The sequence below is a fragment of the Arthrobacter ruber genome (assembly GCF_002954225.1).
Lineage (GTDB): Bacteria > Actinomycetota > Actinomycetes > Actinomycetales > Micrococcaceae > Arthrobacter_D > Arthrobacter_D ruber.
In genome coordinates, this window is sequence record NZ_PPTH01000012.1 from 1 (window position 1) to 57,547 (window position 57,547).

Below are 57,547 nucleotides of genomic sequence, written 5' to 3' on the forward strand. Positions count from 1 at the left end.
GCCCTGCGGGCCCGGGCCCCGCGTCGTCGACCCGAGGGGGGCCGACGCCGCCGCGTGGGCCGGCGCCTCGGGCTCGCCGACCGTCAGACGGCGGCCGCGCGACGAGCGCGAGGGGATCGCCGCCAGCAGGCCCTGCGTGTAGGGGTGGCGGGGGTCCCCGAGGACGGCCTGCATGCTGCCCTCCTCCACGATCACGCCGTCACGCATGACCGCCACCCGATCGGCGAGGCCCGCGACGACGGCCAGGTCATGGCTGACCACGAGCATCGCCGTCCTGGCCCCCTTCAGACCGCCCAGCAGGCGGAGGACCTGCGCGGCGATCGTCGCGTCCAGCGCCGTCGTCGGCTCGTCCGCGATGAGGAAGCCCGGGTCCGCGGCGATCGCGGAGGCGATGAGCGCCCTCTGGCGGAGCCCGCCGGAGAGCTGGTGCGGGTACTGGGCAGCCCGGATCTCGGGATCCGGCACGCCGACCGATGCCAGGAGGTCGACGACGCGCTCGCGGCGTGCTGCACGGCCGAGGTCTCCGTGCAGGCGCAGGACCTCGCCCACCTCGTCACCCACCGTGCGGAGGGAGTCGAGCGATGACAGCGCGTCCTGCAGGATGAATCCGGCCTCGCGGCCGCGGACGCGCGTCCACTGGCGTTCGCCCCACGTGGAGGCGTCCTGGCCGTTGAAGTGCTGCGTACGGGACCGGACGTGCGCACCCGCGCCGGTGAGTCCCACGAGGGTCCGGGCGGTGACGGACTTGCCGGAGCCCGACTCACCGACGAGCGCGAGGCACTCGCCCGGCCGGATGGACAGACTCAGGTCGTGGACGACCTCCCGGCGGTGGATGCCGTGGCCGAACGCGACGGAGAGTCCCTCGAGTTCGACGACGGGCGTGTCGACCGGGATCGGCGGGACGGGGGGAGTCAGGGTCGTGGAGCTCATGCGAGCCTCCCTTCGGCACGGCGGCGGAGCTCGCGCCCGAGGACGGTGATGGACAGGACGGTGGCGACGAGGAAGGCCGCGGGGAACGTGATCATCCAGGGCGCGTTCGAGATGAAGTTGCGCCCGGCGGAGAGCATGGCTCCCCATTCGGGCGCGGGTGGCGGAGTCCCGAGTCCGAGGAAGCTCAGGGACGCGCCCGCTCCGATGGCCGATCCGACGCCGATGGTCGCGAGGACCAGCACGGGCCTGACGACGTTCGGCAGGGTGTGGGTCACCAGGATCCGCCAGGCCGGCAGGCCGAGGGTCCGGGCGGCCTCGACGAAGCCCGACCGCCGGACGAGGTGCGTCTGCGCCCGGGTGATCCGGGCGTAGTACGCGATGCTGCCGGCTCCGATCGCGAGGATGGCGTTCTCCGTGCCGCCGCCGATGATCCCGATGACCACGAGCGCGAGGAGGATCTCGGGGATGGCAAGGGTGACGTCGAGGAACCGCATCACGGAGGCTTCGACGAGCCTCCCGTTGAGGCCTGCGAGGAGGCCGATCGCGGTCCCGCCGACCACGCCGATGGCCGTCGCGCCGATCCCGATGTACAGGGAGGTCGCCGCACCGTGGACGATGCGCGTGTAGTTGTCGGCACCGGAGTCGTCCGTCCCGAACCAGGCGGCGGCGCCCGGCGCCTCGAAGCTCCGGGCCGGATCCACCGCGTAGGGGTCGGCGGGTGCGAGCAGGCCGGGCGCGAGGACCGCAGCTGCGAGCCACAGGAGGAACGCCGAGGAGAGCAGGATGCCGGGACGGAAGCGCCACCGCCGCCGCCGCGCCCTCTCGGGACCCTGAAGGGCGGACGGCTGTGCGGGGAGTGCGGCCAACGGGGCGACGGCCGCCGGGATGGTGCGTGAGGCGATGCTCATGCCGTCACCACTTTCGGGTCGATGAGCGTGTACAGGAGGTCGATCACGAGGTTCACGACGACGTAGACCGCGGCCGAGAGCAGCACGATCCCGATGATGACCGGCAGGTCCTTGTTGTAGACCGAGGCCAGGGTGAGCGAGCCGATGCCCTGCCGGCTGAAGAGGGTCTCGACCACCACCGACCCGCCGAGCAGTGCTGCGACGACGAACCCGGACATCGTCATGACGGGGATGACGGCGTGGCGCAGGGCGTGCCGGATCCGGACCGGGAGGTCGCGCATGCCGCGCGAGCGGGCCGTCAGGATGAACGGCTGTTCCAGGACGTCGTCGAGCTCGTTGCGCAGGACCTGCGAGAGGGTCCCGAAGACCGCCAGGGCGAGGGTGAGCGCCGGGAGGACGAGCGCGGCCGGGCCCTGGTTCCCGCCGATGGGGAACCAGCGCAGCGTGAACGAGAAGACGATGAGCAGCGCGAAGCCGATGATGAACGTCGGCGTCGCGGCGAACACCACCTCGATCCCCGGGACGATGGACCGGACCCAGGAGGTGCGCTGTGCCGACAGGATCGCGACCGCGAACGTGAGCGGCAGGGCGATGACGACGGCGGCGCCCGCGAGGGCCGCCGTCGCGCCGATCTGCTGCCCGATCGCTTCCGTGACGGGCAGTCGCAGCCGGTAGGACTGGCCGAGGTCGCCCTGCAGCAGGTTGCCCAGGTAGCTGCCGTACTGCACGATGAACGGCTGGTCGAGGAGGTAGTCGGCCCGCACCTGCGCCAGCGTCTCGGCGGTGGGCCGGGCGTCGGGACCGCCGAGGATCAGCAGCGCCGTGTCACCCGGGATGAGGTAGACCGCGAGGAACGTCAGTGTCGCGGCTCCCCAGAGGACGCCGATCCCGACGGTCAGGCGCGTGAGGATGCGCCGGAGCACGGCCACCTACTCGGCCTTCCACGCGTAGGTCAGCACGGGTACGGGGTGCGAGGTGTCCACGGCGACGCCCTGGACCGTGGTCGCGTAGGCGAACTGGCTCGGGTTCTCGTAGAGCGGGACGCCGGGAACGATCTCGAGCAGCCGATGCTGGGCCTTCGCGTAGGCCTCCGCGGCCTCGGGCCCGTCGTCGGCCTTCCGGGCCGTCGCGAGCAGCTCGTCGAGTGCGGGGTCGTTCACGTAGGAGGAGTTCTGACCGATCCGCTCACCCGTGATCTCGGAGGAGTGGTAGCGGATGAACAGCACGTCGGTGGTGTTCGTGTGCCACACGCCGGCCAGCGCGTCGTAGTCACCGGCGTAGCGGAGTTCGGTCAGCTGGGCCTGGGGGAGCTGGATGATCTGGAGGTCGAAGCCTGCCTTGCGGGCCTCTCCCTGCAGCTGCACGAGCAGGGGACTCGGCGTCGAACTCTCCACGGTCGGCACCTCGACCACGAGTCGCTTGCCGTCCTTCGTGCGGAAGCCCTCGTCGTCGCGGCCGGTCCAGCCGGCGTCGTCGAGCAGTTCGTTCGCACGCTCGGGGTCGTGGGCGAGGACGCCTTCCACGGTGGGGTCGTAGTACTTGCTCTCCTTCGACAGGAAGCCGTCGATCGGTGTGTAGGTGCCGAAGCCGAGGCTGTCCGTGACGGCCTTCGTGTCCACCGCGGCGGCGAACGCCTGGCGGACCGCGAGGTCGTCGAACGGCGCACGGCCCAGGTTGAAGCTCAGCACGTAGGGGCTGCCGGTCCGGGGGAGGTTCTCGTAGGTGAAGTCGGGATCCGCCTGCACGGCCGCGGCGTTCTGGGGTGCGAGGTTCTCCGTCAGGTCGTACTGGCCGGACGCAAGGGACTGGTGGCGGATCACCGGCTCGCTGACGAGGGTCACCTCGACGCCGTCGAGCAGCGCGGCGCCGTCGCCCTCCAGCCATTCGGGCGCCCAGTCGTAGCCCTCGCGCTTGGTGTAGCTGATGCTCTGGCCCGGCCGGTAGTCGGCGACGGTGAACGGCCCCGTCCCGATGGGCTCCTGGCACAGCGTCTCGGGTGATTCGGTGATGGCCTTGCCCGAGTTCATGCCGAGCCAGGACTGGGCGAGCGTGTAGAGGAAGGGGGTGTAGGGGTAGGCGAGGTGGGCCTCGAAGGTGTACTCGTCGATCACCGTGCCGTCGACGTAGGGGGCGATGTAGGCGGCGGCCAGGGGCGACTTCGTGGCCGGGTCCCTCATGTGCTCGAAGTTCTGGCCGAGGACCTCGGCGTTCCAGGGGGAGCCGTCGCTGAAGGTGACGCCCTGCTTCAGGTGGAACGTGTAGGTCCTGCCGTCCTCGGAGACGTCCCACGACTCGGCGAGGTAGGGGGCGATGTCCCCGTCCTCGTCCAGGGTCACCACGTTGTCGTAGATCAGGCGCCCCAGGAACTGCTGCTGCGTGGCGGAGATGCCGTGGCCGTCGAGGCAGCCCGGCTCGGCAGAGATGGACACGTCGAGGATGCCGCCGGCCACGGGCTCGCCGTTCGCTCCGGCGGACGGGCCGGCCGGGCCGGCGCAGCCGGTGGCCAGGGCCAGCAGGGCGACGGCGGAAAGGGCCGTCAATTCGCGGAATGTGTTTCGATTTCGGGCAGGCGGAATTACGGATGCATTCATGGGAGTTCCTTCGGGCGTTCCGGCGCAGCACAGCGTGCCGGGAAATGGGTGAAGAAGAGAATGGGCGCGACGGGCGCCGGGGATCCTGCTAGGGGAGGGCGGTGCAGTTCACGATGAGTGCCTTTCGAAATGCTCTTGCCCGCACCGGACCGGCGCCGCAGCGCCGAGGAGAAGGCCGCTTCGTCATCCGAACCACCCAGGAACATGGGGTTGGTGCGCGGTCCAGTCGGAGCTTTCCGACCGCGTCTCTTGAAGCTGGAACAACTATAGGCAGACGATTCTCCTATTCGGTCAATGAAAAGAAATATGACGGGTACCACGAATATCCCGGACGCGGGCGATGGTTCCGTGAGAAGGCGGTCGGCGGGGGAGTGCTGACTGCCGCGCGGGCTGCGATATAGAGTGCCGTATGGCTCTGGACCCTGCAGTCGAGATCGAGCGGAAGTTCGACGTCGAGAACGACACCCCGCTCCCGTCCCTGATGGACCTACCCGGCGTCGGGAGCGTGGACCAGCCGGCGGAGCACCACCTCGAGGCCGAGTACTACGACACCGAGGACCTGCGGCTCGCCTCCCACCGGATCACGCTGCGACGGCGAACGGGCGGCGAGGACGCGGGATGGCACCTGAAGCTCCCGGCCGGGCCGGAGGAGCGCCACGAGTACAGGAAGCCGGTGCGCGGGAGCTCGAAGGGCGTGCCCAAGGCCCTCCTCGGGTTGGTCCGCGTGCACATCCGGGGTGCCGCCCTGGTGCCGGTGGCCCGGCTGAGCACGCGGCGGATCGTCCACCGCCTGCGAGGGACCGGCGGTGAGGTCCTCGCCGACCTCATGGACGACCATGTGCAGGCCGAGGCGCTCCACCCCGCATCGTCCGGACGGCAGTGGCGCGAATGGGAGCTCGAGCTGGTGGACGGGTCGAGGGACCTGCTGGACGCCGGCGAGTCCGTGATCGCCGCCGCGGGGGGCACTCCTGCCGCTCACGGCTCCAAGCTCGCACGCGCCCTGGGCGGAGCGGTTCCTGCCGCGGTCGACGGGGTTGCCGCGGTGACGCCGGGCGGCACCGCCGGAGCGGTCCTGCTCGCCTACCTCGACGAGCAGGTGCGGGCGCTGAAGCAGCAGGACCCCCAGGTGCGGCTCGACGCGCAGGACGCGATCCACCGGATGAGGGTCGCGCTGCGCCGGACGCGATCGGTGCTCGCGACCTACCGGAGCCTGCTCGACGACGCCGACGCCGTGCGCCTCCTGCGCGGGGAGCTGAAGTGGCTGGCCGGGGTCCTCGGCACGGCGCGCGACGCACAGGTGATGCACGCACGGCTCAGGGAGATGCTCGCCGGTGAACCGGCCGACCTCCTGCTGGGTCCGGTGGAGCGCACCGTCGAGGTGGAACTGGGAGGCGGCTACAGGAAGGCCCACGCCAAGGTCCTCCGGGCGCTCGACGGACAACGCTACTTCCGCCTGCTGGACGCGCTCGATTCCCTCCTGGCCGCTCCGGCACTTGCTCCGCGAGCGGCCGGACCGGCGGACCGGGTGCTCCCTGCCCTGATCAACCGCGACCTGAAGCGGCTCTGGGCGGTCGTCCACGAGGCGAGGAACCACCCTGCGGGGCTCGGTGACCATCCTGCCCTGCACGAGGCGCGCAAGGTCGCCAAACGGGTGCGCTACGCGGCCGAGGCTGCCACACCGATCGGGCGGAAGAAGGTGGTGCGGATCGCCGAGGCGGCCCAGGGGCTCCAGAAGATCCTCGGCGAGCACCAGGACAGCGTGGTGACCCGGGACCTGCTGCGGCGGCTCGGTGCCTCGGCCACCCAGCAGGGTGGGAACGGCTTCAGCTACGGCCGCCTGCACGCCCTCGAACAGGTGGCGGCCCTGGACGCCGAGGCACGTTTCCGCGCTGAATGGGAGTACTTCCCGACGCCGCTGAAGAAGAAGTAGCGACGCACACCGGCGAACGGGACCGGCGCCGGGGGAGTCGCGGGCGACCCTCGCACCACGCACGAGGCGCCCGCACCGAGTATCAGCTGATGGAGACCGTGCCGTCGTCCAGGACGTGCCAGCCCGGGTTGTGCGCGATCTCCCAGACGATTTTGTTCGGGTCGCGCACGGCGGCATGGAAGATGCCGCCGAAGGCGCTCTCCTGGGGCTCCTTGAGCAGGACGCCGCCGGCACGCGCCATGGCAGCGACGACGTCGTGCACCTCCTCGCGGCTGCCGACGTTGTGGGACAGGGTGACGCCGGACGGCGCGGGCGCCGTCCCGAGTCCGAGGTCCTCGGCGAACTTGTCGGCGCGGAACAGGCCGAGCAGGAGCCCGGGTGCCACCTGGTAGAAGATCACCTCGTCGGGGACGTCCAGCGCCGGCGACCATCCCAGCCCGTCCTGGTAGAAGGACCGCGCGTCGTCGAGGTCGTGCGTGGCAAGCGTGATGAAGTGCAGTTGCTGCTCCATGGCGAGAGCCTACGCGCTGCCCGGATGCGGGTCGATCAGCCGAGGATGGCCAGCGCCTGGCGGACGCTGTCGATCGTGATGTCCGTCCCGGCGGCGACGTCCTTGACCTCGCCGTCGATCTGGTAGGGGAGGGGCTTCAGCGTCGAGAACCGGTACTGGCTGTAGCTCGGCTGGTCGCCCAGGCCCTTCGTGGAGGCACGCAGGGCGGTCAGGAGGATCTTCCACTTGGCCATGTGCGGGAAGGTGATGACCTCGAATTTCCCGTCGGCGGGGTGGTCGTCGGCTTCGCTGAGGGTCGCATACTTCGCCATCTGGGAGATGTTCGCGAACACGAGGCTGTCGAACTTCCGGCGCTTGCCGTCGCTCTGCCGGATCTCGAAGGGCTTGAACTTGCGGAAGGTCCTCACCACGGAGAACATCTCCTTCATGGCACCCTTGCTGCCCTTCTCGAGGTCGATCGCCATGATCGGTGTCAGGCCGAATCCGATGTACGAGTGCGCGTACACGGGATCGGCAGCGGGCACGGCGTCCGTTCCGCCGATGCTGATGCGGAGCAGGTCGATCCTGCGCACGTTGCCCTCCACGATCGCCTCGCCCAGGGGCTTGCGTCCCGTGACGCGACTGTGGTCGTTCGCATTGCCTGCCGCCAGGACGGCGCTCACGACGTCGTCCCGCCCGCTGGCCATGACACCGTTGACCACCTCGTTGTATCCGCCGTCGCCACTGACGGACACCACGAGCGCGTTCCCTGCGGACGCAGCCTCCCGCGCGAGATCGATGGCGTGACCCGCATGCTCGGTGGGCGTCAGCCGCACATCGGTCTCGGGCAGCGCGGGCGCCAGCTCGTTCCGGAGCTCCTCTGCGAGCGTCGGGGCGTCCCCGGTGCTGTTGGGGTTGAAGATGATCGTGATCGCGTCGAACCTGCGGGGTGATTCCATGGCCTGTACCTTCGGTGGTTGCTGACTCTCGTATGAAGCGGCAGCTCCCAGCATAAGTAAGCACGCTTATTATAAGTAGCCCCGGCTCGCCCCAATATTTCTCCCCGGTTCCGACGGAGTGCACCCGGCAGCCGCAGTGGCAGCCGGAATCGTCGCTGCGTCAAGACCCCCGAGCGCCGGTGGGCTTCATGTCCCGGCGGCGTGAACAGCACTACGGTGGGACCATCCGGGGAGGGTGCGCACAGCGCAGGATCCTCCCGGGCCAGCCGGAGGACCCGGCAACCCCTACAGGAAGATCCATCGTGAACGAATCCGCCGCACGCCCGCCCCATGACGAAACCGCCGACGAGGAGCTCTCGACATCCTTGGCGGGTCACAGCACGTTGCCCGACGCCGACGGCGACGGTCCCGCGCCGGCAGATGCGCCACCGGCGGAGGACACCGATGTGCTGGACGAGGATTCTCCCGTTCTGGAGGAGATCGACGACAGTCCTGTCCGGACCGAGAACAGCTGACGAACGGCGGACCGGCAGCGTTTCCAGGACACTGGAGGAGGGGCGGAAACCCGCTACCTGACATAATGTAGATTATCGGCGATTTGCTGCGGCTCCGGAAGGGGCGTCGCGGCGTCCCATACAGGTCCCTCCGACGTGGCACCTGTGGATCGGGAAAAGCGCGTGCTGCGCGATCCCTCCGAGCAGGACCGAGAGCCGACGTCCGCCGGTGGATGTCCCGCCCACCGGCGCCCGCGCCGTGCAGCGCGGGGCGCCGACAGGCGCGGCGCTACGGGGCCACAGTCATACGCCTGGCGGCGCCCGGATGTACCATTCCGCCGGTCTGCTCGGTCGGTTCCAGGGTGGCTGTGGGTCGATGACTACGAACCTCTAGGGCGTTATACAGATTTCGCTATAAGCCCGTATATTTCCCTACATGCACTTGGAACTGAACCCGTACAACCCCGGATCAGGACTGCCGCCGCGCGTCATGGGAGGCCGCCAGAGGGAGATCGACGCGTTCGACCTCATCGTCGCACGCACCCAGCGCGATCTCCCGAACCGGGGCATGGTGCTGTCCGGCCTCCGTGGTGTCGGCAAGACGGTGCTCCTCAACTACCTCCGGGCCCATGCGGACAACCATGGCTGGTTCACCATCTGGCTCGAGGGCAAGCCCGAAGCCCAGGGCTTCACGGAGGTGCGGGAGAAATTCGCGCGGGAACTCACCTCGGCCGCCCGCCGGTACAACGGACCGTCGGGCAAGGACCGCCTCCGGCAGGCCTTCGGGACCATACAGTCGTTCAACGTCGCCCTCGGAGTCCCGGGCATCAAGGCGGAGCTGGACCTGGGCTCCGACCGGGCGAACTCGGGCACCATCGACATCGACCTCGAGGAGCTGGTCGAGGACGTGTCGCTCGCGCTGAAGGCCGACAGGAGCGCGTTCGCGGTCTTCATCGACGAGATGCAGGACCTCGACCACGAACTGCTCACCGCCCTCATCACCGTGCAGCACGCAGCCGGTCAGCGGGGCTGGCCGTTCTACATCATCGGCGCCGGCCTGCCCAATCTCCCCACGACGCTCAGTGAGGCCAGGACCTACGCCGAGAGGTTGTTCACCTACCGCACGATCGGTCCGCTCGACGACGACGATGCCGCCTATGCGCTGACCCGACCGGCCAGGGAGATGGGTGCTGAGTTCTCCGCGAGCGCCCTGGGGACCCTGCTCGACGCCTCCGGGCGGTATCCCTACTTCATCCAGGAGTTCGGGAAGGCGATCTGGGACGCGTCCCCCGGCACGCCGTTCACGGAGGAGGATGCCGAGGTCGCGGTCGCGATCGGTCGGAGCCAGCTCGACGCCGGCTTCTTCTCCTCCCGCTGGGGGCGGGCCACCCGCAGGGAACGCGGCTACCTGAAGGCGATGGCGCACGACGGGGACGCGGGATCGAGCACCAGCCGGATCGCCGAGCGGCTCGGTGTGAAGATGACGGCACTGGGCCCGGCCAGGGCGCAGCTCATCAGCAAGGGCATCATCTACTCCCCCGAATACGGGCGGGTGGCCTTCACCGTGCCGGGAATGGCCGCCTTCATCCTCCGCCAGCACGACGACTAGACGCGGGCGGCCCACCCGGTCCTACCGCGGGCGGGACCCCGAACCGGGACGAGGCGGAGGTGCGGGTCACGCGCCCACGTACTCCGCGAGGTGCCGGCCGGTCAGCGTGGACCGCGACGCCACGAGATCCGCCGGGGTCCCCTCGAAGACGACCTTGCCGCCGTCGTGTCCCGCGCCCGGCCCGATGTCGATGATCCAGTCCGCATGCGCCATGACGGCCTGGTGGTGCTCGATGACGATCACCGACTTGCCGGCGTCCACGAGCCGGTCCAGCAGGCCGAGCAGGTTCTCGACGTCGGCCAGGTGCAGCCCGGCCGTGGGCTCGTCGAGGACAAGGATGCCGCCCTTCTCCCCCATGTGCGTGGCGAGCTTGAGGCGTTGACGCTCGCCGCCGGACAGGGTGGTCAGGGGCTGCCCGAGGCTGAGATACCCGAGTCCGACGTCGGACAGGCGGCCGAGGATCGCGTGGGCGGCCGGCACCCTCGCCTCGCCCGCCCCGAAGAACCCGGTGGCCTCGGTGACGGGCATCGCAAGGACCTCGCTGATGTCCTTGCCGTCGAGCCTGTACTCCAGCACCTCGGCCATGAAGCGCTTGCCGCCGCACACCTCGCAGGTCGTCGCGACGCCCGCCATCATGGCCAGGTCCGTGAAGATGACGCCGGCGCCGTTGCAGGTGGGGCACGCACCCTCCGAGTTGGCGCTGAACAGGGCGGGCTTGACCCCGTTGGCCTTCGCGAACGCCTTGCGGATGGACTCGAGCATCCCGGTGTAGGTCGCCGGGTTGCTGCGCCGGGAGCCCTTGATGGCCGTCTGGTCCACTGCGACCACGCCCTCCCGGGGCGACACGGAGCCGTGGATCAGCGAGCTCTTGCCGGATCCGGCCACGCCCGTGACCACGCACAGGACGCCGAGCGGGATGTCGACGTCGACGTCGCGCACGTTGTGGGAGGTGGCTCCCCTGATCTCCAGCTCCCCCCGGGGCGGGCGCACGGAGGCCTTCAGGGCAGCCCGGTCGTCGAGGTGCCTGCCCGTCAGGGTTCCGCTGCGCCGCAGCCCCTCCACGGTTCCCTCGAAGCACACCGTGCCGCCCCCCGTCCCTGCGCCCGGGCCGAGGTCCACCGCATGGTCGGCGATCGCGATCATCTCGGGCTTGTGCTCCACCACGAGCACCGTGTTGCCCTTGTCCCGCAGGCGCAGCAGCAGGTCGTTCATGCGCTGGATGTCATGCGGGTGCAGCCCGATCGTCGGCTCGTCGAAGACGTAGGTGATGTCCGTCAGGGACGACCCGAGATGACGGATCATCTTGGTCCGCTGGGACTCGCCGCCCGACAGTGTGCCCGACGGGCGGTCGAGGCTGAGATAACCGAGCCCGATCTCCACGAAGGAGTCGAGGGTCTCCCCCAGTGCGGTCAGCAGCGGCGCGACCGACGGCTCACGCAGCCCCCGCACCCAAACCGCGAGGTCGCTGATCTGCAGGGCGCAGGCGTCGGCGATGCTGATCCCGGCGACCTTCGAGGACCGTGCAGCCTCGCTGAGGCGCGTCCCGTCGCAGTCCGGGCAGGTGGTGAAGGTGACCGCCCGGTCCACGAACGCGCGGATGTGCGGCTGCATCGCCTCGCGGTCCTTGGACAGCATAGACTTCTGGATCTTCGGGATGAGGCCCTCGTAGGTGATGTTGATGCCATCCACCTTGATCTTGGTCGGCTCCTTGTAGAGCAGGTCCTGCAGCTCCCGCTTCGTGAAGTCCCGGATGGGCTTGTCGGCGTCGAAGAAGCCCGTGGCGCTGTAGATCCGGCCGTACCAGCCCTCCATGCTGTAGCCGGGGATGGTCAGCGCTCCGGCGTTGAGGGACTTCGTGTCGTCGTAGAGCTGCGTGAGGTCCATGTCCGTCACGGACCCCATGCCCTCGCACCGCGGGCACATGCCACCGGTCACGGTGAAGCTGCGGCGCTCCTTGACGGTGGTGCCGCCGCGTTCGATCGTGACGGCACCGGCCCCGCTGACCGAGGCGACGTTGAAGGAGAAGGCCTGCGGGGGCCCGATCTGCGGCCGGCCCAGGCGCGAGAACACGATCCGCAGCATGGCGTTGACGTCGGTGGCGGTGCCCACGGTGGAGCGCGGGTTGGCGCCCATGCGTTCCTGGTCCACGATGATCGCCGTCGTGAGCCCCTCGAGGACGTCCACCTCGGGCCGGGCGAGTGGCGGCATGAACCCCTGCAGGAAGGCGCTGTACGTCTCGTTGATCATGCGCTGCGACTCGGCGGCGATGGTGTCGAAGACCAGCGAGCTCTTGCCCGACCCCGAGACGCCGGTGAAGACCGACAGTCGGCGCTTCGGGATGTCGATGGTGATGTCCTTGAGGTTGTTCTCCCGTGCGCCCTGGACCCGGATGAGGTCGTGGCTGTCCGCAGCGTGCGCCGCTCCCTCTGCCCCCGCCTGCTGCGCGTCCGTCGTGGCCGTGCTCATGGTGCCTCCATCCTTCGGGGGCCGCCTCAGCGCGCCGCCGGTGTCCGTCTCGGGGAGCCGCGCCGCACAACCGGCCGCGGGCAGCACGTCTGATTCTCCGTCGTCGTGCCGCGACGAGCAATGGGGTGGGCGCCCGTTCCTGTCCGCGATTGTGATTTGCTGGAGGGATGACGTCAGCTGCTCCGGGCAACCACCTCAGTCCCAACCTGCCCCCCGCGGCCCTCGTGGAGCTGGTGGGTGCCGTGCTGGCGCAGGACCTGCCGGCGATCGTACGCGCGGGCGACCCCGTGCTGCGCCGGCCTGCGCAGGACTTCGACGGGCAGCTCGACGACGCCGTCCTGGGGAACCTGATCTCCACGATGCGCCGGGTGATGCACGAGGCCCCGGGCGTGGGCCTCGCCGCACCGCAGATCGGCATCCCCCTGAGGATCGCCGTGCTGGAGGATCAGGGCGTCCAGGACCCGGAGGTCGCCGCGGCACGGGCCCGCACTCCCCTGCCCTTCACGGTGATCATCAACCCCCGCTACGAAGCCGCGGACGGGAGCGTGGCCTCGTTCTACGAGGGCTGCCTCTCCGTTCCCGGCTACCAGGCCGTCGTCGAGCGCCCCGCGAGCATCACCGCCACCTACACACGGCCCGACGGCGTCACCGTCACGGAGGGCTTCGAGGGCTGGCCGGCCCGGATCGTCCAGCACGAGACCGACCACCTGAACGGGCAGCTGTACCTGGACAGGGCGGTCCTGCGGTCCCTCAGTGCCGACCAGGAGCATCCCCGGTGGGCGCAGCCGACCGTCGACGACGCGCGGCGGGGCCTCGGTTTCTGAGCCCCACCACGCCGTGCGCCTACCGGGCGGCGCTGTCAGCCGGGTTGGCGTCGGTGGGCAGGTACCGCGCCCACCAGCGCAGGATGTGCTCGAAGCGCTGCCGGCGGTGCCAGGGAGTGCCCGACCGTGAGAGCTCGTGCGTCTCGCCGGGGAACACGAGCAGCTCGGTCTCGACACCCTGCTTCTTCAGCGCCGTGTAGTACCGCTGTGCCTGCTCGATCGGGCACCGCAGATCCTCCTCGGAGTGGATGACGAACGCCGGGGTCCGCACCTGTCCGATCTGCGCGAACGGGTTCTGCTCCGCCACGTGCGCGGGATCCGTGCCCGTGTACTGCTCCGAGAAGAACCAGCCGATGTCCGATGATCCCACGAACGACGGCGGATCGAGATACCCCCGCTCGACGATCGCCGCCTCGAACCGGTGGTCGTGGGCGATGGTCCATGCCGTCAGGTAGCCCCCGTAGGAGCCGCCCATGACGCCGAGGCGTCCGGTGTCCATGGCATCGAACTCCGCGAGCGCGCCGTCCAGGAAGCCGAGGACGTCGTCGAGGTCCACCGTGCCCATCGCCTCCTTGATGACCCGCCCGTGCTCCTGCCCGTAGCCGGCGGCGCCGCGGGGGTTGCACAGCAGCACCGCATAACCCGCGGCGGCGTACACCTGGGCCTCGTCGAAGTACCCCCACCCGTACTGGGCGAAGGGGCCGCCGTGGATGACGAGCAGCACCGGGTGCGGGCCCTCCCCCTCGGGCAGGACCACCCATCCGTGCACGGGCGTGCCGTCGGGTGCCGGGTAGGAGCGCTCCTGCAGGTCTCCCACGCGCGTCTGCTCGCGCAGCGGGGCGGAGAAGTCCGAGACCGGCCGCAGCGAGGAGCCGTCGACGACGGCGACGTCCCCGGAGGTGGACGGGTCGGTGTAGGACACGACGACGGCGCCGCCCGCCGCAGCGGCCCCGGTCACCACGGTGGGGCCGGTGACGAGCGTGTCGCTCCGCCCCGCCGCCGAGACGCGCAGCAGCTCGCCCGCGCCGCGTGAGCGGTTGACGACGAGGACGGAGTCCGGTCCGTCGGCGACGATCTCCTGGACCTCTCCGAGGTCGACGGTCTCCGGGTCGGTGAGGCGCCGCACGTCCTGCGGGTCCGCCAGCGGCAGGACGTAGAGGGCCGTGTTGCGGGCCACGAAGTCCAGCCCCGACGGGGACAGGTCCGAGGCCAGGAAGAACAGCGACGTGCCGTCGGCGCCGGGCCGGGGTGCGCTGCAGCCGAGCCGGGTGTCCCCGGTCAGGTTCGTCAGCTGCCGGGGGTCGCCGCCGTCGAGGTCCACCGAGTGGATGTCGGACACGAGCGTGGAGTCCGCGTCCGCCGCGAGGGCGGCGGTGAAGAGGATGCGCCGTCCGTCGGTGGAGAAGACCGGTTCGAGGTGATCGGCGTCGGCCGTCGTCACCTGCCGGGCGGCGGGCACCGCGCCCTGCTCCTCCAGGGCGCCCGGTCCGTCGTCGTGCTGCTGCCCGCGCCGGCCGACGGCGGCGACGAACGGTTCGGCATCGAGGTCGGGCACGGCCACGATGAACACCTGCGAGCGCTTGTCCGTCGTGTAGCCCAGGCCGTTCATGCGGTACTTGTACCCGGTGATCAGGCGTGGGTCCTCCTGGCCAGCACCCACGCCGTCCAGGGTGCCGTAGCGTCCGGTCTCCGCCACCCTCGCGGCGAAGACGATCGTCCGCGCGTCGGGTGCGATGTCGAAGTGGGCGACGCCCAGGGGCTGGTCCGTCAGCTGCACGGGCTCGCCGCCGGCGGCGCGCACCGCGAACAGCTGCGGTTTGCCGCCCGGCGCCGCCCGGAGGAACACGAGGAGCTCGCCGTCGCGCGAGTACTGCGGGGCGGTGTCACGGAATCCCCGGGTCAGCCGTCGGCGGCCGCCCTCGAACGTGAGCTCCCACAGCTGGCCCACATAGGAGTCGGCGCGGAGGTCGGGGCGGGTCGCGGCGACCACGAGGCGGGAGCCGTCGGGGTGCAGCGTCGGGGTGCCCGTGGTGGTCAGGAGTTCGATCTGGTGTGGTTTCACCCTTCCGACTAGACCCGAAACGGTGGCCTGAGTCAACGGTAGGGCGGAGAGTCTCTCTAGGATGGGACGGTGCCTCCGCTCCCCCGCGACCTCCTGGTCTGCCCTGTCTGCGCCTCCCCGCTGGAGGAGACGGACCGCACCCTGGCCTGCGCGCAGGGTCACCGGTTCGATGCGGCCCGTCAGGGCTACTTTAACCTGCTGACAGGCAGGGGCTCGCCGTTCGAGGGCGATACCGCCGAGATGGTGGACGCACGGGAGCAGTTCCTGGGCTCGGGCGCCTACGAGCCTCTGCGCCGCGCGGTCGTCGCGGCAGCGCTCGCGCACGCATCGGCACCCGGCGTGGTCCTCGATGCCGGTGCAGGCACGGGGTACTACCTGGACGGGCTCGCGGGCACGGCTCCGGGGGTCTTCCCCGTCGCGCTCGATCTGTCCAAGGCGGCCCTGCGGCGTGCCGCCCGCAGGCTCCCCGGCGGCATCAGCATCGTCTGGGACGTCTGGCGCCCGCTGCCGTTCGCCTCCGGCTCGGTGGACGTCCTCCTGAACGTCTTCGCACCCAGGAACGCCGACGAGTTCGTCCGCGTGCTGGCACCGGGCGGGTGCGTCGTCGTCGTCACGCCGCGGCCGGGCCACCTCGCCGGGCTCGAGGCGGTGGGACCGCTCCTGTCCGTGCCCGCATACAAGGCCGACGACGTCCTCGCCTCCTTCGGGGGCGCGCTGGTGGAGGCCGCCCGCGAGGACCTCGACTACGTGATGTCCCTGCCACAGGACCTGGCGCGCTCGGCGCTGGTCATGGGACCCGCGGCGCGCCATGCACGGGCCGGGCAGGCGGGTCCCGTGGTAGGGCCGGCCGCGCCCCTCGAGGTCGCGGCACGCTTCACGGTCCAGGTGCTGGTCGCGCCGGGGTTCTCGCCCGACCGGGAGGGGCCCATACGGGATCCCGAAGGCACGGAAGGGTAACGACTGCCCCGGGCCGGGGTCCGGAGCCTAGGTTATGTCGGAGGCGTTTGCCAGAATGGGAGGACCGGCAGCTTCCTGCGGCCGGGATACGAGGGGGATGCTCGATGGAGTGGTTGCTCGACAACGGCTGGATCCTGTGGCTGGTGCTGTTCCTGGGACTGGCTGCCGTGGAGACCCTAACCCTCGACCTGTTCTTCCTCATGCTGTCCGTCGGCGCGCTGGCCGCCCTCGTCGCGACGTTCGCCGGCGCGGGGCTCGTCCTGCAGATCGTCGTCTTCGCGGTCGTGTCCCTGCTCATGATCCTGCTCGTCCGGCCCATCGCCGTCCGCCACCTCCGCAAGGGCCCGGCGGACCAGCTGAACAACATCGACCGTCTCGTCGGGGCCTCGGCCCTCGCCCTGGAACCCGTGACGGCCCACTCCGGGACGGTGAAGATCGGCGGCGACACCTGGACCGCCCGCTCGGCCGACGGCGCCGCCCTTCCCGCCGGGACGCGCCTGTCCGTCGCGAGGATCGACGGCGCCACCGCCGTCGTCGAGCCCGCTGCCTCGCGGGACGACCGCCCCGCGCCTCCCGTCGCCGACGCGTAGGCGCCCCACTCTTCCCGCACCCCCGGGCCACACACCGGCCCTGACGGGTGCACCCACCACAACGCAAGGGGATCCATGAACGGCTCCGCCGGAGGAATCGGACTCACCATCGTCCTGATCGTCCTCGTCATCTTCGTCCTGGTCGTACTCGTGAAGTCGGTCAGGATCATTCCGCAGGCACGCGCCGGCGTCGTCGAGCGGCTCGGAAAGTACCAGAGGACGCTGAACCCGGGCCTGACCATCCTGATCCCGTTCGTCGACCGGCTGCTGCCGCTGCTCGACCTGCGCGAGCAGGTGGTCTCCTTCCCTCCGCAGCCCGTGATCACCGAGGACAACCTCGTGGTGTCCATCGACACGGTGGTCTATTTCCAGGTCACGGACCCGCGTGCGGCGACCTACGAGATCGCCAACTACATCCAGGCCGTGGAGCAGCTGACCACCACCACCCTGCGGAACGTGGTCGGCGGGCTGAACCTCGAGGAGGCCCTCACCTCGCGCGACCAGATCAACGGGCAGCTCCGCGGCGTCCTCGACGAGGCCACGGGTAGGTGGGGCATCCGGGTGGGCCGCGTGGAGCTCAAGGCCATCGACCCGCCCCATTCCATCCAGGACTCGATGGAGAAGCAGATGCGTGCCGAGCGCGACCGCCGCGCCGCGATCCTCACGGCGGAGGGCACCAAGCAGTCCGCGATCCTGACCGCCGAGGGCCAGCGTCAGGCCGCCATCCTGGCCGCAGAGGGTGACGCGAAGGCCGCGATCCTCCGCGCCGACGGCGAGGCGCAGGCCATCCACAAGGTGTTCGACGCGATCCACAAGGGCAACCCGACGCAGAAGCTTCTTGCCTACCAGTACCTGCAGACGCTGCCAAAACTGGCCGATGGTTCGGCGAACAAGCTCTGGATCATCCCGAGCGAGGTCGGTGAGGCCCTGAAGGGCATCGGCAACGTGCTGGGGACCACCACGCCGGACTCCCCCGCCGACGGACCGGAGATGGTCTCCCGCGGCTGATCCGCCGCCCGGGCACGAGGGCCGCCACCGCTCCGGCGGTGGCGGCCCTCGTGGTTCCCGGCAGGTGCCGGCAAGTGCCGGCGTGCCGGCGGCGTCACGCGGGCTGACCTGTATACTTAGGTGTTTACCCCTTCGCCTGCGGGAACATCCCCGCACGGCATGGTGTTGTACAGACGGCTTCCCTTCCACCTCCCGGTGGCAGCGGTACCGGGTGTGTCGGTGACACGGCCCGGGGATCTTCGGGAAAGAACAGCGGCAACGGCTTCCGGCGAACGGGGGCCACGGTGAGTAGGAGACAATCATGAGCGATCGCAGCCTGCGCGGCATGCGCCTCGGAGCGCAGTCCATGGAGACGGAATCCGGCGTCGAGCCCGCTCCGCGGCAGCGGGTCGAGTACCGGTGCGAGGACGGCGAGCGGGTCTTCGTGACCTTCTCGTCCGAGGCCGAGATCCCGGCCACCTGGGTCTCGAAGACCGGCAAGGAGGCCCTCCTGGTCGACGGCGAGAAGCCTGACACCTCGAACGACAAGCCCGTGCGCACGCACTGGGACATGCTCCTCGAGCGCCGCTCCGTCGAGGAACTCGAGCAGATCCTGCAGGACCGCCTGACCATCCTGCGCGAGCGTCGTGGAGAGCGCCGCTCGGCCTAGCCGATGGACGCGACGCGATCCTGGCGTCGGGCATGCAGAAGGGGCACCCGCGGTGGCGGGTGCCCCTTCTGCGTCCGGGTGGGTGCCGGGGTCAGCCCCGTCCGGTGAGTGTGCGCCAGCGGGCACCGAGTCCCCACCGGGTGACATTGGCGATGGCCTCGAAGACGATGTTGCCGCTCATCTTCGAATCACCGAGCTCACGCTCGACGAACGTGATCGGGACCTCCACGATCGTCAGGCGCTGCCGGGCGACCCGGAAGGTCATATCGACCTGGAAGCCATACCCCACCGATGCCACCGCGGACAGGTCCAGGGCCTCCAGGGTGGAACGGCGGAAGGCCCGGAACCCGGCGGTGATGTCGCGCACGGGCAGGCCCAGCATCAGGCGCGAGTAGGTGCTGCCCGCGCGCGAGAGCAGCTTGCGGTGCGCGGGCCAGTTCACCACACTGCCCCCGGGCACCCAGCGGCTGCCGATCACCAGGTCCGCCCGGTCCACCGCATCCAGCAGCGAGGGCAGTTGTTCGGGTCTGTGGGAGCCATCGGCGTCCATCTCCACCAGCACGTCGTAATCCCGGGCCAGGGCCCACCGGAAACCGGCGATGTACGCCGCGCCCAGGCCCTCCTTGCCCGTGCGGTGCAGCACGTGGACCTGCCCGTCGGCCGCCGCTGCCCGGTCGGCGAGATCACCGGTACCGTCGGGGCTGTTGTCGTCGACGATCAGGACGTCCGACGCCGGGACCGCCGCACGCAGGCGGGCGAGGGTCAACGGGAGCGACTCGATCTCGTTGTAGGTGGGGATGATCGTGACGACTCGCACGCAGCCGGGGCCTTTCCATCAGGGGATGCGCAACGCGCAGGGACCGCTCCGCACACAGCGGAACGAGTCCAAGCATAGGCGACGCGCCCGCCGCATCCGGGTAACCCCCGCCGCCCCCGGACAAGGGCGGGCAGATCCACGCGTCTTCGTACCGGTGCCGGCACGGATGACGCCACCGTTCTCTACCGACCCGTGGACCCGCCCTTGAGTGCCAGCTCCGCCAAGATGGGCAACACGCGCCGTTTCGAAGGCCGATGCATTGCGCTCAGGAGACCAGCCGGGTGCCCTCCGTCAGGAGGTCATCCAACCCGTAACGCAAAAGCTTACGTGCTGTGGAGTGAGAGTCAACAGCGCCCTGACCTGCGGCGATGTGCTTCGTCGCAGGTCAGGAGGGTGCGGGTCCCGGCGACTGATTCCCGCATCGGGGCAGCGTCAGGAGGCGGGGAAACCGTCGGCCGCGAACAGGCGCCGTCCCTCGTGCACGGTCTCGAGGCAGAGCGGCGCGTTCTCCGTGTCCAGGGCCGGCAGCAGAGGTGTGCCCGCCCTGGGATCGGTGCTCCAGGACTGCACGCGGTTGTCCGGTGTCTGCACCATGAGTTCGTCGACTTGCCACACCGCGAAGGACGCCGGGGTCCCTGGGGCGAGCTGGCCCATCATCGGACTGCGGCCCGCGAGCCGCCACCCCGCCCTGCTGTGGCCGATGAACGCGGCGCGGGCGGAGATGTTCTCCGAGCCGTTGCTGTGCTGCAGGCATGCGCGGACCGACGCCCAGGGATCGAGCGGTGTGACGGGGCTGTCCGAGCCGAGCGCCAGGAGGACCCCCGCGGACAGGAGGGACGCGAAACGGTTCATCCCGGCGCTGCGCCCCCCGAGCCGCTGCCCGTACAGGCCGCCGTCGATCCCCCACAGGGCGTCGAAGGCCGGCTGTCCGCTGACGGCGACGCCGTGGTGCACCAGGGCGTCGATGGCGGCGTCGTCGGCGAGTTCTACGTGTTCGAGGCGGTGGCGCGCCCGGCGCACGGCCTCCACGCCCAGCTCCCCCGCCGTCACCTCGAGCCCCCGCAGGACGACGTCGAGCCCGGCATCGCCGATGACGTGGAAGCCGGCCTGGACGGTCTCGGCGGTCGTGGCGAGCAGGTGGGCGGCGACGGCGTCCTCGTCGAGGTAGAGAGTCCCGCGGCTGCCGGGATCGTCGCTGTAGGGCTCCCGCAGCGCCGCGGTGCGCGAGCCGATGGAACCGTCGACGTTCAGGTCCCCGGCCAGGCCCGCGAGCCTGCCGCCGAAGCCCTGCATGAGCTCGCGGACCTCCTCGCGGGACGAGGTGAGCTGCGCCCAGTACGGGATGACCTCCGGCAGGGGGATCTCGCGCTGCGGGCCGTCGAGCGACAGGAGCGTCTCCAGGTCCTCCCGGGGCGCGATATGCGGGGCGGCCATCTCCGTGACCGCGACGTAGCCCCGGCTCGCGGCATGCAGCAGCGCGGCCCGCTGGTAGGTGCTGCGCTGGTCGGGGGTGAGGCTGCGGGTCGCCCGCCGTGCGGCCTCGTGCGCCGCGCGCACCACGAAGCCGTCGTCCCACCCGTCGAGGCCGGCGAGGCCCAGGCCCGCCGCGAGGGCGCCGGACACCACCGCGGAGTGGATGTCGGCCCGTACCAGGTAGACGAGGGCGCCCCCGCCGGCGCGGTCGAGTTCCGCAGCCGTCGGCACGCGCCGCTCCGGCCAGGACGACTCGTCCCAGCCGAAGCCGAGGATCGTCGCGGGTCCGGCCGTGGCCGCGGCGGACACCGCGGCCAGGAGCTCCGCGAGGGAGCGGCAGGCCGTCAGGTCGAGCGATCCGAGGGCGATCCCCGTCTCCGTCGTATGCGTGTGGGCATCGACGAACCCGGGCGTGATCAGGGCACCGTCCAGGTCGACGCTGCGCACGCCGGGCCCCTCGAGGTTCGTCGCAGCGTGTTCGGTCCCCACCCAGGCAACGGTCCCGCCGTCGACGAGCATGGCGGTGGCGAAGGGATCGGCGGGGCTGTAGACGGAGCCGTTGCGGTAGAGGACGGGGGTGGGGCGTGGGCTGGGCATGGGGTTGCGGCGAGGCTTTCTGTGGTCGGTGCGTTCCCGGAACGGGACTATTCACTGATGTTCGAGTATGCCACCACGCCGCGGCGGACCAGCCGGATCGCCCTGACGCACGTCTGCTGCAGGCCCCCCGGGAGGTCCGGCACCTTGGCCAGCTGGTCGAGGAGGTCGATGACCTGCTTCGACCAGCGGACGAAGTCCCCGGCAGCGAGTTCGGTCCCGCTCAGGGCGGCCTGCAGGGACCGGCCCTGCGCCCACTTGAACATCGGCCAGACGAGCGAGAGCTCCGGTTCGCTGGTGACGGGCAGCCGGTGCTGCTCCTCGACGTCGTTGAGCTGTGACCATTGCCGGATGATCGTCTCCACGGAACCCTCGAGGGACACGCTCGGCATGACCGGCCGCATGCCGCGCTCCTCGCGCTTCGCCTGGTACACGAGCACCGTGGTGAGGGCGGCGAGCTCCGCGGCGTCGAGGTCGCTGAAGGCACCCTCCTCGACGCAGAGCGCGATCAGGAGGTCCTTGTCGCCGTAGATGCGGCGCAGCTTCTGGCCCGAGGCGCTCACGGTCACGGCGTCGTCGGTGTACTCGAGGTACCCGTAGTGGCCGAGGACCTCGGAGACGCGGTCGAACGTCTTGGCGATGGTGTTGGTGCGGCCACGGATCTGCCCCGCGAGGTTGTCCGTCTCCCGGCGCAGCTTCCACCAGCGCTCCGCCCATCGCGCGTGCTGCTCCCGTTCGCTGCAGCCGTGGCAGGGGTGCGCCCTGAGCCGGCGCCGCAGGTCCGTGATGGCGCGCTCCTCGGCGGCCGCCGACGCAGAATGGCTCGCCGACACGCGGTCCGCACCGCGCCGGGGCGGCCGGTTCTCGGCCAGCGCGTTGCGCAGCGAGGAGGTCAGGTCACGGCGGTCCTTGGGGCTGCGCACGCTGAAGTGCTTGGGGATGCGGATACGGGAGAGAACCTCGACGGGGCCGTCCAGGTCCTGCACGCCCACCCGGCGGATCTGCGTCTCCAGGGTGAGCACGGTGGGACGGGGCTCGCGGGACGTGTCACCGTCGAGGACGACGGCGTAGCCCTGGCTCCTTCCCCCGGGGACGTCGATCACGTCACCCGGACGAAGGGCCTCGAGTGAGGTCTCGGCCGCCGAGCGCAGGTTCCGGGACCTGTCCCGCGACGCCCTCGACTCGAGGTCGGACAGCTCGCGCCGGAGGTTCGCGTACTCGCGGAAGTCGCCGAGGTGGCACGTCATGGACTTCTCGTAGCCCTTGAGCGATTCCTCGCGGCTGCGCACCTGCTTGGCGAGGCCGACGACGGACCGGTCCGCCTGGAACTGGGCGAAGGACGTCTCGAGGATCTCGCGGGAGCGCTCCTGCCCGAACTGCGCCATGAGGTTGATGCTCATGTTGTACGTCGGCCGGAAGCTCGAGTTCAGCGGATAGGTGCGGCGGGAGGCGAGGCCGGCCACCGCGCCGGGATCGGTGCCCGGCTGCCACAGGACCACGGCGTGGCCCTCGACATCGATCCCGCGCCGTCCAGCCCGCCCGGTGAGCTGCGTGTATTCCCCCGCCGTCACGTCCACGTGGGCCTCGCCGTTGAACTTGTCCAGCTTCTCGAGCACCACGGTCCGGGCTGGCATGTTCACCCCGAGGGCGAGGGTCTCCGTCGCGAACACGGCCTTGACCAGTCCCGCGGCGAACAGCCGCTCCACGATCTCCTTGAAGGTCGGCAGCATCCCGGCATGGTGCGCGGTGAAGCCACGGATGAGGCCCTCCCGCCACGTCCAGAAGCCGAGGATCTCGAGGTCGTCGCGCGGGATGTCCTGTGTGGCCTCGTCGATGGTCTCGCTGATCTCGTCGCGCTCGTCCTCCGTGGTGAGCCACAGCCCGGCGTGCAGGCACTGCGTCACCGCAGCCTCGCACCCCGCCCGGGAGAAGATGAACGTGATGGCGGGCAGGAGATCGGAGCGGTCCAGGGCGCTGATCACCTGCGGACGCGTGGCCCGCCGAACCACCGACATCTGCTGGGGGCCGCCTCGCCCGCTGCGCGACTTCCCGCGGCGGCCTCCCGCACCCCAGTTGGCCCGCTGGTTGAGCCGGATCTCGTTGCTCGCCAGGTCCAGCAGTTCGGGATTGACGTCGTACTGGTCGCGTGCGCCGGTCTCGGCCCCGGCGGGTGCGGCCTCGTCGAAGGCGATGTCCCCGGCGAACAGGTCGATCAGGTTCTGCCCCACCATCACGTGCTGCCACAGCGGGACGGGGCGGTGCTCGGACACGACGACGTCCGTGTCGCCGCGGACGGTGTCCAGCCACGCGCCGAACTCCTCGGCGTTGGACACCGTGGCGCTCAGCGACACGAGCTTGACCTCGGTGGGCAGGTGGATGATGACCTCCTCCCATACCGCTCCCCGGAAGCGGTCGGCGAGGTAGTGCACCTCGTCCATGACCACGTAGCCGAGGTTGTCGAGGGCGTCGGAGTTCGCGTACAGCATGTTCCGCAGCACCTCGGTGGTCATCACGATCACGTCGGCGTCGGCGTTGATGCTCGTGTCCCCCGTCAGCAGTCCCACGCGGTCGCTGCCGTGCACAGCCGCCAGCTCCGAGTACTTCTGATTGCTGAGGGCCTTGATGGGCGTGGTGTAGAAGGCCTTGAGGCCGTGCTGCAGGGCCATGAAGACCGCGAACTCGCCCACCACGGTCTTGCCGGCGCCCGTGGGCGCAGCCACGAGGACACCCCTGCCCGCCTCGAGGGCCGTGCACGCCTCCCGCTGGAACGGATCGAGCTCGAAGTCCAGGGTCTGCTCGAACCGGAACAGCTGGGTCCGTGAACGCTCCGTACGGGCCTTGGCAGCGGCATATCTCTCCGCGGGGGTGGTCATCATTCCACCCTAGACGCTCGGCACCGGCCCGGCATCCGGCGTCTGGGCGGACCATCCCGGCGCGGGGCGTGCTTCCGCCGATGCCGCCGCGGCCGGCCCGCCGGGACGGCCGGCAGGACGTCCGCTGCTAGACGGTGTCCAGGGACGAGGCGGTGTCGGCGGTGGCTTCGACGGCGGCTTCGCGGGCGGCGTTGCGGCGGGCGCGGCGTTTGTCGTTGAGCAGGCAGAGGCCGATGGCGACGAAGAACAGCAGCAGCAGCGGGACGGCGAGGTAGAACATGCTCAGCGCGTCCCCGCCGGGGGCGGCCATCGCGGCGAACAGGCACACGAGGAACACGGTGATCCGCCATGCCTTGAGGATCTGCTTGCCGGAGACCAGGCCCACCATGTTCAGGCCCACCAGGACCACGGGTAGCAGGAACGCGATGCCGAAGGCCAGCATGAGCCGCAGGACGAACGTGAAGTACACCGAGACGCTGATGTAGTTGGAGAAGTCCTCGGGGGTGAATTCGGTCAGGACCCGGACCGCGTTGGGCAGGATCAGCCACGCCAGGGCGATGCCTGCCAGGAACAGGGGGAACGCGACGGCGATGAACGCCAGCGCGATGCGGCGTTCCTTGGTCTTGAGCCCGGGGGTGATGAACGCCCACAGCTGGTACAGCCAGACCGGGCTGGAGATGACCAGGCCCAGGAACACGGAGACCTGGATGAGCAGGTCGAACGGGGAGGCGGCGCTGTCGAAGTTCAGCGACGCCGTCCTGCCGTCCTGGGCGTTGATCGCGATGATGGGCGCCGCCAGCGCCCGCAGGACCGGCTCGTAGATGAAGAATCCGGCGACCGTCGCGAGGAGAACCGCGATCGAGGACTTGAACAGCCGGTTGCGTGCCTCGCGCAGGTGTTCCTTCAGGGCCATGCGCCCCTCGGGGTTGGCCTTGCGCCCGCGCGGGCGGGCCTTTGCTGGTGACACGGGGACGTTCCGGGCCTACTGGCTGGTGGAGGAGGTACTGCCGTGCTGCGGACCGCCCGCGGGGTACTGCCCGTCGGCGCGTCCCTCAGCGTGTCCCTGGTTCCGGGCCTCGCCCGGGTAGGGCGCCTGCCGGCCGGGCTGACCGGGCTGACCGTACGGTTGGCCCTGGGGCTCGCCCTGGTGCTGGCCGGGCTGGTAGGTGGGGGTGTAGGTCTGCGGTGCCGGGTTGGTGACGACACGGCCCTCGACGGGGTCCGTGCCCGGGTCGTTGTTCTCGTCCTTCATCTGCTTCACCTCGGACTTGAAGATCCGCAGGGACTGGCCCACGCTGCGCGCCAGACCAGGCAGCTTCGGAGCGCCGAACAGAACGATCGCAAGAACGATGATGATGACGATGTGCCAGCCTTCGAGCCTCATGCCCAATTCCTCTCGTTGATCCCCCTCCAGTTTAGGTCACAGGTGGGGCATGTCCTGCAGGAGCTGGGGCTGGCCGCGCCCGGCGCGCTTGACGATCCGGCGGCTGCGCCGGTCGTCGATCCGACGGAGCCGTGCGAGATCGCGGGCGGCCCGGACATCCTCGGGCCTCGAGAACACGGCGGGGACGGGGATCCCGGGGACGCCGCGGGTGGGAGGCGCACCGGCGTCGTCAGACGGGACGTTAACCTCGAGGCGGTCCATCGCTTCCCCGAATTCACCGAGAGTTCGCATTCCGCGGCGGAAGACGCGGAAGCCGACCACCACCAGGAAGATCACGCTGACGGCCACCAGCGCAACCCACAGCACGATCCACATCCACCAGAGCATGGCTTCAGTCTAGGCCAGGGCCTGGTGCGCGCGGGCGGCCTCGAGCCAGCGGAGGGTCTCCTCGCGCAGTTCGTCCGGTGCCACGACGGCCGCGGACCCGCCGAGGCCGGCGACGAGGCCGGGGATCCACGCACTCGAGGCGACCTTCAGTCGGGCAGCGAGCCGGTCCTCGCCGAGTTCCTGCACGGCGTCCGCGTTGTACTGGGCTGCGATCCAACGGGCCCGGGGCTCCAGCAGGAGCGTGACGGCCTGATCGGTGGTGCCGGAACGGTAGGGCAGGGCGGTCTGCCGGTCCCGGGCGAGGGACTCCTCGTCCACGAGCGCGGTGGCGGGCTGGTCCGTGAGCGTGGCGGTCTGGATGCGGTCGAGCCGGAAGTTGCGCAGGCCGTCGGAGTCCACGCTCCATGCCTCCAGGTACCAGGTGTCCTGGTGCAGGAAGATCCGGATGGGCTCGACCAGACGGTGCGTGATCTCGTCGCGCGTCGGCACGAAGTAATCGACTGCCACCCGCACCCGGGAGTGCAGGGCTGCCTGCAGCACCTCGAGCGTCGGGTCGATGTCGTCCTCCGTCAGCTTGGTGGCCACGGCGGTGCCGATGCGGGCGGCGTCCCCCGTGGCGGCCGTCAGCTTCGTCTGGGCGCTGACGATCGCCTCGTTGTTCCTCATGCCGGGCAGCTCCCGCAGGGCCTGCAGCCCGACGATCAGGGAGCATGCCTCGTCCATGCTCAGCTTCACGGGCTCCGCGAGGTCGCGCGCGTTCGTCAGGTAGATCCGGCCGTCCTCGATGTTCACGTCCATCAGGCCGTCGGGGTAGTGCCGCGGGCCGCTCACGAACAGCAGGTCCAGGTCCTTGGTCAGCTGGCTCTCACTGATGTCGAACTTGGCCGCCGTCTCCTCCACCTCGGCCCCGGGGTGCGCGAGGAGGTACGGCACGAGGTCGAGCAGGCGCAGCAGGTGGTCCTGCGCGGAGGACTTCCGCCGCGGCGCCTGCCGCACCCCCTTGGGGAACTCGAGCCCGCGCGGTGCCGCCACCGCGGCGTCGTACGCGCCCTCCAGAAGCCGTCCGACCTCCGCTGCCAGCTCCTGCGGATCCTCGACGCGGGCGTTGACCCCCAGTCCGGCCACGGTCGCCGCCATGGGGCTCGACGCCGCGTACGGCACGCGCAGGATGTCCCACTCCTCCCCCGTCTGGAGGACCTCCGTCTCCTTGCGGACCCTGAGGACCTGGCAGGAGCCGGGCCGGACGGCGACGACGGCGACACGGTCGGGCTCCCTGCGGGACAGGGAGGAGAGCGTCTGGTTCATGTCGAAGGACGCAGGTACCTCGAAGGTGCCCTCCAGCACCACGGGCTCGCCGGTCATCCGGGAGAGCCGGAAGAAGCGCTCGGCCTGGCGGGTGGTGTCGTAGCCCACCACGTACCAGTGGCCGAAGCGGGCCCCCATGCCCCACGGGTGCACGGTCCTCAGCTCCTCGCGGCCCGTGCTGGCGGCCCGGTACGGGAAGCGCAGGGGTGCGCGGGAGGTGAGCGCCTGCCAGACGATGTCCCAATAGGGGGCGTCCGTGGTGATCCGGGGCTGGATGAGGGGCGTGAGCTCGATCCCGCCGTCGGTACTCCGCGAGCTCAGCTTCCTCAGGGCACGGGAGGCCGCGGAGTCGAGGGAGCCCTGGTCCCAGACGCCCGCGGCCAGGTTCAGCACGGCGTATTCCTCGGGCTGGAACGTGACGCCGCCCAGACGGTAGTCCTCGGCGCTGATGCGGTACCGCTGCACCGTGTTGTCGTTGTCGAACAGGGTGTCCTCGCTGAAGGACTCCAGCGGGATGCCCTGCTCGCGCAGCGCCGCCTTGTCCCGGTCGAAGAGCTTCTCGCGGGCCGCTGCGGACGTCGCCTCGCGGTACAGGTCGATCTCCTCGAACAACTCCTCCTTCGTGAATCCGCGGCGGCTCGAGAGGAGCATGATCACGAGGGTGAGGAGGCGTTCGGTACGTTTTGCGGACACGGGGAAACCCTACCTTCACTGGAAGCGGCAGGAGGGACGCAGGCCAACCGGGGTTGACCTGCGTCCCTCCTGGACGGTGCTACTGTGCGATCCTGCTCGACGGTGCTGATCGACGATGCTGATCGACGATGCTGCCGGACCGCCGGGTCGAACGCCCGGGCCGCGGCTAGCGGACCGCGAGCAGGTCCACGACGAAGATGAGCGCCTCGTTCGGTCCGATGGCCGACCCGGCACCGCTCGGCCCGTAGGCCAGGTGCGACGGGATCTCGAGGCGGCGTCGCCCGCCGACCTTCATGCCGAGCAGGCCCTGGTCCCAGCCCTGGATGACCTGGCCCACGCCGACGCGGAAATCGAGCGGGGCTCCGCGGTTCCAGGAGGCGTCGAACTCCTCGCCCGTCGAGAATGCGACCCCTACATAGTGCGTGGAGACGGTGTTGCCTGCCTTCGCCTCGTCACCGGTTCCCTCGATGATGTCCTCGATGACGAGGTCGGTGGGTACCGCGTGGTCGGGGAAGTCGATCTCGGGCTTCTGCCGGTCGAAGCTGCGCTGTCCGAAGGACATGGTTTTCCTTTCGTCGGAGGATGGGGATACGGAAGGGAGGGAACGTACGTCTGGGACGGCCCGGACTACTGGGCGGCTTCCTTGCCGGTGATCTCGACGTAGAACACGAGCGTGCCGGAGGGCTGGCCCTGGGTCGCGTTGGGGTAGGCCCACGGCTCGGGGATGACGAGCAGGACCTTGGAGCCGACCTTCTGGCCGGTGAGGCCCTTCGTCCAGCCGGTGATGACGCCGGTCAGAGGGAAGGTCGCGGGCTCGCCGCGGTCGAAGCTCGAGTCGAACTTCTCGCCGTCGTAGGTCCAGCCGGTGTAGTTCGCCGTGATGGTGTCGGCCTCGGCGAGCACCTCGCCGTCGCCCTCCTCGAGCACCTTCACGACGAGGTCGTCGGAGGGCTCGTTCTCGGGGATGGTGACCTCGGGGGCTCCGTTCTCACCGAAGGTGAAGGTGGGCAGCCGGCCCTCGTCGTCGAGCTTCTTGACGTCCTCGGGAGAGAGGACCGCGGGCTCGGGCGGGGGCTGCTCGGAGGAGATGACCTTGAGCACGAGGATCTGCTTCGGGTTCTCGGGTGCACCCTCGGGCGCACCCTCCGGGGCCTCGGGGGCGGGGGCGGCGAAGGCGACCTGCGAGCCGACCTTCGTGCCGATGAGGACCTCGTAGAGTTCGGGGAACTGGCCCTTGAAGCTCTCATCCATGGGGAGCACCTGGGGCTCACCCTGGCTGTACGTGTCCCCGAGGACGGCGCCGTCCTCGGCGTTGAGCGCCACGAGCTGCACGCGGATCTGCTCGCCCTCGTTGATCTCGGCTCCTTCGCCCTCGGCCACCGTCTTGGCGGCGGCGGCGCTGGTGTCCAGCGGCGACTCGAACTCGACCGTCGGTGCTTCCTCGTCGGACCCGCCGCTCACCTTGACCGTGTCGAAGATCTCGGCGGCGCCCGCCGATTTCCCCGTCGAGGTACCGCCGCATGCTGTCAGCAACAGCAGCAGGGGAAGGAGGATCGCTAGTACTTTTCGCACAGAACCACTTTCAGATCGATGTTCAGGTCACGCCGCCCGCGGACCAAAGGCCCCGACCAGCCTAACGGCTCGGGCTGGGCGCTTTCTCCTCCGGACCCGCTGTTGACGGCCGATCACCCGTCGCGGTGCTGCGTGCGCGGCATCACAGTTGCTGCAGGAGTGCCTCGACGCGCTCGTCGACGGAGGTGAACGGGTCCTTGCAGAGGATGGTCTGCTGTGCGCGGTCGTTGAGCTTCAGGTGCACCCAGTCCACCGTGTAGTCGCGGTTGGCCTCCTTCGCCCGGCGGACGAATTCGCCGCGGAGCCTGGCACGCGTGGTCTGCGGCGGCACGTCCACCGCCTCCTTGACGGCGGTGTCGTCCACCACCCGGGCGGTCTCCCCGTGGGACTGGAGCAGGAAGAACAGGCCGCGGGACCGCGAGATGTCGTGATATGTGAGATCGAGCTGGGCCGCCCTGGCGGAGTCGAGGTCCTCCCCCGAGCGCTCCAGGTAGCGGTCTATCAGCTTCTTCTTGATCGCCCAGTCCACCTCCCTGTCGATGCGGCCGGTGTCCCCCGTCTCCACGGCGTCGAGCACCCGCTCCCACAGGTCCAGGATGGTCGGCACGTGCTGATTGTGCGCGCCGTGCCGGTCCACGAACCCCGTCAGGCGGTCCAGGTACTCCCGCTGCATCTCCAGCGCGGTCATGTGCCGGCCGTTCGCGAGCTTCAGCAGGTGCCGGCCCGTGAGGTCGTGGGAGATCTCGCGGATGCTCCGGATGGGGTTCTCCAGCCGGAAGTCGCGCATCATCTCCCCTGCCTCGACCATGCGCAGCAGCAGGTCGACGGAGCCGACCTTGAGCAGCATCGTGGTCTCGGACATGTTCGAGTCGCCGGCGATCACGTGGAGGCGGCGGTAGTGCTCGGCGTCGGCATGCGGTTCGTCGCGCGTGTTGATGATCGGGCGGGAGCGGGTCGTGGCCGAGGAGATACCCTCCCATAGGTGGTCCGCGCGCTGCGAGAACGCGTAGAGGGAACCGGTCTGCGTCTTCAGGACCTTGCCGGCACCGACGAGCAGCTGCCGCGTCACGAGGAACGGGATGAGGATGTCCGCGAGCCGTGCGAACTCCAGCTTGCGCGGGATGAGGTAGTTCTCGTGGCTGCCGTAGGAGTTGCCCGCGGAATCGGTGTTGTTCTTGAAGAGGTAGATCTTGCCGTCGTAACCCTCCTGCGCCAGCTTGCGCTGCGCCTCGGAGACGAGGTCCTCCAGGATCAGTTCGCCGGCGCGGTCGTGGGCGACGAGCTGGGCGAGGTCGTCGCACTCCGCGGTGGCGTACTCGGGGTGGGAGCCGACGTCGAGGTAGAGGCGTGACCCGTTGGTGAGGAAGACGTTGGAGGACCGGCCCCAGCTGACGACCTTGCGGAAGAGGTACCGGGCCACCTCCTCGGGAGACAGCGGACGCGAGTTGGGGCCCGAGTAGGAGATCCCGAACTCGGTCTCGACCCCGAAGATCCGCCGGTCCATCAGGTGTCCTGTCCGTCCTGCGCCAGGAGGGCCTCGAGCTCGGGGCCCCCGATGCGGCGGAAGGCGCGGCGGGTCCCCCGCAGCGTGTCGGGGTCGCGTTCGAGGAAGGCGACCTCGAGGACGGTCGGATCGAGGGGCTGGACTGTGTCCGCCGGTGTGCCGGGCGACGCGGCGTCGTTCCGCAGGGCACGCGCGGCGGCGCGGACGGCGTCGGTGAGGCCGAGATCGGTGGACCAGGCACCGCGCAGGGCCTCGATGACGACGTCGGCGGCACCGCCCATGACCACGAAGCCCGACTCGTCGGCGATCGAGCCGTCGAACGTCAGCCGGTAGAGGTGGTCGGCCTCCTGGGTGCGGCCCACCTCGGCCACCACGAGTTCCACCTCGAAGGGCTTGCTCTCGGCGGTGAACACGGCGCCCAGGCTCTGTGCGTAGACGCTGGCGAGCCCCCGGGCCGTGACGTCCTCCCGGGCGTAGGAGTAGCCGCGCACGTCCGCGTAGCGCACCCCCGCCTGCCGGAGGCTCTCGAACTCGTTGTACTTGCCGACGGCTGCGAAGGCGATGCGATCGTAGATCTCGCCCAGCTTGTGCAGCGAGGGCGAGGGATTCTCGGCAACGAGGGCGATGCCGTCGTAGCAGCTCATCACCACCACCGACCTGCCCCGCCCGATGCCCTTCCGCGCAAAATCCGCGCGGTCCTTCATCAGCTGCTCGGGGGACACGTAGAACTGCTGGGTCACCGCTAGGCCTCCCTGCCGGCCGCGGAGCGGGCATCGATGACCGAGCGCGAGGCGGCCTCGAGGTCGCGCTCCGGGATGCGGCGGGCACCTGCCGCGTCGACGACGTAGACCACGGGCCACAGCGAGCGCACGGCGTCAGGTCCGCCCGTCGCGGAGTCGTCGTCCGCGGCGTCGTAGAGGGCCTCCACGGCGACGCGCACCGCCGACGCCTCGTCCAGGCGCGGGTTCCACAGCTTCTTGAGCGCTCCCCGGGCGAAGACCGACCCGGAGCCGATCGAGTGGTGCTCGTGCTCCTCGTACCGTCCGCCCGTCACGTCGAAGGAGAACAGCCGTCCGGTGTGGCGGTCGGCGTCGAACCCGGCGAAGAGCGGGACGACGGCGAGTCCCTGCATGGCCATCGGGAGGTTCTGCCGGACCATCGCGGCGAGCCGGTTGGCCTTGCCGTCGAGGCTCATCATGGTGGCCTCGATCTTCTCGTAGTGCTCGAGCTCCACCTGGAACAGGCGGGCGAGGTCCACCCCGATCCCGGCGCTGCCGGCGATGCCGAGGACGGAGTAGTGGTCGGCGCGGAAGACTTTCTCGATGTGGCGGCTCGCGATGACGTTGCCCATCGTGGCGCGCCGGTCACCGGCCATGAGGACCCCGCCGGGGAAGCTCAGGGAGACGATCGTGGTGGCGTGAGGGGCCAGGTGGGCGGCGTCCGCCGCCGGGCTCACCGGACCGAGCGTCCGGTTGGACGGCAGCAGTGCGGGGTGGTGCACACCGAGATAGTCGGCGAACGAGGTCGAGGCGGCGCGGGGAACCGTTGCTGCTGCTTCGTCCGGGAGCATCCGCTACTGGCCGCCCTTCTGCACGAATCCACGCACGAACTCCTCCGCGTTGGACTCGAGGACGCCGTCGATCTCATCGAGGAGGTCGTCCACGCCCTGGGTCTGCGTGGAGTCCTGGGCCGCGGGGGCGGCGGGGCCGGGCTCGGGGATCTCCTCCTCCACCTCGGAGGCCGATCCGCTGGTGTTCCTGCGGTCCTGCGTAGCCATTGGGCTCCCCTTCCGTGCATGCGTGATCCGATGTGGGATCAGGTTCCTATGGTGCCACGCGGCGATCGGGGCCGCTCAACAATCGGGCGAGGAAATCCTCTGCGTCGGCTGCTACGTCGAACAATTCGGCCGTCAGCGCCGCCGTTCCCCGCAACGGCTCGCGGGTCTGGACGCGCTGCAGCCTGCGCTCCCCCGCGAGTTCGAAGATCAGCGAGTCCCAGCTCGCGCCCACCACGGCCGCCGGGTACTCGGCGATGCAGCGGCCCCGGAAGTAGGCCCGCGTGTCCCTCGGCGGCTCGACGGCAGCGCGGGCCACGTCGGCGGGTGACACCAGCAGGTCGACGTCGTTGCGGCGTGCGAGGCGCTGGTAGATCCCCTTCTCCGGGCGCAGGTCCGCGTACTGCAGGTCGATCAGGGCCAGGCGGGGATCGGTCCAGGCGAGGCCGTCCCGCGCCCGGTACGCCTCCAGCACCTTCAGCTTGGCGATCCAGTCCACCTGGCGCGCGGCGTCCATCGGATCGCGGCGCAGCGTCGCCAGGAGTGACTGCCAGCGGTCGACGACGTCGCGCGTCTGCTCGTCGGCATCCGTGGGCAGGGCGGCGAGGACCGCCTCGCAGTACAGCTCCTGCAGGTCGAGACCGGTCAGGTCCCGGCCGTCGGTCAGGCGCACCGTGGCCCGCAGCGTCGGGTCATGGCTGATGGTGCGCAGCGCCTCCACCGGGTCCGCGAGGACCGGGACCGGTGCGAGGCCCTGCTCGATCAGCGAGAGCACCAGGGAGGTCGTCCCCACCTTCAGGTAGTTCGACACCTCGTTGAGGTTCGCGTCGCCGATGATGACGTGGAGCCGCCGGTACTTCTCGGCGACGGCATGCGGCTCGTCCCGCGTGTTGATGATGGGACGCCGCACCGTGGTCTCGAGGCCGATCTCGTTCTCGAAGAAGTCCGCCCGCTGGCTCACCTGGAATCCGGGCGCCTGGTTGAGCGGACCGAGGCCCACGCGCCCGGCCCCGCAGATGATCTGGCGGGAGACGAAGAAGGGGATGAGCGCTTCGGCGAGCTTCGTGAAGGGGACGCTGCGGGGTACGAGGTAGTTCTCGTGGGCCCCGTAGGACACGCTCTTGCTGTCGGTGTTGTTCTTGTACAGGATGACGGGCGAGAAGCCGGGCATGGTCCCGATGCGCTGCATGGCGGTGACTGCGACGTGGTCGCCCGCCCGGTCCCACAGGACCGCGTCGAGGGGGTTGGTCACCTCCGGCGAGGAGTACTCGGGGTGGGCATGGTCGACATAAAGCCTCGCCCCGTTGTTGAGCACCAGGTTCATGAGCACGGCGGCGTCGACGGGCTCTCCGCGTTCGAGCGCGATCTGCTCGGCGGTCAGCTCGGCGGACTCGTCGGTCAGCTGGCTCGGGTGCGCGGCGGCGCGATCCATCCGGAAGCCGCGCGCGTCCGTCAGCGGGGTCTCGTCCGTGTAGTCCCACCGCGTCCCGGCGAGATTGCCGAGCCCCTCGCGCAGGGTCGCCGCGTACGCGTTGACCACCTGCGAGGACAGCAGCGTCGGATTCGCGGACGGCAGGGCGGGGGCGATGATCCCGTACTCGGTCTCGGTCCCCATGACCCGGTGGACGGAGATCCCCTCACCCACCCGGGGCAGCGTGTCCTCGGGCCCGGTCCCTCGTCCCCCGGTTCCGATCACAGATACTGGCCCGTATTCGCCGTCGTCTCGATGGACTTGCCGGGTTCCTGGCCGGCCTTGCCCTGCACGATGGTCCTGATGTAGGTGATGCGCTCGCCCTTCTTACCGGAGATGCGCGCCCAGTCGTCGGGGTTCGTGGTGTTCGGCATGTCCTCGTGCTCCCGGAACTCGTCCACCACGGCCCGCATGAGGTGCTCGATGCGCAGGCCCTTGCTGCCGTCGAGGAGGAGGTCCTTGATGGCGTACTTCTTGGCGCGGTCCACCACGTTCTGGATCACGGCGCCGGAGTTGAAGTCCTTGAAGTACAGCATCTCGGTGTCCCCGTTGGCGTAGGTCACCTCGAGGTACTCGTTGGACTTGTCCGTCGAGTACATCTTCTCCACAGTTCGGCGGATCATCTCGGAGATGGTGGTCTGCGGATCATGCCCGTTCTCCGCGAGGTCGTCGGCATGCAGCGGCAGGTCGGCGGTGATGTACTTGGCGAAGATCTCGGCGGCGCCCTCGGCGTCGGGCCGCTGGATCTTGATCTTCACGTCCAGGCGGCCCGGCCGCAGGATCGCCGGATCGATCATGTCCTCGCGGTTCGAGGCGCCGATGACGATCACGTTCTCGAGCTTCTCCACGCCGTCGATCTCGCTCAGGAGCTGGGGCACGATGGTGGTCTCGACGTCGGAGGACACTCCTGTGCCTCGGGTGCGGAACAGCGAGTCCATCTCGTCGAAGAACACCACCACGGGGCTGCCGTCCGAGGCCTTCTCGCGGGCCCTGGCGAAGATGAGCCGGATGTGGCGCTCGGTCTCGCCCACGTACTTGTCCAGCAGTTCCGGGCCCTTGATGTTCAGGAAGTAGCTCCGGATCTGCTCCACGCCGGCCCGCTCCGCGGCGCGCGCCGCGAGGGAGTTGGCGACGGCTTTCGCGATGAGGGTCTTGCCGCACCCGGGAGGCCCGTAGAGCAGGATCCCCTTGGGCGGCTTGAGGCCGTGCTCCCGGTAGAGGTCCGGGTGCAGGAAGGGCAGCTCGACCGCGTCGCGGATCTGCTCGATCTGGGGGCCGAGCCCGCCGATGTCGCCGTAGGCGATGTCCGGGACCTCCTCGAGCACGAGGTTCTCCACCTCGCTGCGCGGCACCTTCTCGAGACCGTAGCCGGACTTCGTGTCGACGGCGAGCGCGTCTCCCACCCGGATCTGCTCGGCCCGCAACGGCCCGCTGAGCCTGATGACGCGTTCGTCGTCGGTGCGGCCCACCACGAGGGCACGATCGGCGCCCAGGAGCTCCTTGACCGTGACGATCTCTCCGGCTCGCTCGTAGCCGAGCGCCGCGACGACGGTGAGGGACTCGTTGAGCAGCACCTCCTGGCCCGGGGCGAGCTGGCGGACGTTGATCAGGGGGCTGACGGTGACGCGGAGCTTCCGCCCCGACTGCAGGATGTCCGCCGTGTCCTGCACGGTCGCCTCGGTGGTGGTCCCCGGTTCCGAGGGCCGCTTCGGGTTCACCTGCATCACGGTGGCGAAGCTGAAGGGTGCCGCGCCCTCCTTCTCGAGGGCGGCCTTGAGCCGTACGATCTCCGTGCGGGCGGACTCGAGGGCCGAGACGAGCCTGCCGTTGTTCTGCGTGGCCGCGGCCAGCTGGCGGTCGATCGACCGCAGCTTGTCCCGCACCACGTTCAGCTGGCGCTGGGCGACGGAGTGCTCGGCGGAGGGGCCGGCCGCAGGCGGGAGGGGCCCCCGCTGGTCAGCGCCGGGAGGGTAGTCGTCGGGTTCCGCCATGTCGGTTCGCCACCTCACGTTCGAACTTTCAGCTGTCTTTCGACCTTAGCGCAGAGCCGCCTCCGCAGTGCGGCCTGTTCTGTCCGGTGTGGACCGCACGGGCTTGATGTGCAGTCGACACCGCTGGGTCAACGTGCGGCCCCGCCCACACGATCCACCGGCGGCGCCACCTACTCGACGGAGCCGCCGTCGGCGATCGCGTCGCGCCGGGCCTGGGCCTCCTCCGGGGGGAGGGAGCCGCGCTGGATGGTCGACGCCGCATCGCGTGCGACCCGTCGGAGGCGCTTGTCGGACACGTCGCGCTCCCCCACGGCCTGGGGGGTCCAGGCGTTGAGGTCCTCCTCGCTGAACCCGGTCTTGGACGGCCGGCGCTTGGGCGTGAAACCCGTGGCGCCGGGGGCCAGTCGACGGGTGGTGATGAGGAACCCGGTGTGGGCGACCATGCGGTGGTCGGGCCGGACGGCGAGGCCCTCGAGGTGCCAGCCGCGCACCATGGACTCCCAGCCCTCCGGCTCGGTGAAGCGCCCGTCGGCCCGGATGGCCTCGGCGGTGCGGGAGAGCTGGGTGACGGTGGCGACGTAGCTGATCCATACGCCGCCGGGGGCGAGGACCGTGGCGACGGCGTCCAGGCACTCCCACGGAGCGAGCATGTCGAGCACCACGCGGTCCACCGCGCCGGGTTCCTCCTGCTCCAGCACCTGCTCCTGGAAGTCGCCGAGCGTGATCTGCCATGCAGGGTGGGGGCCGCCGAAGATCGTCTCCACGTTGCCGCGCGCGATGTCGGCGAACTCCTCGCGCCGCTCGAACGAGTGGAGGGAACCGGCGTCGCCGACGGCCCGCAGGAGCGAGATGGACAGGGCGCCCGAGCCGACGCCGGCCTCGACCACGCGCGCCCCGGGGAAGATGTCCGCCATCGTCACGATCTGGCCCGCGTCCTTGGGGTAAACCACGGCGGCACCGCGGGGCATCGAGAGCACGAAGTCCGACAGGAGGGGCCGCAGCGCCTGGTAGAGCTGCCCTGTGGTGTTCTCGAGGATGGTCCCCTCGGTGGCGCCGATCAGGGCGTCGTGCTGCAGGAAGCCCTTGTGGGTGTGGAAGGCGCCGCCGGGTGTCAGGGTGATGGTGTTCATGCGGCCCTTCTCGTCGGTCAGCTGCACCCGCTCCCCGGCTCGGAAGGGCCCGCGCCGCGCGTGCGCGCCATGCGGGGTCGGGGAGGCGTGGGGCTGTGGAGGGGTGCTCATGGGAGTCCTTCGGCGTGGGCCGGCGGAACCGGCGTGGGTGAACGGGTGCTGGCGGTGGACGGGAGATGGAAGGAGCGGACGGGGCGGACCGGTGGGCCCGCGCCGGTCAGGGGCCGGGAGTGCCCTTGCCCGTGATGGCGTGCACGACGGTCCGCTGGTGGAGCACTCCGGTCACCGCGCCCTGGCGGTTGATCACGGCGTACTCGCTGCCCTCGAGGCGTGCGAGGAACTGGACCAGTTCCTGCCCCTCCGCCCACTCGGGGACGTAGGCGCCGGCCGCGAGGCGCCGGGCGGCGGCGTCGACCGGCGTCGTTCCCGCCGCCTCGTCGGGGACGGCGAGCAGGGCGGCCTCGTCGACCACCGCTTCCGGGGTCCCGGAGGGAGCTGTGACGACGACGGCGACACCGGGGTTCTCGCGCAGCATGCGGCGCGCGACGGCGATGCTCGTGCCCGCCGGCAGGCCGAGGGCGCGCTGCTGGAGCCTGCCGGCACTGATCTCCGGAAGGCGCTGGCGCATCCGGGCGTTCTCGATGGCGGCGCTCGCGCCCATCCACAGGAAGGCGCCCATCACGACGGTGATGACGATCAGGGTCAGGTCCGGCTGCTGCCCGCGGACCAGTGGAAGGCCCACCACGACGCCGAGGAAGAGGATGACGATGATGCGTCCGGCCCAGCCCGCGGCGACGGTGCCCCTCTCCTGGCTTCCGGTCGCCTTCCACACCGCGCTCTCGACGAGGCGGCCGCCGTCCAGCGGGAGGCCGGGCAGGACGTTGAAGAGGGCCACGAGCAGATTGGCCCAGACGAGGATGGTGGTCAGCAGGTAGGAGACGGACCCCGGCGTCATGGCCTGCAGGAGGGCCCAGCCGAGGCCCGCGAGGACGAAGTTCGCGGCCGGCCCGGCGAGGGCCACGAGGAGCGAGCGCCCGGGTGAGGCGTTGAAGCTCGCGAACTGGGTGTGGCCGCCCCACAGGTTGAGCACGATCCGGGTGGTGGGCCAGCCGAAGGCGCGCGCCGTGAGGGCGTGCGCGAGTTCGTGCAGGAGCACCGAGGCGGCGAGGAGCAGCGCGTAGCCGAGGGCGACGCCGTACGCGCCCGCTCCGAGCCCCGGGAAATTGGCCGCCACGCGCGGGCCGAACACCAGCACGATGAAGGCCGTGATGACGAACCAGGACCAGGCCAGGACCACGGGGATCCCGGCGATGCGGCCCAGGGACAGGCCGGGGCTCGGCTCGGGCCTGGCCGCCTGCTGGCCGCTGCTCATGCGTCCTCACGAACCCCGCGGGCATCACCGTTTCCGGCGTCCCGGGGCAGGAGTGCCGCGAGATCGGCCGGGGTCCGCCCGGCGAGCGTCTCCCAGTCGGTGCGGCGGTCGTCGGCCGGGAGCGGCACGAAGTGCGGGACGGCGAGCGTGACCAGGCCGGCCGCCAGCGCGGAGGTCACACCGGGCAGGGAGTCCTCGACGGCCACGACGCGGTCCTTGCGCAGGCCCGGGTGGTCCGCCGCGAGCAGGTCGAAGCCCAGCTGGTAGGCCTCCGGGTCGGGCTTGCCGGCGCTCACGCGGTCCCCCGTCACCAGGTGGCTGAAGGTGCCCTCCGGCAGCCGGGCCGCCACCGCGCTCGCGAGGAGCGTCTCGGACATGGTGACCATCGCGCAGGGGACCCCCTCCTCGCGCAGCGCGGCGAGCAGCTCCCGCGCCCCGGGCCGCCAGGGGACCGCTGCCCGGACCTCGGCTGCGACCCGCTCCGTCAGGTGCCCGATGATCTCCCGGATCCCGAGCTCCACACCCGCCTGCTGGAGCTGTCCGGCGGAGTACTCGAGCGCCTGGCCCACGAGGGCCGTGGCCTGCTCGGTGGTCCAGGTGCCGCCGAAGGACTCGACCAGTTCCTTCTCGGCCCTGATCCAGTACGGCTCCGTGTCGACGATCGTCCCGTCCATGTCCCAGAGGACCGCCTGCAGGCCGCGGAGGGTCCCGCTGCCTGCCTCGTGGAGGTCGTCGGATCGGGTGCCGGACAGCGTCTGGACGGTGCCTGTGGGGTGGTTGGCCATGCCTCCAAGTCTACGGTGGGGCCCCGGCGGACCCGCACGTCAGCTCTGCGCGTAGTGCCGGAAGCACGCCTGACATGGCTGCGCGCCGGGGTTTAGGGTGAGAGCGTGGACAGCTTCGAAGAGAATCAGCCGAACGGCATACAGGACCTTTTCCAGGATGCCGGCGAGCCCGAGCGACGGACCACGATCCTGCTCGCGGCCTTCGAGGGCTGGAACGACGCCGGGGAGGCGGCGAGCGACGCCCTGAAGTACATGGGGCGGTTCTTCGGCAGCGAACGGATCTCCACCATCGACGCCGACGAGTTCTACGACTTCCAGTTCACGCGCCCGATGATCAAGCGGAACTCCTCGGGGCAGCGCCGCATCAAGTGGCCCAACACCCGGATCAGCAAGACGGTGGTGCCGGACTCGAACGTGGACCTGATCCTCGTCAACGGCGTCGAGCCCTCCTACAAGTGGCGTGCCTACACGGCAGAGCTGGTCGCGCTGGCCAAGGAGCTCAGCGTCGACTGCATCGTGCTGGTCGGGGCGCTGCTGGCCGACGTCCCCCACTCGCGTCCCATCCCCGTGACCGTCACCTCGGACGACGACCTCGTGCGCGAGAGCCTGGACGTGGAGCCGTCCACCTACGAGGGGCCGATCGGGATCGTGGGCGTGCTGGCGGAGATGGGACTGCTCGCGGATATCCCCACCCTGTCGCTGTGGGCCGCCGTACCGCACTATGTGGGCCAGTCACCGTCCCCGAAGGCTCAGCTCGCCCTGCTGAACAAGCTCGAGGAGATCCTGCAGGTCACGGTGGACACGCACATGCTGACGGAGGAGTCGGAGGCCTGGGAGCGCGGCGTGGACGAACTGGCCACGGAGGATCCGGAGGTCGCGGCCTACGTGCGGCAGCTCGAGGAGGCCAAGGACACGGTGGACCTGCCCGAGGCGAGCGGCGAATCGATAGCCCGCGAGTTCGAGCGCTACCTCAAGAAGCGGCGCCGCGAGCAGTAGCCGGGAGGTACCCCCAGTAGGTGCGGGCACCGGGTGGCGCTGCGGGCAGACCGGAGGAGCGCCGCACCGACGTGCGGGAACGGGGCCGGGACGGCTAGAGCCGGACGCCGAGCAGGGCGTCGAGGACGTCGGACAGCGCCTGCCGGCCGGCGGCGTCCCCGGCACCGCCCCTGAGGCCCGCTGCCCACGCGTCCACGGCCGCCACGGCCGACGGCGCGTCGAGGTCGTCCGCCAGGCGTTCACGGATCCGCTCACGCACGACGTCGACATCGGCCCGCGTGGCATCGTCGGCGGCCTCCCGCCATGCGGCGAGGCGGCCCACGGCCTCCTCCAGCACCCGGTCCGTCCAGGACCAGTCCGCTCGGTAGTGGTGGGCCAGGAGGGCCAGACGGATCGCCGCGGGATCGACGCCGTCCCGGCGCAGCCGGGACACCAGGACCAGGTTCCCCCGGGACTTGCTCATCTTCTCGCCCTCGAACCCGACCATGCCGGCGTGGGCGTAGTGGCGGGCGAGGGGCGTGCCGCCGGCGGCCCACGCGTGCGATGCGCTCATCTCGTGGTGCGGGAACACGAGATCCGAGCCGCCGCCCTGCACGGTGAAGGGTGAGGGCAGGAAGCGCCGGGCGATCACGGCGCACTCGATGTGCCAGCCGGGCCTTCCCTCGCCCAGCGACCCGCCGGGCCAGCGCGGCTCGCCCGCCCGCGCGCTGCGCCACAGCAGCGGATCGAGCGCGTTGCGCTTGCCCGGGCGCGCCGGGTCCCCGCCACGCTCCGCGGACAGCGCGAGCATGGTCCCGGCGTCGAGGTGGGAGACCTGCCCCAGGAACCAGCGGGCGTCGTCGTCCTCCCCGAGCGCGGCGCACGCGTCGAGGTCGAAGTAGATGTCACCGTCGGGCTCGCCCTCGCTCCCGTGGACGGCGTAGGCGAGGCCGCGCCCCACCAGGTCCTCGACGACGGGCACGATCCAGTCGATCGACTCGACGGCGCCGATGTACCGGTCGGGCGGCAGCACGTTGAGGGCTTCCATGTCCTCCCGGAACAGGGCGATCTGCCCGGCCGCGAGGTCCTGCCAGTCCACGCCTGTCGCGGTCGCGCGCTCGAGGAGGGGATCGTCGACGTCGGTCACGTTCTGTACGTAGGACACCGTGGATCCGGCGTCCCGCCACGTCCGGTTCAGCAGGTCGAAGGCCACGTAGGTGGCCGCGTGCCCGAGGTGGGTGGCGTCGTAGGGGGTGATGCCGCAGACGTAGAGGCTACGCTCGGGCTCGGCCGCGAGCGGTGCCGGCTCCTGGAGGGCGGTGTCGAACAGGGTGATGTCCGACTGGGTGCCGTCGAGTTCTGGGACAGGAGTCGAGTTCCACGCAATCACACGTTCTACCTTACGGCCCGGCGTCAGGCGCTGATGACACCGAGGCCGAGCAGCACGTACAGCGCGAGACCGAGCAGGATCCGGTACCAGACGAAGAGTCCGTAGCCGCGCGTCGTGACGAACTTCAGGAACCAGCCGATGATCGCGAAGCCCACGACGAAGGCCACCACGGTGGCCAGCGCCGTCTCCGGGAGGGCGTACGGGCCGGTCTCGTCGTAGCTCTTCACGAGCTGGAACACGCCGCTGCCGAAGACGGCCGGGATCGCGAGGAGGAAAGAGTAGCGGGCCGCGGCCTCGCGTGTGTAGCCCATGAGCAGGCCCGCCGTGATGGTCCCGCCCGAGCGCGACACGCCCGGGACGAGGGCCAGAGCCTGCGCCAGTCCGTACAGGATGCCGTGCCGGTACGTCAGGCTCGAGAGGTCGCGCGTCTGCCGTCCCACGTGGTCGGCGACGGCCAGGATCAGCCCGAAGACGATCAGCATAGTGGCCACGATCCACATGCTGCGGAACGTGCTCTCGATCTGGTCCTGGAACAGGAGGCCGAGCACCACGATCGGGACGCTGCCGAGGATGACGAGCCAGCCCATGCGCACATCCGGGTCGTTCCGCGGAACCGTGCCCCGCAGGGCGCCGAACCACGACCTGACGATCCGGACGATGTCCCGCCAGAAGAACACGACGACGGCGGTCTCCGTGCCGAGCTGCGTGATCGCTGTGAATGCCGCCCCCGGGTCCTGCGCGTTCGGCAGGAGCTCGCCCACGATGCGCAGGTGTGCGCTCGAGGAGATGGGCAGGAATTCGGTGAGGCCCTGGACGAATCCCAGGATGACTGCTTCTATCCAATGCACCCTTACGACCCTAAGCCATGCGGCGAGGGCCAGGCTTTAGGCTAGGCCTCATGCAACGGCGAAACGTGGGAGCGAGCGGCCTGACCGTCTCTGCGCTGGGACTGGGCACCATGAACTGGGGCCAGGAGGTGACCGAGGAGGCGGCCCGCGAGCAGCTCCGGCTGTTCACCGACGCCGGGGGCACCCTCGTCGAGACCGCGGCCCGCTACGGCGAGGGCCAGGCCGAGGCGATGCTCGGGTCCTTCATCGGCGATACCGTGGCACGCTCGGAGCTCGTCCTCGTGGTGCAGGGCGGTACCACCCGCTCGGGCAGCCGGCGCCTCGACAGTTCCAGGCGCGGCCTGCTCGACTCCCTGGATGCGTCCCTGTCACTGCTCGGCACGGACCACGTGGACGTGTGGCTCGCGCCCTCCCCCGATCCCGCGGTTCCACTGCAGGAGACCCTGAGCGCGCTCGGCGTGGCCTACTCGAGCGGCCGCGCTCGCTATGTGGGGGTCTCCAACTACTCCGGCTGGGAGTTCGCGCGGGCCGCGTCGACGGCGTCCTTCCCCCTCCTGGTCAACGACGTCGAGTACTCGCTCGTGAGCCGGGGCGCCGAACGCGAGGTCTTCCCGGCGGCCGAGGCCTGCGGCGCGGCGGTCCTGGCTTGGGGCCCCCTCGGCCGTGGGGTCCTCACCGGCAAGTACCGCGGCAGGATCCCCGCGGAGTCACGCGCCGCGTCCGAGGTGTGGTCGCCCTACGTCGAGCCCTACCTCTCCGGGAAACCCCAGCGGGTCACGGAGGCTCTGTGCACCGCGTCCCGGGGCCTTGACCTGCAGCCGCACGAGCTCGCGCTGCGCTGGCTCCTGCACCGGCCCGGCGTCGCCGCGGCGATCATCGGCGCGCGGACCCCGCAGCAGCTCAAGGAGATCCTGGAGACCAGCGGCGCACCCGTCGCCGGGCCCATCGCGGAGGTGCTGGACGAGGTCTCGGCCCTGTCCTGATCCGTCGTGTCCCGACCGGCCCTCCCATGATCGGTCCGTCGCCTCAGGGCCGCCCGCCCGTCGGTGCCGGACAGGGGAACCGGCCGCTCCGTGGTCAGTGCTCTATCTCGGCCTCGACGCGGTCCGACGCGAAGCCGGTACCGTCACCGCCATCCTCGGCGTCGTCGGCATCGTCGTCGGCGATGTCGTCGACAACCTCGAGGTCGTCGTCCTCGAGGTCGTCGTCGTCGTCGTCCGCGAGGTCGGGATCGTCGTCGTCCGATTCCTCGTAGATCTCGAAGGGCGTCAGCTCGCCGAAGGCGTCGTAGAGGGCTTCCTCGTACACCTCGAACGCGTCCACGATGCCGAGGTACGCCGCTGCGACCGCGGGGTCCGTCTCGCGCCGGCGTGACGCCGACGCAGCGAGGTGTTCCTCGAGGGCCGTCACGAGCGACTGGAGCGCGACACGCGGATCTATGCTCATGGCTAGACGTTATCGGTAAAGTGATCCGAACTGGAGGGATATGCGAGAACATTTTCTGAACGCCACGGCCGTCCGGCAACGCGATTACGGGCGGCAATACGAGTATCTCGTCCTCACCGTCAACGCCGGTGAGCCCCTGCCCGCGGCACGGAAGCTGCTGACCGAACACGCCGAGTACGGGAAGTGGGAACTGGAGCGCAGCTGCATCTACATGGGTGGCAGCAGGCGGTACTGGCTGCGACGCAAGGTGCTGCGGGTCGAGCGCACCGCCTAGCGACCGACGGGCGCCTGTCTCAGGTGGACGGCGGACCGAGCAGGGCCGTGGCCACGGTGGCGCGCGCCGACTCCTCCGTCGATGGGTGGAACTGACCGGCAAGGGCGTCGCGGTGCAGACGCGCCACCTCGGACGACGCCGAGAAGCCCGAGCCACCGCCCACGTGCAGAGCCGCACCGGTCGCGGCGACCGCCGCGTCGACTGCGTGGGTCTTCAGCGTCACGAGCCGCGCGAACCACTGCGATCCGACGTCGGTCCGGGCGTCGAGGTCCTGCGTCACGCTGCGGAGCTCGGCCTCGGCCCCGGTCCGCCGCATGGCCGCGCCGGCCAGGAGGTTCCGGAGCACAGGGTCGTCGGCGAGCGGGCGGTCCGCGACGTGGCTCCGCCGCCGGGCCAGTGCAAGGGCTGCGAGGTCGAGCGCCCGATCCGCGATCCCGAGATAGACCGAGGCGATGAGGCTCTCGAAGGCGGCGAAGATCCCGAACACGAGGAGGTCCGCGTTCGGGCCGGCCGGGATGCGCCGGAATACGGCGCCGGCGGGCACGCGCACGTCGGACAGGCGGGTCGTGTGGGACTGCGTGGCGCGCATCCCGAGCGGGTTCCAGTCCTCGACGATCTCCACGCCGGGCGTCCCGCGCGGCACGAACGCGTGGAGGATAACGTCCTCGCCGTTCTGCCCCTCGAGCTTGCCGAAGATCCCGAGCCGGGTCCACACGGGCGAGAGGCTCGTGAAGACCTTCGTACCGGTGAAGCCGAAGCCGCCGTCGGGCAGGGACTCGACGCGCGTCAGCGAGTCGAACAGCACGGCGTCGTTGCCCGGTTCGGAGACGCCGAACGCGAAGATCTCGCCCTGCGCGGCGTCGTCGAGGACGAACCGCAGCGACGCGTCCCCCCGGTCGGCGAGGAGTCCCGCGACGGCCGTCCACACCAGGTGCATGTTGACCCCGAGGGCGGTCGCGGGAGCGGCAGAGGCCAGCCGCCGCTGTGCAGCTGCCGCCCCTCCCATCCCACCCGCATCGCCCGGCGGGGTGTCCACCAGCATCCGGAGGTACCCGGCGGACTCGAGTTCGGCGAAGTCCTCCGTGAAGAAGGTGTTGGCGTCGTCGTAACCGGCAGCCCGGGCGCGGAAGCGCTCGAGCAGCTCCGCGGTCAGGAGCGGGTCCGGGGTCGACGCCGTCACGGACGGTCCTCTCAGTAGGTGGTGAGGAGGCGGGAGAGCACCTTGGCGCCGAAACGCAGCGAGTCCGTCGGGACGCGCTCGTCGACGCCGTGGAACATGCCCGTGAAATCGAGCTCGTCGGGCAGCTGCAGGGGCGCGAAGCCGTAGCCGGTGATGCCGAGGCGGCTCAGCGACTTGTTGTCCGTGCCGCCCGAGAGCGTGTAGGGCAGGACCTTCGCCCCGGGATCCTCGGCGTGCAGTGCGTCGATCATCGAGTCCACCAGGTTGCCCGCGAAGGGGACCTCGAGGGAGGTGTCCTTGTGCTCGTAGCTCACGTCTACACCCTCGCCCGCGAGGCCGCGGATGATCTCCAGGACCTGGTCCTGCTGGCCCGGCAGCGTCCGCACGTCGATGAGCGCCTCGGCGGTGCCGGGGATGACGTTGTGCTTGTACCCGCCCTTCAGGACCGTGGGGTTGGCGGTGTTCTGCAGGGTCGCCCCGACGAAGCGCGCCACCGTACCCAGCTCCTTGAGGATGATGTCGGGGTTGTCGGGGTCGAACTCGACGCCCGTCAGCTCGGTGACGCCGTCGAGGAACTGGCGGGTGGTGGGGGTGAGTTCGATGGGCCAGGCGTGGTCGCCGATCCGGGTGACGGCGCGGGCCAGGGCGGTCACGGCGTTGTCGGTGTTGATCTGCGAACCGTGGCCCGCGCGGCCGTGCGCCACGAGCCGCAACCAGGAGATGCCCTTCTCCGCCGTCTGCAGGAGGTAGGTGCGCTGGCCGCCGATCGTGGCCGAGAAGCCTCCCACCTCGGAGATGGCTTCCGTGGCTCCCTCGAAGACCTCAGGCTTGTTGTCCACGAGCCAGGAGGCGCCGTAGGCACCACCGGCTTCCTCGTCGGCGAAGAAGCCGAAGATCAGGTCGCGCTGCGGCCGGACGCCGTCGCGCTGCATGGAGCGCAGGACGGACAGGATCATGGCGTCCATGTCCTTCATGTCCACCGCACCGCGGCCCCAGATCAGGCCGTCCTTCTCCTCGCCGCCGAAGGGATCGACGGTCCAGTCCTCCTTCTGCGCCGGCACGACGTCGAGGTGTCCGTGCACCACGAGGGCGGGGAGGGAGGAGTTCGTGCCCTCCATGCGGGCGACGACGGAGGTGCGGCCCGGCGCCGATTCGAAGAGCTGCGTGGACAGGCCCACCTCCTCGATGAGTCCCGCCGTGTACTCCGCGGCCTGCCGCTCCCCCGGCCCCACGTTGTCCCCGAAGTTCGAGGTGTCGATTCGGATCAGGTCCTGGCAGATCCTGACGACTTCATCTTCGGGTGGCATGCCCACGGGGTCCTCCTCGGTAGTGGTTGCCCTCCAGCCTACCGAGAGCCGGTGGACCGGAGGGTGCACACCGGGTCCCGGCGGGCGCGTCCTGTACGCCGGACCGTGCCCGGTGAGGACCCGCCCTTCCGGCCCCTAGGGTCCCTCGGTGAACTCCTCGGTGATCTCACCGATGTACTGGATGGTGAGGACCGGCGAGTCCATCTCGTCGGTGCCGGCGACCAGCGCGACGTACAGGTGTTCGTCCTCGAAGCCCGAGGCCACGTAGTCGAAGCTCTTCCATGTCGGGTGCTCGGCGGCACCGTGCCAGGCGGGGTGCAGCAGCAGGTCCTCCCATTCGGACTCCGCCGGCAGGCCCTCCAGTCCGAGCGCCGCGACGACGGTGTGCTCCACGGCCACGGGGCAGAGGAAGTACCGGGCGGAGGCGTACGGGCTGATGTCGACCAGGGTGCCTTCGGCCAGTGCCTTCTGGCGCGCCGGGCCGGGGTGCTTCTCCGGGATCTCGTGGGTGAGCTGGTGTTCGAGCAGATCGACCTGCTCGGTGCTGGGCATCCCCTCCGGGTAGAGGTAGGGGTTCACGCGGGAGGCAGGGTCGTACGGCACGAACCAGGCAGGCTCCTCCGGCTGCCTGCCCTCCGGGGCCGGCTGGTAGGCGTCCTCCAGCACGGTGGTCTCCTCGAGCAGTCCGACCACCAGGCGGTCGAGGTTCACGGCACCGAGGTTCGCGCCGTACTCGGTATCGGCGTTCCGTACGCCCTTCTTGGCGAAGCAGTAGGCGGCGAGCTCGTGCGCGAAGGTGCGCGGGTCCTCCCAGCCGAGCTCGAAGTCCGATGCCACCTCGGCCGCGACGACGGCGAAGCGCTGCATGAACCCGGCGGTGTAGTAGCGCCGGTACGCCGGGGGCAGGATGTCGACGACCCGCGCTCCCGCGGAGGTGATATACGCCTGCGGGTCGCCGCCGGCGGCCTCGATCGTGCGCAGCGCGAAGATGTCGTCGAAGATCCCGCCCAGCACGATCGGGATGGACTGCCGCAGTGCGCCACGGAGCAGCTGCGCGAGCACCAGGTCCTTGAGCCGGGCTTCCGGGGAGTCGTAGTTGGACGCCGGGAGCTGACCCTCCTCGTCGAGCTGCATCCGTCCGATGCACGCGCCCTGCAGTTCCGGGCCGCCGAAGTAGCCGAGCAGGGTCAGGTGGACACCCTCGAGCTTCCGGCCCTCGTTGATCAGGTCGATCTGCCGGGGCGTGAGGTCATGCGGGTCGATCTCCGGTGCCACGCCACTCCTCGCTCGACGGTGGCGCCAGACTAGCAGCCTGGAGCCGCACACGCTGGGCGATTCGAGCTCATCTGTGCGCCGGGGATAGCAGATGGTTCGTCGTCGGTCGCTTCTCCGTCCCCACAGACTTCACCATGAGTACCATCACTCCCATTGAGGCACTCCGATCACTTCTGTTTCTGCCCGCCGAAGGATATGCTATGCGCCGGGCGTCGGGCCCACAGACCGAGGGAACCTCATGAGCAAGCCACTGAACCGGACGATGTCCGCTGCCGCCGTCGTCCTGATCGGAGGGCTAGCCCTCGGTATCCCTGCGGCGTCGGCCGAGGAGCCCACCTCTGATCCTTCGGCCCCCCCGTCGACAGTCACTTCCCCGTCGACAGTCACTTCCCCGTCGACAGTCACTTCCCCGCCGACGTCCGAGCAGGTAGTGCCCACCACTCCCGCCCCGACCACACCTGGCGTGGTTACGGATCCGCCGGTGGAGACACCTGGCCCGTCTGCTCCAGCCCCGACCCAACCCCCGGCTCCGACTCCGACTCCGACTCCTGAAGCTCCTCCCGCCCCGGAGACCGCTGTCCCCGTCCCAGCGCCGGTGGAGACGCGGGCGCCCGATCCGGCCCCGAACCAGTTCCACGAGTGGCAGCCCATCCAGCAGGTCGGGCCGTCGATCCTGCCTCCCGGGGCCCCGCTGCCGGAACCGATCTTCGAGGAGGTGCCTCCCGTGGCCGAGGTCGCGCCCGTGGAGGAGGCGCCTGCCGAAGCCGCTCCGGTGGCCAAGCCGACGGTACCGGCCGAACCCGCACCAACAGCGACGTCGTCCGCGTCCGCGTCCGCGTCCGCGCCCGCGAGCGCGGAACCGATCGCGATCGAGCGGGCCGACTCCCCTCGGGGGTTCGAGGTTCCGCTGCTGGCGGGTCTGTCCGTCGTGATCCTCGGCTGCATCGCCGGGCTGGTGAAGATCTTCGGCTTCCCCCGGCGCCACGCAGCCTAGCTTCACAGGCACTTCGCCAGGGCGCAGGGTGCCGTGCACGAATCCCCCTGCCGTCCCAGCGCACCCTGGACGGTCGCCGGTGTGGGGTCCTTACAGAACCACCCTCGTTCTTCGGGACGTCGACCACGGCATCTCCTTGCACTCACCGGGAGTCCGCTCCTGACTCATGGAGGGCTGCAGTCTGCTGATCTGCCTGCCTGAGGGGATGTCCCACCCGGACAGGGCGGCAACCGGCACGGTCATGCGTCCTGAGATGCTGCGTCCTTGGGCCTCAGGTCTGGTGTCCGTTGCGGACCCGCATCCTACTGCTTGAGGCAACCACCACCCCATCAGGAACTTCCGTCGATACCAGTCCATGCCGAGGCAGTCTCCCCGCTGCACATCGTAGGGGATGCGCAGCACAGCGGCTTCGGCACTCGCATGGTCGCAACTACTCCTCGCGTGGTCGAGGCACAAAAAAACCCCCGGCGAACCGGGGGTTTTTCCTGTGCGCGGAGGGGGACTTGAACCCCCACCCTCAATAAGAGGACTAGCACCTCAAGCTAGCGCGTCTGCCATTCCGCCACCCGCGCGGGTGGTATTTCGCGGTCGAAACCGGCGAAAGCAACGAGTAAGACATTACCACGGGTACGCCGGTGTTGTTGCATCGGCGGCTGTGGCGCGGCGGCGGAAGCCGCCGATCGTGCCCTGCTACATCGACGACATCCGGCCCACCGCGCCGCAGCGCGTCGAAGAAGCGTTCGCGTGGGATCGCCGCCTACGCCTGCGGTGCCTGGGACCGACGCGTACCCATAAGTCATCCGTCAGGAGCATGGACAACGTTATGGATCTGAGTATCTTCGGTGCCATGAGCACCCCCATCCAGGTCCGCGGTCTCGTGAAACGTTTCGGTCGCGCGCTCGCTCTCGACAGCCTCGATCTCGAGGTCGCATCGGGAGAGGTGCACGGTTTCCTCGGCCCGAACGGTGCCGGGAAGTCGACGACCATCCGCATCCTCCTGGGGCTCGCACGGGCGTCCGCCGGTGAGGTGACCGTGTTCGGCCGGGACCCGTGGAAGGAGGCATCCGCTCTGCATCGACTGATCGCGTACGTGCCGGGAGATGTCAGCATCTGGCCGAATCTCACGGGCGGCGAGGCGGTCGACCTGCTGGGCCGGCTCCGCGGGAGCCCGGACGACAAGGCCGGTTATCGGGGACGCCGCGACCGTCTGGTCGAGGCGTTCCAGTTCGACCCGCGCAAGAAGGGCCGCGCGTACTCGAAGGGCAACCGGCAGAAGGTCGCGCTCATCGCAGCATTCGCGACGCCCGCCGACCTGTACATCATGGACGAACCGACGAGTGGCCTCGACCCGCTGATGGAGGTCGTCTTCGATCGGGAGGTGGCCCGCGTCGCCGCCGAGGGCGCAACGGTCCTGCTGTCGAGTCACATCCTCTCGGAGGTCGAGGAGCTCTGCGATCGGGTCAGCATCATCCGCGCCGGCCGGACCGTCGAATCCGGCACGCTCGCCGAGCTCCGCCACCTCACACGCACCCAGATCACCTTCTCTGCCGAGGGACAAGTGGATATGGCGGGCGACGCGCTGAAGGGCGCCGCCGCACCCGGCTCGTTGAAGGGCATCCCCGACGTGCACGACGTCATCGTGGACCACGGCAGACTGACCTTCACGATCGACAGCGACCGGGTGGCCGCCGTGCTTCCCGAACTCGCCCGCCGGAACGTGCAGGGACTCACCGTGGCGCCGCCGTCGCTCGAGGAGCTGTTCCTGCGTCACTACGGCGACGAGATAGTCCCCGGTAGGACATCCGAGCGGGCCGTCGCCGCCGCGCGGGTCTGATGTCCGCCCTGGGCTTGCTGCTCGGTCTGCGCCTGCGCCGCGACCGGGTGCAGCTCGCGCTGTGGATCATCGGTACTGCCGCGCTCGCGCTGTTCGCGACCGTCTCGCTCGCCGACACGTTCGGGAGCGCCGACGAACGCCGTACCCTGTTGGCGCTTGCCATTGCGACACCGGCTGTCCTCGTGTTCCGTGGCACGCCGAACGGGGCCGGACTCGACGAGGTGACGTTCTTCGCGATCTTCGCGTTCCTGGCACTGCTCGCCGGGCTGATGAGTACCTTCCTCGCGGTCCGGCACACCCGTGGCGATGAGGAGCAGGGGCGCGCGGAGATGGTCTCCGCGACATCGGCCGGGCGGATGACGCCGGTGCTCGCCACACTGGTGCATGGGATCGGGGCGAATGCCGTCCTCGGCGCCGCGGTGGCCGTGGCCTTCGTCGCGGGCGGCCTCGACGCGACCGGTTCAGGAGTCGCGGGTGCGGCGGTCGCGGCATGCGGGGTCGCGTTCCTCGCCTTCGGGCTCTTCGCCGCCCAGGTTCTGCGCACCTCACGCGGCGCGAACGGTCTCTCCGTCGCCTTCGTGGTGGGCGCGTACGTCCTGCGCGGCCTCGGCGACGCCGCCGGTACCGCATCCCCGGACCTGCTGTCCGTCACGCCCGCCTGGCCGAGCCGGCTGTCGCCGATCGGCTGGGCGCAGCGCACCGGGGCCTGGAACCAGAACGACCTCATGCCGCTCCTGCTCGATCTCGTGTTCGCTGCAGTGCTCGTCGCCGTCGTCCTCGCGCTGCAGTCGGTCCGGGACACCGGCGCGAGCCTTCTCGCTCCGCGTGCCGGCCGGGCGACGGCGCCTGCGGCACTCTCGGGGTCCTTCGGACTCGCCTGGCGACTCACGCGCGCAGGCGTACTCGCCTGGGCCGTCGGCGCGTTCGTCGCCGGCGTGCTCGCGACGACGCTGACCACCCTCGTCGGCCGGATCGGTGAACAGGCACCGGAGGTCGCGGCGACACTCGGACGCCTCTCCCGGGCCGGATCCACACTGGAGCAGGCGCTCGTGGCGACGATCTTCTCGCTTGTCGGCATGCTCGCTGCTGCCTGCGCCATCCAGGTGATGATCAGGGCGCGTCAGGAGGAGACGAGCGGCACCGCCGAACTACTCCTCGGGTCGAGTCCGGTGGGGCGGTTGCGCTGGGCGGCGACGTACGTCGGCGCAGGGGCTGTCGGCATCGCCATCGTGCTGCTGGCGGCATTCCTCGGCGCGGTGCTCGGAGCGGCGGGTGGCGGCGAGACGTCCGCCGCGATCGGCGACGCTGCCCAGGCCGCCGTCGGGCAGGTGCCGGTAGCGCTCGTGTTCCTCGGCGTCGCGCTCGTCGTCTTCGTCCTCCTGCCCGCGCTGACGGTCCCCCTCACCTGGTCGCTGCTCGGCCTCGCGACGATCCTCGGCATCTTCGGAGGACTCATCGGGCTCCCGGAGTGGATCGTCGACCTGTCTCCGTTCGCCAACTCCCCGGTGCCCGCCGGGGACAGCGTCGACTGGACCGGCGGCGTCTGGATGCTCGTGATCGCTGCCGCGGCGATCACGGGTGGAACAGTGATCGCGGGCCGCCGTGAACTGCGGACGGGAGGCTGAGTCCTGCGGAGGCCGGGCGAAGGGCAGTCGCGCAGAGGGCGGTCGGGCAGTCGGACGCCGTACCCGTCGCCGCAGACTCCCCCCGCTAGCGGCCTCCGCTGAACGGGGGGTTCGTCCCCCCGCTGACGCCGTCGACGACAGCGGGGAACCGCGGACTCCAGGCGAGTTCGCGTCGGGCGCGGGCGTTCGCCACCCGCATGGAGATCCCGGAGAAGAGCGACGTCCCGTACGGGGCGGCGGCGGCGAGGACCCACGCGGGGACGGTCAGCGGGCGCGGGAGACCGCGGGCATCGGCCATGGCGTCCGCATACTCCCTGAAGGTCGCCGGGGTGTCATCCACCACGTTGTACACGCGCCCCGGGCTGCCCTGCCCGAGTGCGGCAACCGTGGCGGCCGCGGCGTCGTCGTGATGCACGAAGGGGATCTCGCCCCCGTGCCGCACGATCGGAAGGGCCCGCCTGCGCAGCATCGCTGCGATCGTCTCCGCGTCGGCGCCGTACAGCAGGCCGTACCGCAGGACGACGCCCTCGATGCCGGCAGCGGTCAGGGTCTGCCGTTCCGCGGACACCATCGCCTCGAGGTGCTCGTCGAAGGCGTTGCCGGCGGGGACGCCGAACGGGGATTCCTCCGTGAGGGGCTCGCTGCCGTGGTCGCGATATCCGTACCCGAACACGATCGACTGCGTGAGGAACCTGCGGGCACCCGTCTCGTGGGCGGCTTCGAGGAGATGGGTGGTGCCGAGATCGCGCAACCGGTTCGTCGCCCGCATGTCGCGATGCCTCAGCGGGGCCTTGCTCAGCGATGTCAGCTCGTGGATGACGGCGTCGAACCGGCGCCCGCGCACCGCCCTCAGGAACGTGTCGCGTGCCAGCACGTCGAGGATCAGTGCGGAACCGCCGGCCGCCTCGATGCGTCCGGCACCGGCGCTCGATCGGCTCGTCCCGCACACGTCATGGCCTGCCGCGAGAAGCCGTCGGAGCAGGGGGATGCCGAGGGCGCCGGAGGCCCCCGCAAGAAGCACACGCATTGTCCGCACCCTTCCTCCTGGACATCTGCAGGGTATGGCGCGGACGACGTCCCGTCTAGGGTGAACCCCGGCCGCTCGACCTCGGGCGAGCAGCGTTCCCGCCGCGAGGACCGGCGTATGCACGGGCGCCACCCCGAGGCCAGGACTCCCGTCACCGCCGGGCGTGCGTATGCTGGCCTGGAGAGCGACCCGCACCACGGGTCATGCCGCGAGTGGCCCGAACGCATGGAATGGATGGCGTGGACGAGACGACCCCCGACCAGGACCAGTACGCCCTGACGTTCGATGCCATGCAGCGCGCCAACATCTCGACCGGCGAGCTCTGGCTCCACTACTTCAGCATGGGCGGTGGCATCGACGAGTACGAGGTCAACGCCTACCTGCACGGGCTGATCGACCTGCCCGACCACGAGCGGGACTGCATCGCGCAGGCCGTCAACGAACTGTTCGACGACCTGTGCCGGCAGCAGGGCGCTCCCTACAGCTCCGGCCGCACACGGCGCTGCGGCTGATCCCTGACGCCCGTTCAGCCCAGAGCGGGCCCGGCGATGAGCGCCAGCGGTCCGACGGACACGGCGAGCGCGGTCCCGATGACCAGCGCGAAGGACGCGAGCCACACCGGTGACGGGACGCGCGTGGCACCCTGCAGCAGGAAGGCGTCCGAGGAGGCGAGGTCCCGCTGCCGTACGTGGACGCGCACCACCTTGACCCAGTCCCGGCACGACCCCACCAGCAGGGCGATACCGAGGACCAGGCAGACATAGCCGGCCGGCGCCCCTCCCCCGAACCACACAAGCGCCAGCGACGCGGCGGCGCTGCTGCCCAGGATGAGGACTCCCTGCCCGTTACGGATGAGGACGAGCGCGGCCACGAGGACCAGCGCACCCACGGAGAGCGCTGCGGCGGCCCAGCCGTGGGCGGCACTCCAGACGAGGACCGCACCCACGACGGCGGGCACCGGATACCCCCAGAAGGTCGTGAAGGCTGCGCGCCAGCCGCGGCGCCCCCTGCTCGTGGTGGTCCCGGAATGGTCGAGGCGCAGCGTGATCCCGGTGACGCGCTGCAGGGTCAGCAGCGCGGCCACCGCATGACCGAGCTCGTGCACCACGGTGACGAAGAGGCCGAAGAACCGCCACGAGCGACGCGGCACCGACAGGACGACGGCCACCACCACGATCGCGGTGAGACCGGCGACGCCGATCTCCGGCGGGAGCGCGCGGGCGAACCCGCCGGTGATCCGTTCCCAGAGCAGGGCCGGGTCGAAGGGCGTCACGCTCAGGCGCTGCCGCCCGCAACGGGACCGCCCGAGGTCGCGAGGCGGGCGGCGATAGCCTCGACCGCCACCGCGACCTCGGAGAAGGAGGTTGACAGCGGCGAGAGTCCCAGCCGGATCCCGCCCGGGTTGCGGAAGTCGGGGATGACACCCTCCTGCCACAGCTCGGGCACCATGCCGGCGAAGGCGGGGTGGTCGATGGTGATGTGGCTCCCCCGCTCGGACGCCGTGCGCGGCGAGGCGAGCACGACGCCGAACGGGGCCAGCATTTCGTCCACCGCGTCCACCGCGAAGGCGGTCAGGAGCTCGGACTTGCGCCGGACCGCCGGCATGCCGACGTCCCCGATGAGATCCAGCATCTCGCGCATGGCCAGCATGCCGATGATGGGTGGGGTGCCGGAGACGAGCCGCCGGATCCCCTCCGCCGGCTGGTAGGCGGCACCCATGGTGAAGGGGTCGGCGCTGCCCAGCCAGCCGAGGATCGGCTGGTCCAGGGTGGGCAGGTGGCGTTCGGCCACGTAGGCCCAGGCCGGAGCGCCGGGGCCGCCGTTGAGGTACTTGTAGCTGCAGCCCGCCGCGTAGTCGACGTCCCAGGCGTCCAGCTCCGCGGGCACGGACCCCACGGAGTGGCTGAGGTCCCACAGCACCAGGGCTCCCGCGTCGTGGGCGATCGCCGTGATGGCGGGGACGTCGGCGATGTACCCGGAACGGTAGGCCACGTGGCTGAGCAGGACCAGCGCGGTTCGCGGTCCGACGGCGGCGGCGACGTCCGCGGGGGTGGCTCCGCCGTCGTACGCCACGTCGATCCAGCGCAGCGTGAGTCCGCGCTCGCGGGCGATGCCCTCGACGATGAAGCGGTCCGTGGGGAAGTTGTCGCGGTCGACGACGATCTCGGTGCGGTCCGGGCGTGCGGCGACTGCGGCGCGGGCGAGTTTGTAGAGCAGGACGCTCGTGGAGTCGGCGACCACGCACTGCCCGGGCGCCGCGCCGAGCGTCACGCGGCCCAGCTGGTCGCCGATGCGCTGGGGCAGCTCGAGCCAGCCCTCGTCCCAGCCCCGGATCAGGCGCCCGCCCCACTGGGTCTCCACGAACGAGCCTAGGCTGTCGAGCGTGGTGGCCAGCGGGCGGCCGAGGGAGTTGCCGTCGAGGTAGGACCGCACGGCGCCGTCGTCGGAGCCGAGGAAGAGCTTGCGGTGGTGGGCGAGCGGGTCGGCGGTGTCGAGGTCCGCCGCGCGGAGGGCGAGGGTGGGGCCGGTCATGGCCCCAGTCTAGGTGGACCCGCCCGGGCGGTCAGGGTCACGGCGGCGCGGGTGGCCGCAGACGGCGGAAGGACGGCCCCGTTGGGGGGACCGTCCTCCCACCGATCGATCAGTGCGCGTGCCCGCGGGCTACCGGGAGGCCGCGGTGGAGTACGCCGACTGGATGGAGCGGCCGAAGTACGGCCCGTACATCACGTTCGCCTGCGTGTTGTACCCGAAGCTGTTGACCGAGTTCTGCGTGCCGGACGCGCCGGACCCGACGAACCAGGGGCCGCCCGACGAGCCGCCGGTCATGTCGCACGGGATGCCCTGCGACTGCGTGCCGCCGATCCGGTCCGCGGAGGCCGTCCCGTAGCAGCTGTAGAGACGCTCGCCGGTGAACGGCGTCGCCGCGGGGTAGCCGTAGGCGGTGTACGTGAGGTTGCGCGCCATATTGAAGCCGATGCTGGACGCGCCGACGGTCGCCGCGAGGGTCCTGCCGTTGAGGGTGTTCACGACGGCGAATGCGCCGTCGTAGCTGATGTCGCCGCGCGAGACCCACTCGCTGGCCGCGTGGAGCGAGCGGGCCGTCCACTTGCCGTAGGGCGCCGCGCCGTTGCTGTACGCGGGGACGAAGACGAAATTGGTGGCCCAGCCCGTGGCGAGGTCGTGCGTGCAGTGGCCGGCGGTGGCGACCGTGCTCTGGTTTCCGCTCTGCACCGAGTTGGCGGAGCAGACGTAGTTCTGGCCGCCCTGGGTGAAGAACACCTTGCCGATGCGGGAGACGGGTGACTGCGCGGTGGCGCGCGGCTCGACGACGGGCTCCTTGGGTGCCTTCGTCACCGCCTCCTGGCCCGCTTTCGGCAGGACCGACCGGCCCTCGGCGGCCCAGCCTGAGTTGATGGTGTTCGCAGGCCTCGCGTTCTTCATGCGGTCGGCGGTCCAGTAGGCGTCGAGCGCCGCCTGGCTCTGGTCCTGTTGGTGGGACTGCGTGCCGGCGACGACGGCGTCGATGGGCGGTACTGCCGGTGCTGCCTGGGCGGGACCTGCTGTCATCAGCGCTGATGCCATCAGGGCCGACGCAGCGATCATGCCGGCTTTGAGACCTCGAGAGTTCACGTGACTCCTCTTTCCATACAGTGGGGCAGCCTGCGCGGGCTGCTTCCTGGAGTGTGCCCCGGGCCCCGGGGCCCTGCCAGTGCGAACGGCTGTTTCGGAGGAAGTGCCCCCGAAATTCATGCGGGCTCTGGACAGGGCCGCGGCGGCATG

At 70.3% G+C, this 57,547-nt stretch carries 51 protein-coding genes, 1 tRNA gene and 1 riboswitch; of the genes, 15 read left to right on the plus strand and 37 right to left on the minus strand.

Features of this window, described 5'->3' with window-relative positions; genetic code table 11:
* From CI785_RS02865 to CI785_RS02880, 4 genes are all read right to left on the minus strand, one after another.
* The coding region (locus CI785_RS02865) for an ATP-binding cassette domain-containing protein (RefSeq protein WP_157940133.1) at positions 1–930 on the minus strand (930 nt) is incomplete at its 3' end.
* Positions 927–1,838 (minus strand): ABC transporter permease, encoded by a 912-nt coding sequence (locus tag CI785_RS02870; protein WP_105030603.1) that lies wholly within the window; start codon positions 1,836–1,838, stop codon positions 927–929. The genes CI785_RS02870 and CI785_RS02865, both read right to left, overlap by 4 nt.
* Positions 1,835–2,767: an ABC transporter permease gene (locus CI785_RS02875; protein WP_105030604.1), complete on the minus strand. Its 933-nt coding sequence runs from the start codon at positions 2,765–2,767 to the stop codon at positions 1,835–1,837. Before CI785_RS02875 ends, CI785_RS02870 begins: the two co-directional genes overlap by 4 nt.
* Positions 2,768–4,378 carry an ABC transporter substrate-binding protein gene (locus CI785_RS02880; protein ID WP_157940134.1) on the minus strand — a complete coding sequence of 537 codons (1,611 nt, stop codon included), beginning with the start codon at positions 4,376–4,378 and terminating at the stop codon, positions 2,768–2,770.
* A 177-nt stretch (positions 4,379–4,555) separates the two neighbouring features.
* A riboswitch (SAM riboswitch) is annotated at positions 4,556–4,684 on the minus strand.
* A gap of 154 nt (positions 4,685–4,838) precedes the next feature.
* Here CI785_RS02880 and CI785_RS02885 point away from each other — a divergent pair.
* Positions 4,839–6,359, plus strand: a complete 1,521-nt coding sequence (locus CI785_RS02885) for a CYTH and CHAD domain-containing protein (RefSeq protein ID WP_105030606.1) — start codon at positions 4,839–4,841, stop codon at positions 6,357–6,359.
* An 82-nt stretch (positions 6,360–6,441) separates the two neighbouring features.
* Here the strand turns inward: CI785_RS02885 and CI785_RS02890 are convergent, their stop codons facing one another.
* Together CI785_RS02890 and CI785_RS02895 are read right to left on the minus strand one after the other, a co-directional pair.
* On the minus strand, positions 6,442–6,870 hold the full coding sequence (locus tag CI785_RS02890) for a VOC family protein (protein ID WP_105030607.1): 429 nt from the start codon (positions 6,868–6,870) through the stop codon (positions 6,442–6,444).
* A gap of 35 nt (positions 6,871–6,905) precedes the next feature.
* Positions 6,906–7,808 carry a diacylglycerol/lipid kinase family protein gene (locus tag CI785_RS02895; RefSeq protein ID WP_105030608.1) on the minus strand — a complete coding sequence of 301 codons (903 nt, stop codon included), beginning with the start codon at positions 7,806–7,808 and terminating at the stop codon, positions 6,906–6,908.
* Positions 7,809–8,110: 302 nt separating this feature from the next.
* Here CI785_RS02895 and CI785_RS02900 point away from each other — a divergent pair, with 302 nt between their 5' ends.
* Complete coding sequence (locus tag CI785_RS02900; RefSeq protein WP_105030609.1) at positions 8,111–8,323, plus strand: hypothetical protein; 213 nt, start codon at positions 8,111–8,113, stop codon at positions 8,321–8,323.
* 415 nt (positions 8,324–8,738) lie between these two features.
* The gene (locus tag CI785_RS02905; protein WP_105030610.1) at positions 8,739–9,911 is read left to right on the plus strand and encodes an ATP-binding protein; all 1,173 of its coding nucleotides are present in this window, start codon (positions 8,739–8,741) and stop codon (positions 9,909–9,911) included.
* Positions 9,912–9,977: 66 nt separating this feature from the next.
* On the opposite strand, the gene CI785_RS02910 is transcribed toward CI785_RS02905, so the two are convergent.
* Complete coding sequence (locus CI785_RS02910) at positions 9,978–12,377, minus strand: ATP-binding cassette domain-containing protein (RefSeq protein WP_105030611.1); 2,400 nt, start codon at positions 12,375–12,377, stop codon at positions 9,978–9,980.
* Positions 12,378–12,544: 167 nt separating this feature from the next.
* On the opposite strand from CI785_RS02910, the gene CI785_RS02915 reads away from it, so the two are divergent.
* The gene (locus CI785_RS02915) at positions 12,545–13,201 is read left to right on the plus strand and encodes a peptide deformylase (protein WP_105030612.1); all 657 of its coding nucleotides are present in this window, start codon (positions 12,545–12,547) and stop codon (positions 13,199–13,201) included.
* Between the two features lie 19 nt (positions 13,202–13,220).
* On the opposite strand, the gene CI785_RS02920 is transcribed toward CI785_RS02915, so the two are convergent.
* Positions 13,221–15,263 carry a S9 family peptidase gene (locus tag CI785_RS02920; protein WP_105030613.1) on the minus strand — a complete coding sequence of 681 codons (2,043 nt, stop codon included), beginning with the start codon at positions 15,261–15,263 and terminating at the stop codon, positions 13,221–13,223.
* A 69-nt stretch (positions 15,264–15,332) separates the two neighbouring features.
* Here CI785_RS02920 and CI785_RS02925 point away from each other — a divergent pair, with 69 nt between their 5' ends.
* From CI785_RS02925 to CI785_RS02940, 4 genes are all read left to right on the plus strand, one after another.
* A complete protein-coding gene (locus tag CI785_RS02925) occupies positions 15,333–16,220 on the plus strand; it encodes a putative RNA methyltransferase (protein WP_105030614.1) in 888 nt (295 codons plus the stop codon).
* 104 nt (positions 16,221–16,324) lie between these two features.
* Positions 16,325–16,810 carry an NfeD family protein gene (locus tag CI785_RS02930; RefSeq protein WP_105030615.1) on the plus strand — a complete coding sequence of 162 codons (486 nt, stop codon included), beginning with the start codon at positions 16,325–16,327 and terminating at the stop codon, positions 16,808–16,810.
* A gap of 75 nt (positions 16,811–16,885) precedes the next feature.
* Positions 16,886–17,818: an SPFH domain-containing protein gene (locus CI785_RS02935; protein ID WP_105030616.1), complete on the plus strand. Its 933-nt coding sequence runs from the start codon at positions 16,886–16,888 to the stop codon at positions 17,816–17,818.
* Positions 17,819–18,119: 301 nt separating this feature from the next.
* Positions 18,120–18,467, plus strand: coding sequence for an RNA polymerase-binding protein RbpA (locus tag CI785_RS02940; protein WP_104051092.1), 348 nt, complete (start codon positions 18,120–18,122; stop codon positions 18,465–18,467).
* Positions 18,468–18,558: 91 nt separating this feature from the next.
* Here CI785_RS02940 and CI785_RS02945 read toward each other — a convergent pair whose 3' ends face one another.
* From CI785_RS02945 to CI785_RS03030, 18 genes are all read right to left on the minus strand, one after another.
* Positions 18,559–19,284, minus strand: a complete 726-nt coding sequence (locus CI785_RS02945; RefSeq protein WP_105030617.1) for a polyprenol monophosphomannose synthase — start codon at positions 19,282–19,284, stop codon at positions 18,559–18,561.
* Positions 19,285–19,716: 432 nt separating this feature from the next.
* Complete coding sequence (locus CI785_RS02950; RefSeq protein ID WP_105030618.1) at positions 19,717–21,354, minus strand: amidohydrolase; 1,638 nt, start codon at positions 21,352–21,354, stop codon at positions 19,717–19,719.
* Between the two features lie 47 nt (positions 21,355–21,401).
* Positions 21,402–24,224: a DEAD/DEAH box helicase gene (locus CI785_RS02955; protein WP_105030619.1), complete on the minus strand. Its 2,823-nt coding sequence runs from the start codon at positions 24,222–24,224 to the stop codon at positions 21,402–21,404.
* A gap of 127 nt (positions 24,225–24,351) precedes the next feature.
* On the minus strand, positions 24,352–25,137 hold the full coding sequence (gene tatC, locus CI785_RS02960) for a twin-arginine translocase subunit TatC (protein WP_105030620.1): 786 nt from the start codon (positions 25,135–25,137) through the stop codon (positions 24,352–24,354).
* Between the two features lie 69 nt (positions 25,138–25,206).
* On the minus strand, positions 25,207–25,608 hold the full coding sequence (gene tatA / locus CI785_RS17630; protein ID WP_105030621.1) for a Sec-independent protein translocase subunit TatA: 402 nt from the start codon (positions 25,606–25,608) through the stop codon (positions 25,207–25,209).
* A 36-nt stretch (positions 25,609–25,644) separates the two neighbouring features.
* Entirely contained in the window at positions 25,645–25,995 is a 351-nt protein-coding gene (locus CI785_RS02970) for a hypothetical protein (protein ID WP_105030622.1), read from the minus strand.
* A gap of 9 nt (positions 25,996–26,004) precedes the next feature.
* Entirely contained in the window at positions 26,005–27,993 is a 1,989-nt protein-coding gene (locus CI785_RS02975) for a helix-turn-helix transcriptional regulator (protein ID WP_105030623.1), read from the minus strand.
* A 166-nt stretch (positions 27,994–28,159) separates the two neighbouring features.
* Entirely contained in the window at positions 28,160–28,555 is a 396-nt protein-coding gene (locus CI785_RS02980; protein WP_105030624.1) for an FKBP-type peptidyl-prolyl cis-trans isomerase, read from the minus strand.
* A 65-nt stretch (positions 28,556–28,620) separates the two neighbouring features.
* Positions 28,621–29,565 carry an FKBP-type peptidyl-prolyl cis-trans isomerase gene (locus CI785_RS02985; RefSeq protein ID WP_157940135.1) on the minus strand — a complete coding sequence of 315 codons (945 nt, stop codon included), beginning with the start codon at positions 29,563–29,565 and terminating at the stop codon, positions 28,621–28,623.
* Positions 29,566–29,707: 142 nt separating this feature from the next.
* Positions 29,708–31,069, minus strand: coding sequence for a Pup--protein ligase (gene pafA, locus CI785_RS02990; protein ID WP_105030626.1), 1,362 nt, complete (start codon positions 31,067–31,069; stop codon positions 29,708–29,710).
* On the minus strand, positions 31,069–31,809 hold the full coding sequence (gene prcA / locus CI785_RS02995) for a proteasome subunit alpha (RefSeq protein ID WP_105030627.1): 741 nt from the start codon (positions 31,807–31,809) through the stop codon (positions 31,069–31,071). The genes pafA and prcA overlap by 1 nt, the downstream gene beginning before the upstream one ends.
* A gap of 2 nt (positions 31,810–31,811) precedes the next feature.
* Positions 31,812–32,639, minus strand: coding sequence for a proteasome subunit beta (gene prcB / locus CI785_RS03000; RefSeq protein ID WP_105030628.1), 828 nt, complete (start codon positions 32,637–32,639; stop codon positions 31,812–31,814).
* A 3-nt stretch (positions 32,640–32,642) separates the two neighbouring features.
* On the minus strand, positions 32,643–32,846 hold the full coding sequence (locus CI785_RS03005) for a ubiquitin-like protein Pup (RefSeq protein WP_105030629.1): 204 nt from the start codon (positions 32,844–32,846) through the stop codon (positions 32,643–32,645).
* Positions 32,847–32,892: 46 nt separating this feature from the next.
* Entirely contained in the window at positions 32,893–34,458 is a 1,566-nt protein-coding gene (gene dop / locus CI785_RS03010) for a depupylase/deamidase Dop (RefSeq protein WP_105030787.1), read from the minus strand.
* Positions 34,459–34,535: 77 nt separating this feature from the next.
* Positions 34,536–36,305 carry a proteasome ATPase gene (gene arc, locus CI785_RS03015; RefSeq protein WP_105030630.1) on the minus strand — a complete coding sequence of 590 codons (1,770 nt, stop codon included), beginning with the start codon at positions 36,303–36,305 and terminating at the stop codon, positions 34,536–34,538.
* A gap of 170 nt (positions 36,306–36,475) precedes the next feature.
* Positions 36,476–37,546, minus strand: a complete 1,071-nt coding sequence (locus CI785_RS03020) for a tRNA (adenine-N1)-methyltransferase (RefSeq protein WP_105030631.1) — start codon at positions 37,544–37,546, stop codon at positions 36,476–36,478.
* Between the two features lie 106 nt (positions 37,547–37,652).
* Positions 37,653–38,807, minus strand: coding sequence for a site-2 protease family protein (locus CI785_RS03025; RefSeq protein ID WP_105030632.1), 1,155 nt, complete (start codon positions 38,805–38,807; stop codon positions 37,653–37,655).
* The gene (locus CI785_RS03030; protein WP_105030633.1) at positions 38,804–39,592 is read right to left on the minus strand and encodes an HAD family hydrolase; all 789 of its coding nucleotides are present in this window, start codon (positions 39,590–39,592) and stop codon (positions 38,804–38,806) included. The genes CI785_RS03025 and CI785_RS03030 overlap by 4 nt, the downstream gene beginning before the upstream one ends.
* Before the next feature lie 105 nt (positions 39,593–39,697).
* On the opposite strand from CI785_RS03030, the gene CI785_RS03035 reads away from it, so the two are divergent.
* Positions 39,698–40,588: a PAC2 family protein gene (locus CI785_RS03035; protein ID WP_105030634.1), complete on the plus strand. Its 891-nt coding sequence runs from the start codon at positions 39,698–39,700 to the stop codon at positions 40,586–40,588.
* Between the two features lie 94 nt (positions 40,589–40,682).
* Here the strand turns inward: CI785_RS03035 and mshC are convergent, their stop codons facing one another.
* Both mshC and CI785_RS03045 read right to left on the minus strand, forming a co-directional pair.
* On the minus strand, positions 40,683–41,957 hold the full coding sequence (gene mshC / locus CI785_RS03040) for a cysteine--1-D-myo-inosityl 2-amino-2-deoxy-alpha-D-glucopyranoside ligase (RefSeq protein ID WP_105030635.1): 1,275 nt from the start codon (positions 41,955–41,957) through the stop codon (positions 40,683–40,685).
* 23 nt (positions 41,958–41,980) lie between these two features.
* On the minus strand, positions 41,981–42,805 hold the full coding sequence (locus CI785_RS03045; RefSeq protein ID WP_105030636.1) for an undecaprenyl-diphosphate phosphatase: 825 nt from the start codon (positions 42,803–42,805) through the stop codon (positions 41,981–41,983).
* A gap of 50 nt (positions 42,806–42,855) precedes the next feature.
* Between CI785_RS03045 and CI785_RS03050 the strand changes: the two genes are divergently transcribed.
* Entirely contained in the window at positions 42,856–43,788 is a 933-nt protein-coding gene (locus CI785_RS03050; RefSeq protein ID WP_105030637.1) for an aldo/keto reductase, read from the plus strand.
* Positions 43,789–43,882: 94 nt separating this feature from the next.
* Here the strand turns inward: CI785_RS03050 and CI785_RS16950 are convergent, their stop codons facing one another.
* Positions 43,883–44,251: a primosomal protein gene (locus CI785_RS16950; RefSeq protein ID WP_157940136.1), complete on the minus strand. Its 369-nt coding sequence runs from the start codon at positions 44,249–44,251 to the stop codon at positions 43,883–43,885.
* A gap of 40 nt (positions 44,252–44,291) precedes the next feature.
* Between CI785_RS16950 and CI785_RS03060 the strand changes: the two genes are divergently transcribed.
* Positions 44,292–44,525, plus strand: a complete 234-nt coding sequence (locus tag CI785_RS03060) for a DUF5703 family protein (RefSeq protein WP_105030639.1) — start codon at positions 44,292–44,294, stop codon at positions 44,523–44,525.
* A gap of 19 nt (positions 44,526–44,544) precedes the next feature.
* Here CI785_RS03060 and CI785_RS03065 read toward each other — a convergent pair whose 3' ends face one another.
* The 3 genes from CI785_RS03065 to CI785_RS03075 form a co-directional block, all read right to left on the minus strand.
* Positions 44,545–45,705 carry an acyl-CoA dehydrogenase family protein gene (locus CI785_RS03065; protein WP_105030640.1) on the minus strand — a complete coding sequence of 387 codons (1,161 nt, stop codon included), beginning with the start codon at positions 45,703–45,705 and terminating at the stop codon, positions 44,545–44,547.
* Between the two features lie 11 nt (positions 45,706–45,716).
* Positions 45,717–47,012, minus strand: a complete 1,296-nt coding sequence (locus tag CI785_RS03070; protein ID WP_105030788.1) for a M20/M25/M40 family metallo-hydrolase — start codon at positions 47,010–47,012, stop codon at positions 45,717–45,719.
* A 135-nt stretch (positions 47,013–47,147) separates the two neighbouring features.
* The gene (locus CI785_RS03075; RefSeq protein WP_105030641.1) at positions 47,148–48,287 is read right to left on the minus strand and encodes a hypothetical protein; all 1,140 of its coding nucleotides are present in this window, start codon (positions 48,285–48,287) and stop codon (positions 47,148–47,150) included.
* 595 nt (positions 48,288–48,882) lie between these two features.
* Between CI785_RS03075 and CI785_RS03080 the strand changes: the two genes are divergently transcribed.
* Positions 48,883–49,281 (plus strand): hypothetical protein, encoded by a 399-nt coding sequence (locus CI785_RS03080; RefSeq protein ID WP_105030642.1) that lies wholly within the window; start codon positions 48,883–48,885, stop codon positions 49,279–49,281.
* A 488-nt stretch (positions 49,282–49,769) separates the two neighbouring features.
* Here CI785_RS03080 and CI785_RS03085 read toward each other — a convergent pair.
* A tRNA-Leu gene (locus CI785_RS03085) sits at positions 49,770–49,853 on the minus strand.
* 275 nt (positions 49,854–50,128) lie between these two features.
* Here CI785_RS03085 and CI785_RS03090 point away from each other — a divergent pair.
* Complete coding sequence (locus CI785_RS03090) at positions 50,129–51,115, plus strand: ABC transporter ATP-binding protein (protein ID WP_105030789.1); 987 nt, start codon at positions 50,129–50,131, stop codon at positions 51,113–51,115.
* Positions 51,115–52,740: an ABC transporter permease gene (locus CI785_RS03095; protein WP_105030643.1), complete on the plus strand. Its 1,626-nt coding sequence runs from the start codon at positions 51,115–51,117 to the stop codon at positions 52,738–52,740. Before CI785_RS03090 ends, CI785_RS03095 begins: the two co-directional genes overlap by 1 nt.
* An 85-nt stretch (positions 52,741–52,825) precedes the next feature.
* On the opposite strand, the gene CI785_RS03100 is transcribed toward CI785_RS03095, so the two are convergent.
* The gene (locus CI785_RS03100; protein ID WP_105030644.1) at positions 52,826–53,767 is read right to left on the minus strand and encodes an NAD-dependent epimerase/dehydratase family protein; all 942 of its coding nucleotides are present in this window, start codon (positions 53,765–53,767) and stop codon (positions 52,826–52,828) included.
* Between the two features lie 239 nt (positions 53,768–54,006).
* Between CI785_RS03100 and CI785_RS03105 the strand changes: the two genes are divergently transcribed.
* The gene (locus tag CI785_RS03105; RefSeq protein WP_105030645.1) at positions 54,007–54,279 is read left to right on the plus strand and encodes a hypothetical protein; all 273 of its coding nucleotides are present in this window, start codon (positions 54,007–54,009) and stop codon (positions 54,277–54,279) included.
* 14 nt (positions 54,280–54,293) lie between these two features.
* Here the strand turns inward: CI785_RS03105 and CI785_RS03110 are convergent, their stop codons facing one another.
* The 3 genes from CI785_RS03110 to CI785_RS03120 form a co-directional block, all read right to left on the minus strand.
* Positions 54,294–55,040, minus strand: a complete 747-nt coding sequence (locus CI785_RS03110) for a M50 family metallopeptidase (RefSeq protein WP_240614972.1) — start codon at positions 55,038–55,040, stop codon at positions 54,294–54,296.
* 2 nt (positions 55,041–55,042) lie between these two features.
* Positions 55,043–56,299, minus strand: coding sequence for a kynureninase (locus tag CI785_RS03115; protein WP_105030646.1), 1,257 nt, complete (start codon positions 56,297–56,299; stop codon positions 55,043–55,045).
* 129 nt (positions 56,300–56,428) lie between these two features.
* Positions 56,429–57,397: a trypsin-like serine peptidase gene (locus CI785_RS03120; RefSeq protein WP_240614973.1), complete on the minus strand. Its 969-nt coding sequence runs from the start codon at positions 57,395–57,397 to the stop codon at positions 56,429–56,431.
* Between the last annotated feature and the right edge of the window lie 150 nt (positions 57,398–57,547).

Coding starts and splice junctions, on each gene's coding strand:
- CI785_RS02870 (WP_105030603.1), bottom strand. CDS start 1,838: ATGAGCATCGCCTCACGCACCATCCCGGCGGCCGTCGCCCCGTTGGCC.
- CI785_RS02885 (WP_105030606.1), top strand. CDS start 4,839: ATGGCTCTGGACCCTGCAGTCGAGATCGAGCGGAAGTTCGACGTCGAG.
- CI785_RS02890 (WP_105030607.1), bottom strand. CDS start 6,870: ATGGAGCAGCAACTGCACTTCATCACGCTTGCCACGCACGACCTCGAC.
- CI785_RS02895 (WP_105030608.1), bottom strand. CDS start 7,808: ATGGAATCACCCCGCAGGTTCGACGCGATCACGATCATCTTCAACCCC.
- CI785_RS02905 (WP_105030610.1), top strand. CDS start 8,739: ATGCACTTGGAACTGAACCCGTACAACCCCGGATCAGGACTGCCGCCG.
- CI785_RS02910 (WP_105030611.1), bottom strand. CDS start 12,377: ATGAGCACGGCCACGACGGACGCGCAGCAGGCGGGGGCAGAGGGAGCG.
- CI785_RS02915 (WP_105030612.1), top strand. CDS start 12,545: ATGACGTCAGCTGCTCCGGGCAACCACCTCAGTCCCAACCTGCCCCCC.
- CI785_RS02930 (WP_105030615.1), top strand. CDS start 16,325: ATGGAGTGGTTGCTCGACAACGGCTGGATCCTGTGGCTGGTGCTGTTC.
- CI785_RS02935 (WP_105030616.1), top strand. CDS start 16,886: ATGAACGGCTCCGCCGGAGGAATCGGACTCACCATCGTCCTGATCGTC.
- CI785_RS02940 (WP_104051092.1), top strand. CDS start 18,120: ATGAGCGATCGCAGCCTGCGCGGCATGCGCCTCGGAGCGCAGTCCATG.
- CI785_RS02950 (WP_105030618.1), bottom strand. CDS start 21,354: ATGCCCAGCCCACGCCCCACCCCCGTCCTCTACCGCAACGGCTCCGTC.
- CI785_RS02955 (WP_105030619.1), bottom strand. CDS start 24,224: ATGACCACCCCCGCGGAGAGATATGCCGCTGCCAAGGCCCGTACGGAG.
- tatC (WP_105030620.1), bottom strand. CDS start 25,137: ATGGCCCTGAAGGAACACCTGCGCGAGGCACGCAACCGGCTGTTCAAG.
- tatA (WP_105030621.1), bottom strand. CDS start 25,608: ATGAGGCTCGAAGGCTGGCACATCGTCATCATCATCGTTCTTGCGATC.
- CI785_RS02970 (WP_105030622.1), bottom strand. CDS start 25,995: ATGCTCTGGTGGATGTGGATCGTGCTGTGGGTTGCGCTGGTGGCCGTC.
- CI785_RS02980 (WP_105030624.1), bottom strand. CDS start 28,555: ATGTCCTTCGGACAGCGCAGCTTCGACCGGCAGAAGCCCGAGATCGAC.
- pafA (WP_105030626.1), bottom strand. CDS start 31,069: ATGGACCGGCGGATCTTCGGGGTCGAGACCGAGTTCGGGATCTCCTAC.
- prcB (WP_105030628.1), bottom strand. CDS start 32,639: ATGCTCCCGGACGAAGCAGCAGCAACGGTTCCCCGCGCCGCCTCGACC.
- CI785_RS03005 (WP_105030629.1), bottom strand. CDS start 32,846: ATGGCTACGCAGGACCGCAGGAACACCAGCGGATCGGCCTCCGAGGTG.
- dop (WP_105030787.1), bottom strand. CDS start 34,458: ATGGGGACCGAGACCGAGTACGGGATCATCGCCCCCGCCCTGCCGTCC.
- arc (WP_105030630.1), bottom strand. CDS start 36,305: ATGGCGGAACCCGACGACTACCCTCCCGGCGCTGACCAGCGGGGGCCC.
- CI785_RS03020 (WP_105030631.1), bottom strand. CDS start 37,546: ATGAGCACCCCTCCACAGCCCCACGCCTCCCCGACCCCGCATGGCGCG.
- CI785_RS03025 (WP_105030632.1), bottom strand. CDS start 38,807: ATGAGCAGCGGCCAGCAGGCGGCCAGGCCCGAGCCGAGCCCCGGCCTG.
- CI785_RS03030 (WP_105030633.1), bottom strand. CDS start 39,592: ATGGCCAACCACCCCACAGGCACCGTCCAGACGCTGTCCGGCACCCGA.
- CI785_RS03050 (WP_105030637.1), top strand. CDS start 42,856: ATGCAACGGCGAAACGTGGGAGCGAGCGGCCTGACCGTCTCTGCGCTG.
- CI785_RS16950 (WP_157940136.1), bottom strand. CDS start 44,251: ATGAGCATAGATCCGCGTGTCGCGCTCCAGTCGCTCGTGACGGCCCTC.
- CI785_RS03060 (WP_105030639.1), top strand. CDS start 44,292: ATGCGAGAACATTTTCTGAACGCCACGGCCGTCCGGCAACGCGATTAC.
- CI785_RS03070 (WP_105030788.1), bottom strand. CDS start 47,012: ATGCCACCCGAAGATGAAGTCGTCAGGATCTGCCAGGACCTGATCCGA.
- CI785_RS03090 (WP_105030789.1), top strand. CDS start 50,129: ATGAGCACCCCCATCCAGGTCCGCGGTCTCGTGAAACGTTTCGGTCGC.
- CI785_RS03095 (WP_105030643.1), top strand. CDS start 51,115: ATGTCCGCCCTGGGCTTGCTGCTCGGTCTGCGCCTGCGCCGCGACCGG.
- CI785_RS03100 (WP_105030644.1), bottom strand. CDS start 53,767: ATGCGTGTGCTTCTTGCGGGGGCCTCCGGCGCCCTCGGCATCCCCCTG.
- CI785_RS03115 (WP_105030646.1), bottom strand. CDS start 56,299: ATGACCGGCCCCACCCTCGCCCTCCGCGCGGCGGACCTCGACACCGCC.